The following is a 44,260-nucleotide window of genomic DNA, read 5'->3' as shown; positions in this document are numbered from 1 at the left end:
CCACTCCACAGGCGAGGGGCGGGGGGGGCGGGGGTCGCGGCGTCGCTGCTCTGGTTGGGGGGGGGGGGGGGGGCCCCCCCCCCCCCGGCCCCCCCCCCCCCCCACCCCTCGTTCAACGGCGCTTGCGGGACCTCAGGTAGTCGCTGACCACGGCCGCACCCAGGCCGTCCTCGCCCGGCGCGACGACCCGGCCGCCGGAGCGCCGGGCCACGGTGTCCACGAACTTGGTCAACCTGGGGTCGTCGCCCAGCCGGAACACCGTGATCGACGCGCCCAGCCGGGCCAGGGCGTCGACCTCGACCAGGGTCTTGCCGATGGTCCGGGGAAGCGGCGGGTAGCGGAACTCGGCGTCGCCGGTCGGCTCCAGGTGCGCGGTCGGCTCACCGTCGGTCACCACCAGCACCACCGGCTGCGCGTCGGGGTGCCTGCGCACGTGCCGACCGGCCAGCAGCAGCGCGTGGTGCAGGTTCGTGCCCTGCTCCCACACCCCTTCCAACCCGGTGAGCTGCCCGATGTCGACGGTCTCGGCGTGCCGGCCGAACGTGATCAGCTCCAGCGCGTCGGTGCGGAACCTCGTCCGCACCAGGTGGTGCAGCGCCAGCGCGGTGCGCTTCATCGGCACCCACCGGCCGTCCTGCACCATCGACCAGGACGTGTCCACGCACAACGCGACCGCCGCGCGCGACCGCTGCTCGGTCTCGCTGACCTCGACGTCCACCACGTCGAGCCGCACCGGGCCGCCCGCCGACCGCAGCACCGCGTTGGTGACGGTCCGCGGCACGTTCCACGGCTCGGTGTCGCCGAACCGCCACGGCCGCGTCGACCCGATCAGCTCACCGGCCGCGCCCGCGGACGAGTTGTCCCGCTGCCCCTGCTCCCGCGCGCTGTCGATCACGCCGCGCAACGCCGTCTCGCCCAACCGCCGCAGCGCCTTCGGCGTCAACCGCAGCGAGCCGTCCGGCGCCCGTTCCAGCAGGTTCTGCGACCGCAGCTCGCGTTCCAGCTCGGCCAACCGCCGCGCGTCCACGCCCGCCTCGTCGCCGAGCTGCCGGACCAGCGCCTCCAGGTCGATGTCCTCCAGCCGCGCGCCGGGGTAGGACTGCGACAGCTGCTCGGCCAACGCGTCCAGCTCGGCCAGGTCCGCCATCGCCTGCGCGCCCTCGCCCAGCCCCAGCGGGTTGTCGCCGCGGAACCGCGCCGAGCCGTCCCAGTCCTCGCCCGGTCGCAGACCTTGGAGCAGCGAGTCCAGCTGGGACAGCTGCGAGCCGATGCCGGAGTTGCCGAACGCCTGCTGCGACAACGCGGACAGCTCCTGGCGCTGCTGCTCGGACATCGAGTTCATCATCCGCTGGGCGGCGGCGGACCGGGCGGCCAGCGCGTCGATCAGCTCCTCCACCGATCGCGGGTTCTCCGGGAAGAACTCGCCGTGCTCGCGCATGAACCGCTCGAAGCGCTCGGCGGTGTCCTCGCCGGCGGCGTGCGCGGCCAGCAGGCCGTTCAGGTCGTCCAGCATCGACTGGATCCGCTGCACGTCCTCGGGCCGGACGTTCTCCATGGCCTGCTTCATGCCCTGGAACCGCTGGTCCATCAGCTCGCGGCCGAGCAGGTTGCGGACCTGCTCGTAGGACTCGCGGGCCTGCGGCGACCGCCAGTCGTACTCCGCCAGCTCGGTCACCGCGGCCGCGGTCGACTGCGGCAACGCGTCCAGCCTGGCCTCGCGGAACCGCGCCTCGTCGTCCGGGTCGGGGAACAACGCGGCCCGTTCGGCCTGCAACGCCTCCTCCAGCAGCCGCTGGACCTCCTGCAACGTGCCGTCCAGCCGGTTGCGCCTGGTCAGGGCCGAGCGCTTCTGCCACAGGCGCGCGGTCAGGTCGTCCAGGCCGCGGGTGCCGGGCAGGCCGCGGCGCAGCAGTTCGCGCAGCGCGGAGGCGGGCGACGCGCCCTCCATGACCTCGCGGCCGAGCTCGTCCATGGCCGCGCGCAGGTCGGTGGGCGGTGCGAGCGGGTCGGGACCGTCGACGTACCGGCCGTACCGGTAGTTGCTCATCCGTACACCGTTCGGTCGTCGTCGGTGTCCTTGGACAGCTGACGGGTGAGGTAGAGCGATTCCAGCGCCAGTTCGACGGCCGACGCGATGCGTCCCGCCGGGTCCTTGGGGCCCGCGCCGACCCGCTGCGCCACGTCGTGCAGCACGGGCAGCTCCGGCAGCGCGGCCAGCAGGTCGCCGGGGTGCACGCGTTCGCCGGTGGCCACCGGGTGGCCGTCGGACACCAGCGCGGCCAGCGGGCGCAGGTCGACACCCGCGAACGTCGACCGGGCCGTGTCCGCGATCGCCCGGCGCAGCAGGTGGACCAGCACCTCCTGCTCGCGGCCCTCCTCACCGGCCTCGAACTCCAGCTTGCCGCGCAGCACCTCGGGCACCGAGTCGAGGTCGACCGGCCGGGCGATGGGCGGGTTCTCGCCGATCAGGGCGCTGCGCCGCAGGGCGCTCGCGGCCACCGTCTCGGCCGCCGCGACCGCGAACCTGGCCGAGACGCCGGAGCGCTGGTCGATGGAGGACGACTCGCGCAGGTGCCGCACGAACCGGGCGATGACCTCCAGCAGGTGGTCGCCGACCTCGGCGACCAGGTGGGCCTCCTGGCGGACCAGCTCGATCTCGGCGCCGATCTCCAGCGGGTAGTGGGTGCGGATCTCCGCACCGAACCGGTCCTTGAGCGGGGTGATGATCCGGCCGCGGTTGGTGTAGTCCTCGGGGTTGGCGGTGGCGACGAGCAGCACGTCCAGCGGGAGCCGCAGGGTGTAGCCGCGGATCTGGATGTCGCGCTCCTCCATCACGTTGAGCAGCGCGACCTGGATGCGTTCGGCCAGGTCGGGCAGCTCGTTGACGGCGATGACGCCGCGGTGGGAGCGCGGCAGCAGGCCGTAGTGGATGGTCTCCGGGTCGCCGAGGCTGCGGCCCTGCGCGACCTTGACCGGGTCGACGTCGCCGACCAGGTCGCCGACGCTGGTGTCGGGCGTGGCCAGCTTCTCGGCGAACCGCTCGTCGCGGTGCTTCCAGGTCACGGGCAGCTCGTCGCCCAGTTCGCGGGCGCGGCGCTTGGACTCGGGCGTGATGGGGTCGAGCGGGTGCTCGTTCAGCTCGGCACCCTCGATCACCGGGGTCCACTCGTCCAGCAGGCCCACGATGGTGCGCAGCAGCCGCGTCTTGCCCTGGCCGCGTTCGCCGAGGAGCACCACGTCGTGGCCCGCGAGCAGGGCTCGTTCCAGCTGGGGGAGCACGGTGCGGTCGAAGCCGACGATGCCGGGCCACGGGTCGCGGCCGTCGCGGAGGGCGGCCAGGAGATTCTCCCGGATCTCGGCCTTCACCCCGCGCGGCAGGTAACCGGCCGTGCGTAGGGCGCCTGCGGTGGTGGGAAGCTCAGAGGTCACCCCACCGAAGTTACGCACCGATCGGCCTCCGGTCGACGTAGAGCGGCTCCACCGCGGTGACGGACCGGCGGGCCGCCACACCGCCCGGAACTGTCGTACCCCTCTGGCAAGCTGAAAGCAGGGGTCCCCCGGGCGGGGACCCCTGCGCAGCGTCCGCGGGTAGAGCACGAATCGAGTGGCCGGGCAGGCACCCGATCCCGGCGGCGTGAGCACGGCGTCGGCGGGCGAGGCTCAACAAACAGGCGTCAGCGGGCACCTCTCAGCCGGTAGGTGTCACCAGGCAGGCGTTAACGAGCAGGTGTCAGCGAGCACGTCTGACCACGCAGGCGTCAGCAGGCAGGTGTCAGCGGGACAGGGTGAGCAGTTCGGTCAGGGCGGCGTGGTCGTCCAGGCGGGAGACGGCGGTCACCGGGGCCAGCGCCCGGCACCAGTCGTGCAGTCGGTCGGGGTCCAGGCCGGCGGCCGCGGCCACCTGCTCGGTGCGGGCGGCCACGCCTTCGTCGCCGGCCGCGTCCAGGACGTAGTCCACGACGTCGAAGCACGGGTCGCCGACGCACGGCCGCGGGTCGATGGCGACCAGCCCCCGCTCCGGACCGCCGTCGAGCACGTTGCCCAGGTGGAGGTCGCCGTGCAGCAGCACGGCGGGCTGGGTGTCGAGCAGGGCGAGGCAGCGTTCCCGCGCCCGGGCCCACGTCCGCTCGGACACGTGCGCGGCCACGGCCGGGTCGGCCAGGCGGCGGCCGATCCTGGTGTAGAACTCCTCGCACCGGTCGCGCAGGCCCCGCCAGCCCGCGCCGGGATCGGGCACGGTGTGCAGCGCCGCCGCCAGCGCGGCCCACTCCCCCGGTGACGGCGGGGTCGGCAGCTCGTCGGCCATCGTGCCCGGCCGGACGGCCTCCATCAGCACCTCGCCGTCCGCCTCGGCCAGCACCGCGGGCACCCGGCCGGACGGGGCGAACAGCCGCAGCGCCGCCGTCTGCTCGGTCAGGAAGACGGGGTCCGGGCTCAGCTTCAGCGCCAACGCCGCCCCGTCCCCCGAACGCCGGCACGACACCACCACCGAGGACGCGCCCGGCGGCATGACGTCGCCCAGGGTCAGTCCCCAGCGCGCCGCGGCCCGCGCCGCCCGGTCCGGCACAGCCGCGCACCACTCCGCGACCGACGGACCGAACCTCAGGGCCAACCGCGCGGTGATCTCGTCGATGTCCACCCGTGCCACGGTAAGAGCGCCGGCAACCGAATAATCCCCCGCAGGCGGCGTCCGAAGTGGACGCCGCCTGCGGGTGTTCGGATCATTCAGTTGTGGTGTCCGGTCAACCGATCGTCACAGCGCCGGGTAGGCGTTGCGCATGAGCTCCTGGAACTGGGAAGAGAACCAGTGACCCGAGAGCGGCGCGTCGGCCAGGGCACCCGACAGGTTGTTGCCGTTGCGGACGTTGCCGCCGTAGGCCGGGTCGCACATCTCGTCGAAGCCCTTGCCCTCGTCGTTCGGGATCGCCTTGCTCGAACCGTCGGACTCACCCGGCGGCTTGATCCAGACGTAAGCGTCGATGCTCGGCTTCGGCGCGGCCTTCGGCCGCTCGCCCAGACCGGCGCCGGCCTGGTTGCACCAGTTGCCCTTCTGGTGGCGGCGGTCGATGCGCGACTCGTTCACGTACGCGTCCGCAGTGGTCGCGGTCGACTTCGCGGTGGGCCGGTTGGGGCCGCCCCAGCCGTTGCGCGAGGTGTCGATCAGCATGCCGATGCCGCTGTCGAAGCCCTGCTTGACGAGCTCGCTGCGCATCGCCGTGGCGAAGCCCAGCTCACCGTTGAAGTCGTTCCAGTCGACCCACTTGGCGTTCTCCTTCACCGGGCGGCCGCCGACCAGGTCGTCGACCGTCCAGTACGGCTCCTCCAGCGCGGAGTAGTTCGCGGTGTTGGTGATGAAGCCGTGGACCTTGTCCTTGGTGGCACCGTTCTTGCCCAGGATGGACGCGAACATCTTCGCCGAGGCGTAGAAGTTGTCGTACTCCGCGACGGTGTCACCCCACCCGATCCAGCCGTGGTGGCCGGAGTCGATGTAGTTGTAGACGTTGGAGATGGCGCCGAGCTTGCCGACGGCGTACGAGACGCCCTCGATGTAGTTGCCGTTCGCCTTCATCACGTCGCAGTTCGGCGTGGCGGTCGCCCGCGGCGACACGTTCGTCACCAGGTTCGGCAGCGAGTCGATCTCGATGACCGCGACGATGCGCAGCTTCGAGTACTCCGGCTTGGACACGATGTTCGTGATCGCGTCGATGTACTCGGTCTTGTAGCGACCGATCTCGCCGGCCTTCAGCTCACCGTTGGACGCCAGCGCGGCGCAGTCGCGGCCGGGCAGGTTGTAGACGACGAACTGGAAGACCAGCTGACCGTCCGCACGGGCCGCGCGCTGCTTCTCGGCCTCGTTCAGGTGGTCCGCCAGGCCCATGAAACCGGTGGTCGGCGAGCCGTTGCCGGCGATCGCGCTGATCCGGTCCAACCACACACCGGTGGGCTGGTTCGCGATCCGCGAGCCACCGGGCTCGGCGGCGGCGCGGGCCGACCACTGCGGGTTGACGTACACGCCGGCACCCACGTACGGGTTGTCGACCTTCGGGCCACCGGGGTTGGTGCCGCTAGTGGTCGTCGTCGTGGTGGTCGTCGTGGTCGTGGTGGTGGTCGTGGTGGTCGTGTCGACCGACCCCGTGCACACCGTGCCGTTCAGCCGGAACTGCGTGGGCACCGGGTTGGACCCGGTCCACGAGCCGTTGAACCCGGGCGTCACCGACGCACCGGTGCCCAGGTTGGGGCTCCAAGAGGGGTTGCGGACCGTCACGCGGCTCCCGGACTGGGAGAACGTGCCGCTCCACCCCTGCTGGACCCTCTGGCCGGCGGCGAAGTCCCACTCCAGCGTCCAACCGCCGGAAATGGCGTCACCGAGATTGGTGATCGTGACGTTGGCGCCGAATCCGCCTTGCCACTGGTTCGTGATCTGATACGCCACCCGGCAACCGGGGGCCGCATTGGCGGTGGCGCCCGACGCCACCACCCCGGCAACGGACAGGGCCGCCACCGAGGTCACCGCCAATGCCCCGGTGAATTTCCGGGAACGTACGAACGTGCGCAGACTCATGCATCGCCTCCTTGCGAGCAACCCGCCATCTGGGAGCGCTCCCAGCGATTTCGCCGAATCGGGATTCGACGCGAGACCGAAACAGCTGCCTGGGAGCGCTCCCAGACGTACGGTAACGCACGACACCTCGTGTTGACGAGGGGTTGACCTGGACATAATCCGCGGCTATACCCGTGCACGTACCCTGCCCAAGGCCCGCTGACCTGCGGTTTCAGTACTTCGATCACCGATGGGATTGCTCGTTCGCGGTGAGCCGGAATCGATTCGGGTAGCAAACGGCGCCGGCCCGGATCACCTGTTCAGCCGATTGCCCGCGCGGTTCGGGAGCAACGTCGGCGTCGAATATTCGACACGGCCCGCCGCGTCCGACCTAATGGCCAGTTCGGTCATCGCCGAATTCCTGTCGAATATTCGACGACGGCTGCCGCCTAATGGCGGCCGGCCCCCTGATCCGAAAGCACCCGGACCGCTTCGTCCACGGCCGCGAGCCGAGCGCGTCGCACGGCCTCGGACAACGGCCGCAACGCCTCGTCCCGCGCCCTCGTCGCGGTCGCCGACACCGCCGAGCCGGGGGCGTCGGACGCCGCCGCGGTCAGGATCGCGGCGACCTCCGCGGCACGCTGGAGCACGCGCAGGGAACGGGCGGGCATCCCGGCGGGCCACTCCACCGCCGAGTGCTCCGCGGCCAGCGCGGCGATCTCCGCCCGCACGTTCGGCCGGTGCCGCGCCACGTCCAAGGTCACCAGCGCGGTGGCCGCCTCGCGCATCGCCGACGCCAGGCCGTGCTCGGCCTCACCGATCGGCACGTGCTCGCCGGCGGGCGCGCTCGGCAGGTCGAACACCGTCCACCGCAGCACCCCGTCGGCGACCAGCTTCGGCACCAGGCCCACGCCCACCTCGGGCAGCACGGCGGCCTCGCCGGCGCGCAACGCGGACTTCCCGAGCGGGCCGTTGGCGCCCAGCCCGCGGACGTCGCCGGGCACCGGGATCACCAACCGGGCCGTGGTCGCGGACGCGCGGCGCAACGACGCCAGCAGCAGCGCGGGACCTACCGGGGCCTCGTCGGGGCCGGGCAGGTCGAGCGCGGTCGCGGTGCCGTCGTCATCGGCCACCACTTCGTGCAGCTCGGCCCAGAACCCCAGGGCGTCGAGGACGTCGTCGGCCGCGGCCGCACCATGCAGCCAGGCCGACGTCCAGACGACCAGCGTCGCACTCGCACAAGACACGCCTACCGAGGGTACGCGGGCACCGCGACGACTCAGGCCGCCGGGCCGACGTGTTCCACCAGCAGGGAGCGGAACCTCTCGACCGACTCGTCGTCGGCGAACGCCCGGTGCGGCACGGCGTACAGGGCGGTGGTGCCGGTCTTGAGCACGAAGCCGCGCGCCGTCTCCACCCATCCCGGCAGTTCGGCCCAGCTCAGCTCGCTGCGCGCGGCCTCGCCCACGGACATCCGCAGCGAGTGCGCGTCCGCCGTGCCGGTCACCGTCTTGGCCGCCAGCGGGTGGTTGTGGAAGTTCACCGCGGTGCCCACCGGCACCAGTGCGATGATGATCACAGCGAGGACGACGCCGAACACGCCCGCCCACGTCATGCCCATCGCCAGCACGACGACGCCCAGCACGCCGAGCACCGCGGCGAACCACGGCGCCCACCGGTACAGCGGCACGGCGATGCGCAACGCGTCACGCCAGTCCGCGGGCCGCGGCGACCAGCTGAAGTCCACGCTCATCGGGCCGCACCCGGCCGTTTCGCGGGCTCGCAGCACCGCGTGGCGCAGAACGCCCCGTTGGTGGTGCACCCGGCGATCGGGAAGTCCGAGAGCTTGCGGACGGGCGCGTCGGCCACGTGCTCGGCGACGAGCTCCGCCACCAGCCGGGCGAACCGGGGGTCGTCGTTGGGCGTGGCCGCGCGGGCGAAGCCCATGCCCAGCTCCTGGGCGCGCTCACGGGCCTCGGTGTCGAGGTCCCACACCACTTCCAGGTGGTCGCTGACGAACCCGATCGGGCACACCACGACGTTGCGCACACCCTTGTCGTAGAGGGTGTCGATGTGGTCCACGATGTCCGGCTCCAGCCACGGGACCTGCGGCGGCCCGGACCGCGACTGCCACACCACGTCGAACTCGGGCACGCCCGCGGCCTCGGCGACCAGCCGGGACGCCTCGGCGACCTGCCGGGAGTAGAGGTGGCCGCCGTCCTCGGGCGGTCCGGCCGCCCGGTCCGCCGACATCGGCACCGAGTGGGCGGTGAACACCACCCGGAGGTCGTCACCGGGCACCCGGGCCGCGGCCGCGCGCACGGCGTCGGCGAACGACTCCACGAACAGCGGGTGGTCGAAGAACTGGCGCAGCTTGACCAGCTCGGGCGCGTCGTCGACGGCCGCGCGGGCGCGCAGGACGTCCTCGTCGTACTGCCGGCACGCCGAGTAGCCGCCGTAGGCGCTGGTCGGGAAGACGAGGGCGCGCCGGACGCCGTCGGCCTTCATCTCGGCCAGCACGTCCTCGACCATCGGGTGCCAGTTGCGGTTGCCGAAGTAGATCGGCAGGTCGACCAGGCCGCGCACGGCCTCGATCGCGGCGCGGTTGAGCGCGTTGATCGGCGACACGCCGCCGAAGTGCTGGTAGTGCCGCTCGACCTCGTCCAACCGCTCGGGCGGTACGCCGCGTCCGCGGGTCACGTTCTCCAGGAAGGGGCGGACGTCCTCGGGTCCTTCCGGTCCGCCGAAGGACAGCCAGAGCAGCGCGTCGTAACTCACCCGGACATCCTCGCGCCGCTGCCGGGACGGCGCACAACCGGGTCGGCGTGATCGACCGCACGCCGACCCGGTCGCGGGCGCTACCGGGCTACAGGCCCAGGAAGTGCACGCCGCCGTCCACGAACACCATCGAGCCGGTGGTGGCGGGGAACCAGTCCGACAGCAGGCCGCACACCGACCGGGCGACCGGCGTCGGGTCGTCGACGTCCCAGCCCAGCGGCGCCTTCTCGCCCCACATGGCCTCCAGGTCCGCGAAGCCGGGGATCGACTTGGCGGCCATCGTGCGCACCGGTCCGGCCGACACCAGGTTGACCCGGATGCCCTGGGGGCCCAGGTCGCGGGCCAGGTAGCGGTTGATCGACTCGAACGCCGCCTTGGCCGCGCCCATCCAGTTGTAGGCGGGCCACGCCTGGCGGGCGTCGAAGTCGAGGCCGACCACCGACGCGCCCCGGTCCATCAGCGGCAGGGTCGCCTTCACCAGCGCCTTGTAGGAGTACGCCGAGACGTGCATGGCCGTGGCCACGTCCTCCCACGGCGCGTCCATGAACGGCGCGCCCAGGCACGACGGCGGCGCGTAGCCGATCGCGTGCACGACCCCGTCCAGGCCGTCCACGTGCTCGCGCACCCGGTCGGCCAGCGTGTCCAGGTGCTCCTGGTTCTGCACGTCGAGCTCGACCACCGGCGCGCCCTGCGGCAGGCGCTTGGCGATGCGCTCCACGAGGCTCATCCGGCCGAAGCCGGTGAGCACGACCTGGGCGCCCTGCTCCTGGGCGACCTTGGCCACGTGGAAGGCGATCGACGCGTCCGTGATCACCCCGGTGATCAGCAGCCGCTTGCCTTCGAGCAGTCCCGTCACTGAAACCCGTCCTCCGAGAGTGTTGGCTTGATGCTGGTCTGGCGGCTCAGTGGCCCATGCCGAGGCCGCCGTCCACCGGCAGCACCGCGCCGGTGATGTACGCGGCGGCGTCGGAGGCCAGGAACGTGACGGCGGCGGCGATCTCGTCGGTCGTGCCGTAACGGCCCGACGGCACCTGCGCGAGGATCTGCTTCTTGCGGTCCTCGGGCAGCGCGTCGGTCATGTCGGTGGTGATGAAGCCGGGCGCGACGACGTTCGCGGTGATGTTGCGCGTGCCGAGTTCGCGGGCGATCGACCGGGCCACGCCCACCAGGCCCGCCTTGCTGGCCGCGTAGTTGACCTGGCCCGCGCCGCCGGTGAGGCCGACCACGGAGGAGATGAACACGATCCGGCCGTAGCGCTTGCGCAGCATGCCCCTGGACGCGCGCTGCGCCACCCGAAACGCGCCGGTCAGGTTGGCGTCCAGGACGCGGGTGAACTGCTCGTCGGTCATCCGCAGCAGCAGGGTGTCGTCGGTGATGCCCGCGTTGGCCACGACCACCTCGACCGGCCCGTGCGCGGCCTCGACCTCGGCGAACGCCGCATCGACCTCGGCGGAGCTGGTCACGTCGCACTTGACGCCGAGCAGGCCCTCGGGAGCGCCGGAACCGCGGTGCGTCACCGCGACCTTGTCGCCCTGCGCCGCGAACGCCCGCGCGATCGCCAGACCGATGCCCCGGTTGCCGCCGGTGACCAGAACGGACCTCGACACGCTTGCTCCCATCGCTGCTGGTTGATGCGGGGCGAGGCTATCTCCTACCCCTAAGTACGCCACCATTGGCCGGGGGTGGATCACAATCGGGCGCGTGACCGGTTTCATCGCACGACTCCGGGCCGAGGTGGACGGCGACGTGCTCGCCGACCCCGCCCACCGCGCCCTCTACTCCGTCGACGCCTCGAACTACCGGCACGTGCCGGAGGTCGTGGTGCGGCCGCGATCGGTGGACGCGGTGGTGGCGGCGGTCGGGGTGGCGGTCGAGCACGGCGTGCCGATCACCAACCGGGGCGCGGGCACGTCGATCGCGGGCAACTCGGCGGGAGCCGGCCTGGTGGTCGACTTCTCCCGGTACCTCGACCGGGTGATCTCGGTGGACCCGGTCGAGCGCGTCGCGGTGGTGCAGCCGGGCGTGGTGCTGGACCGGCTCAACGACGCGGCCCGGCCGCACGGGCTGGTGTTCGGGCCGGACCCGTCCACCCATTCCCGCTGCACGCTCGGCGGCATGATCGGCAACGACGCCTGCGGCGCGCACTCCGTGGCGTGGGGCAAGACCAGCGACAACGTGCGCGCGCTCGACGTGCTGCTGGCCGACGGCCGCCGGTTCGACACCCGCACTCCCCCGCCGCTCGACCTGCCCGAGGTCGACCCGTCCTGGTTCCCCGCGCTCGACCGGCGGGTGTCGGGCTACCGGTTGGACGCGCTACCGGACCTGACCAGGGCGTTGGTCGGCTCGGAGGGCACGTGCGCGACCGTGCTCGGCGCGACGGTGGAGCTGGTGCGGGCGCCACCGCGCCGGGTGCTGGCGGTGCTCGGCTTCGACGGACCGTACGACGCCGCCGACCTGGCACCCGGTCTGCGTGAACTGGACGTGCTCACGATCGAGGGCCTCAACGCCGAGTTGGCCCGGGCGGCGGGCGAGTCCCGGCGGCTGCTGCCGCCCGGTCGGAGCTGGCTGTTCGTGGAGGCGGCCGAGGACGCGGTCGCGCACCGGGCCGCCGCCCTCGCGCCCCACTCGGTGGTGGTGACCGATCCGGGACGGCAGCGCGCGCTGTGGCGGGTGCGTGAGGACGGCGCGGGTCTGGCGACCCGGATGCCCGACGGCGGCGAGGCGTGGTCGGGTTGGGAGGACGCGGCCGTGCCGCCCGAGCGGCTGGGCGCCTACCTGCGCGAGTTCGACGCGTTGCTGGCCGGGCACGGCCGGCGCGGCATCACCTACGGGCACTACGGCGAGGGCTGCGTGCACGTGCGGATCGACTTCGACTTCCGGCGCGGGCACCGGTCGTTCCTGCACGACGCGGCCGACCTGGTGGTGGCGCACGGCGGGTCGCTGTCCGGCGAGCACGGCGACGGGCAGGCGCGGTCGGAGCTGCTGCCCCGGATGTACCCGCCGGCCGCGATCGAGGCGTTCGGGAGGTTCAAGGCGGCGTTCGACCCGGACAACCGGATGAACCCGGGTCGGATCGTGGCGCCCGTGAAGCTGGACGCCGACCTGCGCGTGCTGGTCGCGCCGCCGGTGATCCCGACCAGGGCGAAGCTCGCGCTGCACGCCGACGGCGGTGACCTGGCGGCGGCGACGCGGCGGTGCGTGGGCGTGGGCAAGTGCCTCAACACCACCGGCGGGGTGATGTGCCCGAGCTACCGGGTGACGAGGGAGGAGAAGCACTCCACCCGGGGCCGGGCGCGACTGCTGTTCGAGATGCTCGGTGGGCAGGTGGTGCGCGGCGGGTGGCGTTCGGAGGAGGTCCGGGACGCGCTCGACCTGTGCCTGGGCTGCAAGGGGTGCAAGCGGGACTGCCCGGTGGACGTGGACATGGCCGCGTACAAGGCGGAGTTCCTGCACCACCACTACCGGGGACGGGTGCGGCCGGCGGCGCACTACTCGATGGGCTGGCTGCCGCTGTGGTTGCGGCTGCGGCTGGTGAACGGGCTCACCGCCCGGTTCGGGCGGTTCGCCGGCGTGGCCCCGCAACGCCCGCTGCCGACGCCGGTGCGGTCGTTCCAGTCGAGGTTCGAGGCCTCCGCCCGCGGTGGAGCCGTGCACCGGACGACAGCCGGCGACCGGGTGCTGCTGTTCCCCGACACGTTCACCAATTACTTCGAGCCGGGTGTCGGTTTCGACGCGGTGGCGGTGCTCGGGCACGCCGGGCAGGGCGTCGAGGTGCCGCGGTCGGCGGTGTGCTGCGGGCTGACGTGGTTCTCCACCGGCCAGTTGGGCATCGCCCGGCGGGTGGTCAGGCGGACGGCTCGCGTGCTGCGGCCGTGGACGCGGGACGGCGTGCCGGTGGTGGGGTTGGAGCCGAGCTGCACGGCGTTCCTGCGTTCCGACGCGGTGGAGGTCGCCGGCGACGACCCGGACGTGGTGCGGCTGGCCGAGTCGGTGCGCACGTTCGCCGAACACGTGTCGCCGCTGCTGGAACCGGTGGCGGGCGCCGGGCGGGCGGTGGTGCAGCCGCACTGCCACCAGTACGCGGAGCTGGGGTTCGACGCCGACCGGGAGCTGCTGGCCAAGACCGGGGTGAGCGCGTCGGTGCTGGAGGGGTGTTGCGGGCTGGCGGGCAACTTCGGCTTCGAACGCGGCCACTACGACGTGTCGATGGCGGTGGGCGAGCAGACCCTGTTCCCGGCCGTGCGGTCCGCCGGCGGTGACACGGCGGTCGTGGCGGACGGCTTCAGCTGCCGCACGCAGGTCCGGCACGGTTCCGCCGCCGAACCCGTGCACACCGCCACCCTGGTCCGGCGGCGGTTGGGGCTCTAGGCCCGGCCGGTCCAGGTGGCCACCCGGTGCTCGGCGAAGCGGTCGTCCTCGACCTGCGGGATGTCGTTGCCGAAGAGGTCCAGCACGCCCTCGGCCGTCCGACCGCGTCCGGTCCAGCGCGCCGCGACGAGGTCGCCGGGCGGTGTCTGCGCCGGACCGGGGCGTCACGCGGGGCGGATGCCCTCCAGCGCCAGCGTGAGCAGGCGGTCGGCCTCGGCCGGGTCGCCTTCGGCCGCCAGTGACACCGCGTTGGTCAGCGTGAGCAGGTCCACCACGGCCACGTCGGAACGCACGTCGCCGGCACGCCGGGCGGCCGACACCAGCTCCTCGCCGGCGGCCGTGATCATCGCGTGGCAGGCACTGCCGAAGGACGGGTCCGCGCCGCGCATCAGCGACGCGGCCAGACCCCGGTTCGCCGCCGCGTGCCTGCCGACCGACCGCAACCACACCACCAGCGCCGGACCGGGCGGCAACTCCGCCGCCGTCGCCCGGGCTCGGTCGCACAACTCCTCGACCCGGTCCCGGAACACCGCCTCCAGCAGCACCTGGCGGGTCGGGAAGTGCCGGTGCAGGGTGGCCGATCCGACACCCGCCCGGCGGGCGATCTCCTCCAGCGAGGCGTCCGCGCCCTGCTCGGCGATCGCGACGCCCGCGACGGCGACGATCCGCTCCCGGTTGCGGCGGGCGTCGGCACGCATCACACGCTCCTCCGATTGACGACTGGACCAAGTGGGGTGGTCCTCCATATCGTAGCGACCAGGAAACGGGGGCCCACTCCGTTTACCGATCGAGGAGAACCGTGGACAAGACGATTGCCGTGGTCGGCGCGACCGGCCTGCAGGGACGCGCGGTGACGGCGCGGCTGGTGGCGGACGGCTGGCGGGTGCGCGCCCTGACCCGCACCCCGGCGAAGGCCGAGTCGAACGCGCCGCTGGTACAGGCCGACATGGAGGACGTGGACTCGCTGGTCGCCGCGATGGCGGGCGCGCACGGCGTGTTCAGCGTCCAGCCGACCGTCGGCTCGCCCGGCACCGCACCGGACTTCACCACCGAGGACGAAGTCCGCTGGGGCGGCAACGTCGCCGAAGCCGCGCACCGGGCGGGCGTGGCGCACCTCGTGTTCAGCTCGGTGGCCGGTGCCGGCAGGCACGCCACCGAAGTGCTGCCGGTCAACGTGGTGAGCAAGCACCGGATCGAACGGCGCATCGCCGAACTCGGCCTGCCCGCCACCGTCCTGCGACCGGTGTCCTTCATGGAGAACTTCACGGGCGGCTACGCCCTGCGGGACGGCAGGGTGTCCACCGGCCTGGCACCGGACGTCCCGCAGCAGCTCATCGCGGTGGACGACGTCGCGGTGCTCGTCGCGCTGGCGTTCGCCGACCCGGACGCGTGGATCGGCCGCACCGAGGACATCGCGGGCGACGAGTTGACCCCGGTCGGGATCGCCGCCGCCATCTCGGCGGCGACCGGTCGCACGACGCCGTACGAGCAGGTGCCGATCGACGTCATCAGGCGGGTGAGCGAGGACTTCGCGCACGCCAACGAGTGGCTGAACGAGCGCGGCTACCGGGCCGACGTCGAAGCGACGAGACGACTGCACCCCGGTCTGCTCGACCTGCGCACGTGGCTGGCGACCACCGGGGCCGCGCGGATCACGGCGTTCCTCGACGGCGGGACGACCCGAACCTGAGGGAACCCTCGTGGTGGCGCGAAGGGGGAACTCACGGCGTTCAGCGCCGTCGCTCGCCGGGGAGCGCACGGCGACCGAGGTCCGCACCAGGTGCCCGGCCGGCGGAACGCGGGCGGCGCTGCGCCGGCCGGGCACGTGGCGCAGGTGTCACGCGGTGCGGTAGCGGGGGTTGGTGGCGTGCCACTCGAAGCCGCCGCCCATCCAGGACCGCACGCCGCGCAGGAAGCGCTGCAGTTCGGGTGACGGCACCGGCAGCAGGCTCTCGTGCAGCGCCTGGAAGTCGCGGACGAGCTGGTTGTGCAGCTCGACGGTGACCTCGGTCGCCTCCTCGGTCGAACAGCCCCGGTCCGCCGCGATCTGGAGCACCATGTTGCACACCGGGTTCGCGTCGGCGGCGTCCTTGGCCACCGAGTGCAGGTCGTTCACCGGCACCGACGCGGTGCCCGCCTGCATGAGCGCACGGCGCACCCGCGGCTCGTAGTACAGGTTGGCGGGCACCTCGTAGCCGCCGACGGCGTCCACCAGCGTCATCGACGTGTAGAAGCTGTCGTGCTGGCGGGTGGCGAGGTACTCCCAGGCCGGGGGGTACGCGCCGGTGTGCCGCCACGCGGCGTAGGTGTCCCAGCTGACGAACATCGCGAACGTCGAGTAGCACGCCCGCTGCACCTGGGCCGGCGTGCCGTGCCGCCCCAGGTACTCGACGCCCGTGCGCAGCGCCACCAGCACCCGGTCGGACTCCAGCGCCTCCTCCAGCGGCTCGGAGAACTCGCCCACGGGCGCGACCGGGTCCATCGCGGCCATCGCCAGCGACAGCTTCGCCGGCAGCTCCGTCGGCGTGGCGCCCATCCCGCTGTCGTCGGCGTACAGGTCGTCGGCGGCCCACCACGCGGCGTTGAGCTTCGCCGCGATCAGCAACTGCTCCGGGTCGTCGGTGTCGACGTGCGCGAGCACCGCCAGCCGCCCGAACCCGGCCTTGCGCATCAGCTCCTGCTCGTCGTCGGTGAAGCCGCAGTCGCGGGCCCACCGGACGAGCAGGTCGTCGACTTCGTCGGCGAGCCGGTCGTCGACCCGCTCGGCCACCGGGACGTACAGGGGCGACGCCGACCCGTCGCCCCACTCCCGCTCCGCGTACGCGGGATCGCGCAGCGGGTCGGTCGGTGCGGCGCCGGACGCGGGACTCGGCAGAGCGACACCGGACGCGGGGCCTGGCGGCACGGCGCCGGGCACCAAGTCGGTCGAGGCCGGGCCCGGCGCCCGGTCGGTCAGCGCGGCGGCCAGCCGGGCCGCGGACGTGCCCAGCCCGGTCGGCCCGGCCAGCGCCGCGGCGAACCCGTCCAGCGTGGTCATCGCACCCGATCCGCGGCGATCAACAGGTAGCGGAAGCTGCCCTCCCGGTAAGCCTGGAGGAACGACTTCTCCACCCCTACTCGCTGCGCGAGTGGACGCTGCACGTGTAGCGCTCGTCGATCTGGCTCACGGCCTTGGACCGGCCACCGGTGACGTCGTTGCAGCAGCCGGTGATGCACACGTACCGGCCACCGTGCCCCAGCAGCCGGGAGAACTCGCCGAACAGCTCGAACAGGTCGACGTACATCGTGGTCTCGTTGGTCCAGATGCCCGCGAAATCGCCGGTCTCGAAACCGGTGTCGAGCATGTTGCGGAAGTGGAACCGCACCTGGTCCGCCACGTCCCACTTGGCGGCCTGGGCGTTGGCGAACTCGACCTGCTTCTCGGAGATCGTCACGCCGTCCCCGCGGCAGCCGAACCTGCGGTGGGCCATGAGGCTGGTGCCGCCGCGGCCGGACCCGCCGTCGAGCAGGCGGTCCTGCGGCCGGATCGGGCCGAGGTGGTCGAGCAGCATGGTGGCCTGTGCGCTCTCCAACCGGTGCAGTTCGGCGATCACCCGTGCGTCGCGGGTCTCCTCCGGACCGGTCAGCACCGAATCGTCGTACGCGCCCACCCCGTAGTGGTGGTGGTAGATCCCGTCGACCTCGCCGAGCTTGATGTTCACCGGGTCGCGCTCGGCGTTCCAGTACGCCGCCACGGACTTCTGGTAGTCGGTGCGCAGGACGGGGGATGCCTCAATCGTCATCTGGTTCGTTCTCCTTGACGGGATGGCGGTATCAGCGGGCACTACCGACGCATTCGAGAATCCCCGACGCATTCGGGATGCGAATCGGATACCCGCGTCCGACGACAGTCACAATGGACACCCACCCGATCCCCGCCCGGGCCCGGTGCGGCCGGATTCGTCGAGCACATCAGGGTTTCGAGTGCGAGCGACGGTCGCGGACATGTGTTCCGAATGGCAACAGCGCCCAACGCCAGCACCGCCCCCGACGACGGGAAGTCCCCTGAAAGGGTGCCCCGATCGTGAATACCGGGCTGCCGCAACAGAAGGCACTTTCCGGTGAAAAACAATTCGACCACGACCGAACGTAGTCGACGTCACCGCGACTAGTCACCCGATCGCCCGCCACGATCGGGTGGCACCCAGAAGAACGTGTAGAACCGTCCGCTCAGTGCGGTCACGGGTGGTGCGCACGGTGGGCGACGCGTTGCCTCAACCGGGTGATCCGGGCCTGGTCTCCTCGGTAAGCCAGGCCAGGTAGTCGGTGTTGCCGCCGAGCACCGGCAGGGCCAGCACCTCGGGCACGTCGTAGGTGTGGCGCGCCTTGACGAACTCGGTCAGCTCGTCCACCCGGTCGTAGGCGGTCTTGATCCACAGCTGCCACTCGCGGTCGTCGTGCACCTCGCCGTCCCACCGGTAGACGCTCCGGACCGGGCCGCCGATCTGCACGCACGCGGCCAGGCGCGCCTCGACGATCGCCCGCGCCAACGTGCCGGCCGCGTCCTCGCTGTCGGTGGTGGTGATGACCACGACGTGGTTGTCGCTCACCCACCGGAGGGTAGCGCGCGGCACTCCGGCGGCGCGTCGGCGAACGCAAGGGTCGGCCGGGCGGAGAACGCGGCAGACCACGCGCCCGCGACCGCGTCGGTCAGCGCGTCGTGCTGGCCCGCTCGGTGAGCCGTGGCTGCAACAGGGTCAACGGGGGCGTCGGTGTCCGGTCGAGCTTGGCCATCAGCAGCGCCACCGCGTGGTGGCCCAGCTGCTCCGCGGGCACGGCCACCGAGGTCAGCGGCGGCATCAGCCGCTCGGCCTGGTCGTCCGGGCAGATCGCGATCACCGCGACGTCGTCGGGCACCTTGCGGCCCAGCGACCGCAACACCTCCACCACGGACGGCAGCGCGGCCTCGTTGTGCACCACCAGACCCGTCACGGTCGGGTGGCGTTCCAGGAGGCCGGTGATCGCCACGCGGACCGACTCGTGGTCGGTGTCGGTGGGCAGGGTGGTCGAGGAGACGCCGCGGCGCATCGCCGCCGCGCTGAACCCGGCCATGGTGCGGTGCGCGAACCCGGTGTCGCGCTGGTAGACCGCGCGCGGCGCGCCGACCAGCGCCACGTAGGTGTGCCCGAGGTCGGCCAGGTGGTCCACGCACCGCGAGCCCGCCTCGGCGAAGTCGAGGTCCACGCACGTCAACCCGGCCGCGTCGGCGGGGAAGCCGATGAGCACCGAGGGCCGGTCCAGCTCCCGCAGCACGGGCACGCGCTCGTCGTGCATCTCGACGTCCATCACGAGCAACCCGTCGACCTGCGCGCTGCCCGCGACCCGGCGCAGCCCCGCCGCGCCCTGGTCGGCGGTCACCAGCAGCACGTCGTGGTCGTGCCGGCGGGCCGCGTTCGCGACCGCGACGACGAACTGCATCAGCACCGGCATGTGCATGCCCTCGCGCATCGGCAGCACGAGCGCCAGCACGTTGGCCCGGTTGCTGGCCAACGACCGGGCACCCGCGTGCGGGTGGTAGCCCAGCTCCCGCACGCTCGCCTCGACCCTGGCCTTGGTGGCCGAGGAGATCGAGCGGCGGCCGGTGAGCACGTACGACACCGTGCTGGGGGCGACCCCGGCGTGCCGCGCGACATCGGCGATGGTCACCACGTCAACGCACCTCCCGCACCCGCACGCCCGCCGCCTGCGCGGTGAGCACGACCGAACCGCCGTCGACCGAGATCCGGGTGTCCGGTGGCGCGGACCAGGACTCGTCGGTCACGTCGTGGAACGCGATCCACGCGCCGGCCCGGGTGAACACGACCTCGTCGTCCACCAGCCGCACGCCGTCGCAGTCGTCGAAGTCCGCGGCGGGCAACGCGCCGGCACGCGGCGCGATCCTCTCCCCCGGCACGTCCACGACCAGCCGTGCCCGGATGTCCCGCGACGAGGAGCCCGCGCACATCTCGTACCGCCCCGCCTCGACCACGCGCCTGCCGGTGGTGACGTCCCAGTGCCACAGCCGGTCCGCGGCCAGCTCGACCACCGCGGTCCGCCCCGGCTCCAGGTGCACCCGGTGGAACGACTGGAGCTCGCGCACCGGCCGGCGCACCCGCGAGTCGAGCGCCGAGGAGTACAGCTGCACGACCTCCGCCCCCGCCACCTCGCCGGTGTTGGTGACCGACACCCTCGCGACGCCGTCGGCCCACTCCAGCCCCGAGTACTCGAACGTGGTGTAGCCCAGCCCGTGGCCGAACGGGAACAGCGGCTCCCCGGTGAAGTACAGGTACGTGCTGCCCGCGCGGATGATGTCGTAGTCGAAGATGTCCGGCAGGTCGTCGTCGCCGCGGTACCAGGTCTGGGTCAGCTTGCCCGACGGGGAGAACGCGCCGAACAACGCCTCGGCGACCGCCCGGCCCTGCTCCTGCCCGCCGTGCGCGGTCCACACGATGGCCGGGAGGTGCTCCTCCTCGCCGTCCAGCGCGTAGGGGTAGCTGCTCACGAGCACCAGCACCGTGTTCGGGTTCGCCTCGCGCACCGCGCGCACCAGGTCCAGCGACGGCAGCCGCAGCGTGGTGCGGTCCTGGGTCTCCCGGCCGTTGATGTGCGGGTCGTTGCCCAGCACCAGCACGGCGGTGTCGGCCCGCGCCGCCGCCTCGGCCGCCGCGGCGAGCCCGTCCACCACCCGCTCGATCGTGAACGGCGTGGCGTCCAGGCGGGTGCTCCCCCGCACCGTCGCCGGGTTGTCGAGCCCGCCGACGACGTTGTGCAGCACCACACCGCCGTTCGTCGACCTGGGCTCGAACAGCTCGCGCACGTCCCAGCCGCCCGGCGTGGTCGCGGTGGCCACCAACGACCCGTCGTCGGCCACGCCCAGGTAGCGGCGCGACGCCACGTCCCGCAGCGTCCACACGCCGTCGCCCCAGTCGAAGCGGTCGAACAGCGCGCGCTCGCCCAGTCCCACGACACCGCCGCGCACACCGAGGTAGCGGCCGTCCGCCGCGCGCAGCGCGATCCGGTCGACCCCCTCGGTGCAGGAGACGGCGGCGAACTCCTCCAGTCCTCTTCGGACGGTCACCTGGTACGGCGGGGTGCCGCTGTACCAGTCCTCGAACAGCGCGTCGGCGTGCGTGCCGATGACGGCGAGCTCCGTGCCGCGCGCCAACGGCAGCAGGGACTCGTTGCGCAGCAGCACGACCGCCTGCCGCGCGGCCTCCAGGGCCAGCTCGCCGTGCGTGCCGATCACGTCGGAGGTGATCGCCGCGTAGGGGTTGCCCTCGGGCGGGTCGAACTCACCGAGGCGGAACCGCAGCGCGAGCACCCGGCCGACGGCCCGGTCGACCACGTCCCGGTGCACCAGGCCGTCCTTGATCGCCGCGGTGACGCTCTCGATCGTGAACGCGGCGTCGGCGTCCTCGGCGGTGAAGTTGTCCAGGCCCGCGTTGAGCAGCGCCGCGTGCCCCTCGGCCTGGGTCGGCAGGTACGCCTGGAGCCCGGCCACGTTCTGCGGCGCGTACGCGTCGCTGACCACCGCGACGCCGTGCGGCGACCACGTCTGCAGCTCCTGCTCCAGCAACGGGCTCAGGTGCGCGGGGCGGCCGTTGACGAGGTTGTAGGACGGCATCACGGCCACCGCCGCGCCCGCCTCGATCGGGCCGCGGAAGCACGGCAGCTCGTACTCGTGCAGCACCCGCGGCCGGAGGTCGGACGACGTGACGCAGCGGTCGTCCTCGTTGTTGTAGCCCAGGAAGTGCTTCAGCGTGGGCGCGGTCCGCAGGTAGCGCGGGTGGTCGCCGCGCAACCCGCTCGCGTACGCCGTGCCCATGGCCGCGGTCAGCGTCGGGTCCTCGGAGTAGCCCTCCTCGTTGCGGCCCCAACGCGGGTCGCGCAACGGGTTCACCACCGGCGCCCACACGTTCAGGCCGTGCTTGACCGGGTCCAGGTGGTGGAAGCCGCGCGCCTCGACACCGACCGCTTCGCCGACCCGCCGCACGAGCCCGGTGTCCCAGGAGGACGCCAGCCCGACGGGTTGCGGGAACACCGTGGCCACACCCAGCCAGGCGACGCCGTGCAACGCCTCCGTGCCGGTGCGGAACGCCGCCAACCCGAGTCTGGGCACGGCCGGCTGGTGCTGGTGCAGCAGCGCCACCTTCTCCTCGTCGGTCAACCGGCCGAGCAGGTCGGTCACCCTGTCCTCGACCGGCAGACCCGGATCGCGGAACGGCTGCGGGTCCACGGCGCCCCTCTCGCGGTCGTCGAATTATTCGAATGTGCAGCTCACTGAATCGAATCGTTTCGATCGCTGCGAAAACAACGCCAACCGGAGTCAGCGATGCGGAGTGCCAGAAATGTGGCACAGCTCTCTCACCCGCGTCAACACCGAAGTTTCAAGGTTGTTTCATCGGCGGTCTCAATAGTCGAACGCGTTCGACTATTGAGACGTGACGCGACACGCCGAACACCCCCCTCACCACGTCGTGAGGGGGGTGCCGGCGACCTTCTTGGGTCTACCCGAACAGCTCCACGTGCAGCTGGAACGCCGTGGCGATCTCAGCTTGCGCCCAGAACCGGTGGTAGGTGAAGGTCGGCGCGGGGCCGCCGTCCAGGTACGCCTGGACCTTCGGCCAGTCCTTGTCCTGCTTGAACATCGAGCGGATGTCCACGAAGGACACACCGGGCTTGATCTGGTCGCCGTTGGGCATGTCGCCCGACCAGCCCGTCGGAACGTACGGACCCTCACGCGTCGACGTGTTGTAGACGTCGTCGAAGCGGTTGTAGTCCTTGCGCTGCTCCGGAACCGCGATGCCCTTGTCGTCCTTGTGCGCCAGCATCGCCGTCAAGAGGCCTTCACCGACGGTCTTCGCCTGGGCGTTGCCCGACTTGGCCGCGTAGTTGAGGAGCGTCTTGGCGTAGGACGCGGCGATGCCGACGTCCTGGCTGTGGTTGTCCACGGTCACCCGCAGGCCCGCGTTGGCGCCGGGGTTGGTGGCGTTCCAGTTGTCCGGGGTGCCCGTCCAGGTCAGGTCGTTCGGGATCTGGAACTGGCCGCCGGTGCCGACGGTGGTGTTCGCGATGGCCCAGGGGACCCACTTGTCGAGGATCTTCTTGGCCGTCGCGTTGCCCGTCTTCTCGTACAGGGCGGCGGTGCGCTCCATCTGCCACGCCTGGAAGCCGAACCAGCGGTTCGACGGCGGGTCGCGCCACACCGGGTGGGCGTCGTAGTACATGCCGTAGAACGTCGGCGTGCCCGCCGGCGGAGCGGCGTACTGGCCCTCCCAGCTGTTCGTGACACCGCCGGCGATGGCGCCGTCGGCCGACTGCAGCCACTGCAGCATCTCCAGCTGGCGGGTCATCGACGTGGCCCAGTCCTGCTGGCCGGTCGCCGACTTCGGCTTCAGCGCGGGCACGTTCGCCAACGCGTAGGCCGCCAACGGGTTCTGGTAGCCCTGGTGCGACGCGCCGTCACCGATGCGCCACGCCCAACCCGCGGACGTGTCGGTCGCGCCGCCCCACGCGTAGTACCAGGACATCAGGTAGTGCGCGCTGTCCTTGCCGGTACCCGCCGGGCAGCTGGTGCTGGCGCAGTTGCCGATCTTCTTGAAGTACTTGTCGAACATGGCGTAGCGGAGGTAGTCGCCCATCTTGGCGGCCTTCTCCAGCTCGGGCGCGACCTCGGCGGCCTTGCCCTGCTCGGTCGCCCACTCCTGCGCCAGCATGGCCACCTGCACCGCACGCGCGTCGGCGTCCGGGGCGTTGGTGTACTTCCACTGCTTGGCGTAGGTGGCGTCCTTGGTGAACAGGTCGAGGAAGCCGTTGGGGCCACCGTGCGCGAAGGTGTCGCAGGACGGCTGCGGGATGGTCTCCCACACCGACTCCGACGAACCGCGCTGGTAGGTGTTGATGTACGCGGGCGCCGCGTCGGACTCGTCGCCGCACCGGCCGAAGCCGTAGGTGTTGTCGACGTCGAGCAGCCAGTGCATGCCGTAGATGTCGCTGTTGCCGTAAGCCGCCTTCAGCTCGGCCGCGATCGGGTCGCGACCCACCGGCACGCCGGAGTCCAGCACCGACGGGTACTGGTCCATCCGCGGGTGCTCGGGAGCGTACGTCGCGGGCTTGGACGCGTCGTACTTGTCGTTGGTCGGCTGGTCCGCCTTGGCCGGGATGATGTACTTCTCCATCGAGGCCCAGGCCTTCTTGAACGGCGCCCAGTCACCCACGATCTTGCCGTAGCTGGCCTCCAGCCACAGGTAGTAGCTGAACGCCTCGGACGTGGTCTGGTGACCGTGGTCCGGCGCCTCGACCATCAGCGTCTCGATCGAGTGGTACGGCACCTTCAGGCCATCGGAGAAGGTGCGGAAGTAGCCGCTCGCCGGGTCGTTGATCTTGGCGTAGAGGTCCAGGAACTCCTGCTCGAACGGCGAGGTGTCGGCGCTGGTCTCGCGGACCTCGACCGTCGCCGCGGCCGCACCGGTGGCGCTCGCGATGAAGGTGGCCGTGGCCAGTGCGCCGCCGTTGGCCGCCGAGGTGACCGTGACGTTCTGCTTGGTCGACCAGTTGGTCGGCGTGAACGTCAGCGAGACCGGGCCGGCCGTGAGGTCGGTGCTGCCGCCCGAACGCCCCACGGTGACCGTCACGTTCGCGGTCGGCGCGGTGGCCAGCGAGACCCCGAAGGTGCCGGTGCCGCCCTGCCGCACGGTCAGCGACGCCGGGCTCGCCTGGATCGCCTGACCCGCGATGACGCGGATGCTCGCGATGCTGGAGTTGCCGATGCCGCCCTTGTCATCCGTGGCGCGGGCCACGATCGCGTGCTCGCCCACGGTCGCGCCGGTCCACGAACCCGTGTACGGGGAGCTCGTGTCGGTCGCGACGACCACGCCGTCGGCCAGGAACTCGACCTTGGAGACGGTGCCGTCGGTGTCCGAGGCGGTGGCCGCCAGCGGGATCGCCTGGCCGGACTGGAACGTCTGCGCCGGCGTCGGCGACGTCAGCGTCGCCGTCGGGTCGACGTTGACGTTCGGACCGGTGCAGCGGGTGCCGTTGAGGGCGAAGTCCGTGGGCGGCCGGTTCTGGCCGGTCCACGAGCCGTTGAAGCCCGGCGTGACGGTGGCGCCCGTGCCGAGGTTCGGTGCCCAGCCCGGTGCGGCAACGGTCACGCCGGTGCCGCTCTGCGAGAACGTGCCGTTCCAGCCCTGCTGAACGCGCTGGCCGTCCGGGAAGGTCCACGTGAGGCGCCAGTTGTTGACCGCGTCGCCCTCGTTGCGGACGGACACGTTGGCGCCGAAGCCACCCTGCCACTGGTTGGTGACCTGGTAGTTGACCGTACATGCGACGGCCGCGTTCGCCACCGGCGCGACGAACGGCATAACACCCGCGGCAGTTGTCGCCGCGACTATCAGCGCGAGCGGACCGGTGCGCAACCGTCCCGCTCTGGTGCGGTACCTCATGCGTCCTCCTCCTGCACGGATCAGCCATTGACCCGCGAAGCTTGAAAGGGGCGTGGCGGGGAGTGGGGTCGGCACGGGACGCCTGGGCGCGCAGAACGCCCCGTGCCGAGTCTGGGTGCTAGGGCTCGACGCCCCAGGCGAGGGAACCGCCGGTGTAGGCGGTCACCCGGTCGAAGTCGGTGAGGGTCGCGCTGACCCGGTAGCTGTGGTCGTCGGCCTGGTTGAAGGTCGACCAGTCGGACTTGGCCACCCGCAACTGGATGTCGCCGGTGCTCGCGCCCGGCGCGAGGCTGCCCGCGGTGAACGACACCTGGAGGTAGGAGTCCGCGCCGGGTCGCGCGTTGGGCAGCTTCACCACGGTGGCGCGCACGTTCGCGCAGCCGACCACGGCCCAGTCGCAGAACACCTGGTAGTTGGCGTTGGCCGTGTCACCGGTGAACCAGTACCGGGCGGTGACGGTGGACCGGTCGACCGCCGTCGTGCCGCGGTTGACCAGGGCGAGCGTCGCGCCGATCTGGTTGGCGCTCGCCGCGCCGTTGCCGCGCTGCTGCACGACGACCGGGCCGGTCGCGCCGCCCGGCGTGGTGCGGAACGCGACCGCGGTGCTGGGCGAGGAGATGTTGCCCGAGGTGTCCTTGGCGCGGACGGTGAAGGTGTACGCGGTGTCGGCGGTGAGTCCGGTCAGCTGGTGGCTCAGCCCCGTGGTGGTGGCCGCGACCGTGCCGTCCGGGCGGAGGACCTCGTAGCCCGCCACGGCCTCGTTGTCCGTGGAGGCGGTCCAGGTCAGCGTCGCACCGGTGGACGTGATCGCGGAGACGGACAGTCCACCCGGGACGGTCGGCGACTCGCGGTCGCCGTTGGTGTCGGTGGTGACCACGGTGATCACCGCGCTCGCGGCGGACCGGTTGCCCGCGGCGTCCTTCGCCCGCACGGTGAACGTGTGGGAGGTCGCCGGGGCCAGGCCGGTGAGCTGGAACGTCGGGGTGACCGGGGCACCCACGACCGTGCCGTCCGCCCGCAGCACGTCGTAGCCGGTCACCCCGACGTTGTCGGTGGACGCGGTCCAGGTCAGCGTCGCGCTGGTGGCGCCGACGTTGGACGCGCGCAGTCCGGTCGGGACGGTGGGGGCCTCGCGGTCCTCCACGGCCGGACCGGGTTCCTTGCCCCACTGCACCTGGCCGTCCTGCACGAGCACCACGCGGTCGGTCAGCGCGACGGTGTTGCCCGTGCCCAGGCCGGTGTAGGACCAGTCGTTGGTCGGGTCCCAGGTGCCCGTGCTGGTGATGCGGAACTGCACCTCGTGCCGGTGCGCGGACTGGCCGCCGGGGTAGACGCCCGGGCACGGCACGTCCACGTAGTACACCGAACCGCTGTGCTGCCTGGGAGCGCTCGGCGTGCCGCACTGGTTGTAGTTCGTGGCGACCGTGACCTGGTTCGGCGTGGTCGCGCCGTCGAGGGTGAAGTAGTAGCGCAGCGAGCCGTTGAACATCCGGGCGGGCCAGGCGGACTTGTTGAGCACGAACGCCTTGATCTCGGTGAAGCCGGGCGCGCTCTGGTTGACCGAGGCCTGCACGGTCAGCTCGGGGCCGTCGGTGGCCTCGGCGACCGGGAAGTTCGCCGACGGCGTGCCGCCGTACTCCTTGTACAGCCGGGCGAGCGCGCCGGTGAAGGCGGCGTTGTAGTCCAGCGCGACCTCGTTGGCGACGAAGTCGGTGCGGTCGTCCTTGTACGCGTCGTTGTTCGTGCCGGGACCGCCGACCAGCGCGCCGTACAGGACGTGCCTGCTGGTCACCGGTTCCTGCATGGTGTCGGCCCACGCGCCGTGCGCGGTGCGGTGGTGCGGGTTGCGCGGCGGTGTGGCGCCGAAGCCGACGACGTAGCTGGCGTTGCGCGGGTTGTCGCCCAGGGCGTAGTTGATCTGCCGCGCGCCGAAGTCGTGGTAGGTGGTCGCCCTCGCGGCGTCGCGCTCGCGCAGCCAGTCGCTGTAGACCAGCGCGACGAACGCGGTGTTGGCCGCGTACCGCAGCGAGCCCCAGGTGTCGAGGTGCGCCTGGCCGCCGGGCGAGTAGCGCACGCGGCTGCCGTTGTAGCCGGTGGTCCAGTAGTCCAGCCAGCGGTTGGCGTCGGCGACGTACTCGGCCTCGCCGGTGAGCTTGGCCATCAGGGCGTACGCGCCGTAGGACTTGTCGTCCCAGGCGATGGTCCACCGGTAGGACCGCGTGGTGGTCTGCGGTTCGGTGGCCAGCTTCGGGTACTCCGCCTTGGCCTTGGCCAGGTAGCTCGCGTCACCGGTCGCCCGGTACAGCCAGATCGCGCCCCACACGAGCTCGTCCTGGTAGCCGCTCCAGGAGTTGTAGAACTTCGAGGCGTCGGTGATGCAGGAGCTGTACTTGCCGCGGTAGGTGTCGGCGAAGCTGTAGAGCTGCTTGGCGTGGGTCAGCAGCGTGGCCGCGTAGGCGGGGTCGGTCTGCTTGAACACCATCGAGGCCGACGCCATCGCCGCCGCGTACTCGCCCGCGAGGTCCGAGCCGGGACAGGACGCGTCCACCTTGTACGACGGGCGCGGCATCTGCATGACCTCCGCGGCGCCCCACCACTTGTGGTCGTCGTCGCCCGCGCCGACCTGCCCGTACACCACGTTCGGCGACGGGTGCGCCTTGATGATCCAGTCCGTGCCCCACTTGAGGTTGGCCATCAGGTGCCGCAGCTGACCCGAGCTCTCGTAGGCGTCGCGGTTCTCCACCGCGCCCCACGCGAGCATCGACATCGTGGCCGCGAACGGGAGGCCGAACTTGACGTGGTCGCCCGCGTCGTAGAAACCGCCCGAGAGGTCCAGGCCCACGTCGCTGCCGTCGCGCAACGCCGAGTCGCCGCGCCAGTTCACCCGGTTGTCCGCAGGGAGGTCGCCGGAACGCTGGGCGTCGTAGAACCAGATCGACTTCTGCAGGGCCTCGCCGTAGTTGAACGCGGGCGCGGCCGTCGCGGACGGCTGGAACGGGGTCAGCGTCAAGGCGCTGACCAGCACGGCTAGCGTGCCGGCCAGTGCTCCGGACATGCGTCGTCGCATGCGGTGCCTCCAAGGGGCAGGGCGGTGGAGGTTTCTGGGAGCGCTCCCAGTCCGGGACTGTAACCGCATAGAAACACCGTGAAAAGAGGGTTCAGCCACAAAGCCTTGACAAGTTCGACCCGAAGGCCCCCAGGCCATGGGCCGAATGTCGTCCCACGCTGAGCCGAATGACGCAGCGTGGGGGAGCGCTCCCAGAAAGTGACCACGGCGGGTGCTACCTCGCCCGGCAGGTCAGCTCGGGCGTGCCGGCCGACCCGCTCGCGGTGTACCCGAAGGACCCCGAAGCCGCGGGGGCGAGCGTGCCGTTCCAGCCCACGTCGTCCACGGACACCGACGTGCCGGTCTGGGTGAGCCTGCCGTTCCACAGCGAGTTGATCGTCTGGTCGCCCGGCCTCGTCCAGGTGACCGTCCAGCCGTTCAGCCGGGCGGTGCCGGTGTTGGTCACCGTGACGTCGGCCTGGAAACCGCCCTGCCAGGAGCCGGTGACGCGGGCGGTGGCCACGCAGCCGCCGGGCGGCGGTGCGGTGGTCGTCGTTGTCGAGGTGGTCGTGGTGGTGGTTGTCGAAGTCGTCGTTGTCGATGTGGTGGTGGTCGTCGTCGTGCTGCTGGTCGTGGTCGGGCCGTAGCTCAGGCCGTGCCCGAGCGGGTAGAGGGCGGCCTTGCCGTCACCGGCGTTGATCGGCTGCTGGGAGCCGCTGTTCATCCAGGTCACGGGCAACTTGCCGGTCGGGTTGAAGTCGCCGAACAACACGTCGGCCACGCCCCGGCCCTCGGTGCCCGGCAACCACGAGGCGAGCAGCGCGTCCCAGTCGGCGACCTGGTTCGCGACGTCCATCGGACGCCCCGACACCAGCACGACGACCACCGGGATGCCCGTCGACCGCAGCCGGTTGATCGTCTCCAGGTCCTCGCGGTCCAGGGCCAGGCCGTTGGGCCGGTCACCCTGGCCCTCGGCGTACGGGGTCTCCCCCACCACCGCGATGGCCGCGGTGTACGAGCCGTCCACCCCGGCGCCGTACCGGTCGTGGGTGATCGTCGCGCGCGAGCCGGCCAGGTCGCGGATGCCCTGGAGGATCGTGGTGCCGGGGGTGGTGTTGCCGCTGCCGCCCTGCCAGGAGATCGTCCAGCCGCCGCTCTGGTAGCCGATGTTGTCGGCCGACTTGCCCGCCACGAAGTACTTGCCGGACTTGGCCAGCGGCAGCACGCCGTCGTTGCGCAGCAGCACCTGCGACTGCCGCACCGCCTGGCGGGCCAGGTCCCGGTGCGCCGCCGAACCGATCGTCGAGGTGAGCGAGCGGTCGGTCAGCGGGCGCTCGAACAGGCCCAGTTCGAACTTCTTGGTCAGGATGCGGCGGTTGGCGTCGTCGATCCGCGCGGTGGTCACCCGGCCCGCCTGCACCTCGGCCTTGAGCAGGCCGGTGAACCTCCGGTAGTCGGTCGGGACCATGACCATGTCGATGCCCGCGTTGACCGCCGCGGCGACCTCGGCGCCGGTGAACCCGGTGGCGCCGTCGATCTGGTCGATGCCCGCCCAGTCCGACACCACGAACCCGGTGAAGCCGAGCTCGCCCTTGAGCAGGTCGGTGATCAGGTAGCGGTGGCCGTGCGCCTTGACGCCGTTCCAGCTGCTGTAGGAGATCATCACCGAGCCGACGCCGCGGTCGACGGCGGCCTTGAACGGCGGCAGGTGCACCGTGCGCAACTCCTGCTCGGTGATCCGCGCGTCGCCCTGGTCGTCGCCGCCCGCGGTGCCGCCGTCACCGATGAAGTGCTTGGCGGTGGCGAGCACGGAGCTGGGCGTGCCGCCGAGCGTCGCCCCCTGGAGGCCGTCGACGTAGGTGGTCATCGCGGTGGGGATCTCCGGCACCTCGCCGAACGACTCGTAGGTCCGGCCCCACCGGTCGTCGCGCGCCACGCACAGGCAGGGCGCGAAGTTCCAGTCGATGCCGGTGCCCGCCACCTCGGTCGCGGTGACCGCGCCGATGCGCTTGACCAGCTCCGGGTCGCGGGTGGCACCCAGGCCGATGTTGTGCGGGAAGATCGTCGCGCCGCGCACGTTGTTGTGCCCGTGCACGGCGTCCACGCCGTAGATCAGCGGGATGCCCAGCGGGGTCGACATGGCGGTGCGCTGGAAGTTGTCGTACATGTCGGCCCAGGCCTGGGGCGTGTTCGAGCTGGGCGCGGAGCCGCCGCCGGACAGCAGCGAACCGATCCGGTAGGTGGCCAGGTCGGTGACGGAGTCGAGCGCGCCGCGGTCGACCTGGGTCATCTGGCCGATCTTGTCGTCCAGCGACATGCGGGCGAGCAGCTGCTCGACCCGCGGGTCGGCCTGGGCCGCGACCTGCGCGGTGGCCACCGGTCGCAGGTGCGGCACGAGCACGGTGGCGGCGAGGGCGACGGCCGCCAGGAGGGCCGTCACCACCGCCACCGCGACGGGTCGGGAGGGAGTGCGCGTCATTGCGTTGCCTCCGGGTCGGGAACGGGTGCACAGGGTGCTGGGAGCGTTCCCAGACTAAGATTGTCCGGTTTTCTGCACCAGAGGTGCGCTTTTCGGCTCATCGCCGCTGCGGCCGCACGGCGTAATTCCCGGAAATTTCGCCGACGACTTCGGCTGGTCCGTGACCTGGGTCTCACTCACTCGTTCGGAGTAGTCAGCACCGCAAATACGTACACAAAGTAGTGAGCACCACGTTCGACTGTGCCTTACCCGTCTCAGCCATGGTTCATCCGGCGTTCACTTCACGGAATGTGAGAAACGGCGGGAGCCCACCGTCGACCTCGACCCCTTTTCATCACCGTTTACCAGTGGCTACAGTCCTGCCACCTGGGAGCGCTCCCAGTCGAAGAAGCCGGCCCCCGTTCAGCACCGAAGCTGCGAGGACTCAGATGCGAGCACACGACGCCAACGACGCCGGCAACGGCGGCCGTAGGCCACGGCACAAGGCCAGGTTGGCCGCGGCGGGCGCGCTGTCCAGCGCGTTGGTCGCCAGTGCCGTGGCACTGGTCCTCGGCGGTGGTGCTACCACCGCGCAAGCAGCCGACTCGGCGTTCTACGTCGACCCGAACACCTCAGCGGCGAGGTGGGTCGCGCAGAACCCGAACGACTCGCGAGCGGCGGTGATCCGTGACCGGATCGTCAACACCCCGCAGGCGCGGTGGTACACCACCACCAACACCTCCGAGGTCAGGGGGCAGGTCGACGCGTTCGTGGGTGCCGCGGCGGCGGCCGGGAAGATTCCGATCCTGGTCGTCTACAACGTGCCCAACCGGGACTGCGGGGGCGCGAGCGGCGGCGGCGCGCCCTCGCACTCGGCTTACCGGACGTGGATCGACCAGGTGTCCGCGGGTATCGCGGGTCGCCCGGCGGCGATCGTCCTGGAACCCGACGTGCTGCCGATCATGACCAACTGCCAGACCCCTGCCCAGCAGACCGAGACGATGGCGTCGATGGCCTACGCGGGCAAGAGGCTCAAGAACGGCTCCGCGCAGACGAAGGTGTACTTCGACATCGGCCACTCCGCGTGGCTGACCCCGTCCGAAGCCGTGCAGCGACTGCGCGGCGCGGACATCGCCAACAGCGCCGACGGCATCGCCACCAACGTGTCGAACTACCGGCACACGCGTGACGAGGTCGCGTTCGCCAAGGCCGTGCTCAACGGGCTGGGCGACTCGCGGTTCAAGGCGGTCGTCGACACCAGCCGCAACGGCAACGGACCGTTGGGCGACGAGTGGTGCGACCCGGCGGGCCGGGCGATCGGCACGGCGAGCACGACCAACACCGGTGACTCGCAGATCGACGCCTTCCTGTGGATCAAGCTGCCGGGTGAGGCCGACGGCTGCATCGCGGGTGCGGGCCAGTTCGTGCCGCAGCGGGCGTACGACATGGCGGTGGCGGCCGGTCCGACCAGCACCACGACGTCCTTGAGCACGTCGAGGTCGACCACCACTTCCACCACGACCACCACTACTACTTCCACGACCACTTCCACCACGACCACGACATCGCCTCCAGGGGGCGCATGTCGGGTGACGCACCGCGTGGTGAGCCAGTGGTCGGGCGGTTACACCGGCGAGATCGTCATCGAGAACCGGGGCGCGGCGATCAACGGCTGGACCCTGACGTTCTCCGCGCCCGGTGTGACCGTTTCCCAGGGCTGGAACGGGACGTGGACCGACGGCGGCGACATCGTCCGCGTCGGCAACGCGGCCTGGAACGGCGGACTCGCGACCGGTGGTACCGCGACCATCGGTTACAACGCGAGCTTCAGCGGCGGTACCCCACCGTTCACTTCTCCCACTCTGAACGGTGCGGCGTGCGGCTGACGCCGTAGCCAGCCCTCGAAGCGGCTCCCCTCCCCGACTGGCAGTCAACGGGAGGGGGCCGCTTCCCTTATATCCTGGTCCCGTGACCGAACAGATGTCCGTCGCGCGGGGCGTGGCCCTGGCGGGCGACCCGGACGACGCGGTGCGCGAGGCGCTGTCGACCGATCCCGGCGCGCCCGCCGAGGCGTTGGCGCTGCTGGCCGACGACCCGCGCCCGGCGATCCGGGCGAACCTGCTGGCCAACCCCTCCGTGCCCGCCGACCTGCGGTACCAGGTGCACGCGTCGCTGTCGGCACAGGCCGCGGCCGGTGACCGTGAGGCGGAGAACGCGCTGGCGTGGGTCCGCTACGACCGTTCCGGCCGCACGGCGTGCGACCGACCGGAATGAGCACGTCCGACAGCGTCCGTCGCTGCCCGTGCGGCCAGGGCGAGCCGTACGGGGCGTGCTGCGGGCCGTTGCACCGGGGCAGTCGCCAGGCGCCCACCGCCGAGGCCCTCATGCGCTCCCGCTACAGCGCCTTCGCGGTGGGTGACGAGGACTACCTGCTGGCCACCTGGCACCCCACCACCCGGCCGGCCTCGCTCGACCTCGACCCGGACCAGCGCTGGACCCACCTGGAGATCCTGTCCCGCACCGACGGCACCCTGTTCCAGACGACGGGCACGGTCGAGTTCCGCGCCCACTACCGCCTGCACGGCCAACGCGACGTGCTGCACGAGAACAGCCGCTTCGTCCGCGAGAACGGTTCTTGGCTCTACCTCTCCCCCGTCTGACCCTCCTGAACGTTCAACTCGGAGGGCCTGAACGTAGGACACGCGCGTTCCGAACGTAGGACACGCGCGAGTCGTACCTCCACGTCGCGCGTGTCCTACGTTCAGAACAGCCGTGTCCTACGTTCAGGCCCCCCGAATTCAACGCTCAGGTTCAGCGTGGGGCGTTCTGGGAGCCTCGGACGCCGGTGGCGGAGCCGCGCGGGAGGGTGCACGCGGCACCGGTGTTGAACGGGCCGGCGGACGTGTCCAGGCCGCCCTTGCGGGGTGTGCCCTCGTAGCCCGTCACGCACGGCGCAGGTTCGAAGAACGTCAGGGCCAAGCCGAACCGCGCCTGGCCGGACCCGACCGCCGAAGCGCCCACCGACACCGCGTCGGGGACCGTCACCAGGACCTCCTCCAGCGCGCCCTGCCGGGTGACCAGCACGTCCGCGGTGGTCAGGAGGTTGGCCAGGACGATCCCGAGGTTGGGCCCCGACTCCCGCAGCAGGGCGCTCACCTCGGCCGACGCCCCCGGCACCGCGCCGATCAGCCGCCGCAGGTCGCCGTCCGCCGCACGCAGCCGGGACGCCACCAGCAGGGCGCTGTCGGCGAACGAGTTGATCGCCGCCGAGTGGTCCACCTGCGTCTGCAACACCGCCGCGGAGTCGTTCAGCAGCCGCGTGGTCTGCGGCAGGTGCGCACCCGCGGTCGCGATGAACTCCGTCGTCGCGTCCAGCAGCACCTGCAGGTCCGGCCCGGTACCCCGCAACGCCTGGTCCAGCTCGTCCACGACGGTGCGCAACGACTCCACCGGCACCGAGCGCGCCAGGTCGTCCAGGCTGGTCAGCACCTGCTCCACCGGCAACGGCAACCGCGTGCTCGACCGCGGGATCACCGATCCGTCCCCCAGGTACGGTCCCCCGCTCCCGCGCGGCCGCAGGTCGACGTACTGCTCCCCCACCGCCGAGCGGTTGGCGACCACGGCCTCCAGGTCCGTCGGGATCCGCGGCGCGCCCGCCCCGATGCGCAGCTCGACCTCGACCTGCCCGTCACCCAACCGGATCGGACCGACCCGCCCCACCGGCACACCGCGGTAGGTCACCTCACCGCCGGTGAACAGGCCTCCCGTCCGGGCCAGCTCCAGCCGGACCACGTACCCGTCGTCCACGACCACGAGCCCCACGTACTTCGCGCCCACGTAGCTGACGCCGAGCAGCGCGATGACCGCGAACAGCGCGACCTGCAACCTGATCCGCCGGGTGATCATCAACGCGCTCCAGGTTCGAGGGTCAGGTACGTGTTGAGGTAGTCACCCTTGATGCCGTCCAGCACGGCGTCGGTGAACGGGAACGTCAGCAGCATCTCCAACGACTGCGGCAGGTTCTGCCCCGACTCGGCCAGCCGCCGCAACGTGGGCTCCAACGCCCGCAGGTCGGCCACCAGGTCGTCCCGGCTGCGGTCCACCGTGCCCACCGCGACGTCGGACAGCTCCCGCAACGCGTTCAGCAGCCCGACCAACTGCCCGCGCTGGTCGTTCAGCACCCGCAGACCGGGTTCCAGCCCGTCCAGCACCTCGCCGATGTCCTCCTTGCGCGACTCCAACGACGACGCGAGCTTGTCCATCCCGTCCAGGGCACGCGCGATCTCCCCCTTGTGCGAGTCCATCGCACCCACGAAGGAGTTCACCGTGGACAGCAGCGACCGCACCGCCGCCTCGTTGCCGGACAACGCCGCGCTCAGCTCCCGCGAGATGTCCTGGATCTGCGCGATCCCGCCGCCGTTGAGCAGCATCGACAACGCGCCGAACACCTCTTCCACCTCGGGGTTGCGGTTGGTCCGCGCCACCGGGATCACCGCGCCGTCCACCAGCGGCGACGCCGACCGCTCGGCCGGCACGGCCAGCTCCACGTACTTCTCCCCCAGCAGGCTCGACTGCCGCAACCGCCCGAGGGCGTTGGCCGGCAGCAGCACGTCACCGCGCACCGCGACCCGCACCAACGCCGTGGAGCCGTCCTCGGACAACGCGATGTCCTCGACCTTGCCCACCGGCACGTCGTCCACCTTCACCCCGGCGTGCGGCACGAGGTCGAGCACGTCGTCGAACTCGACGGTGACCCGGTACGGCCGGTCGCCGAGGTCGGCGCCGCCGGGCAGCGGCAGGTCGTACGCGCTGGGCATCGCCGAGCACCCGGTCAGCACCAGCACCAGCCCCACCGCCGCCGACCGCCTCACCGCGAACCTCCTGGCACACCTGCACCGCCGGGCACGCTCAGCAGGTTGGTCACGAACTCGTTCAGGTTGGCCCGCGCGGTCAACGTCCCGGTCGCCGGGTCGTAGGCGTTCACCACGTTGTGCAACGCGACCGGCGCGACCTCCAGCACCTCGGCCATCGATTCCTGCTGCCGCACCAGGATTCCGGTCAACACCGCCAGATCCTCCACACTGGACCGGACCCGGCCGCGGTTGTCGTGCACGAAACCCCGCACCTGCTCCAGGGCCGTCGCCAGCTCGCCCAACGCCGCGGCCAGGTCGTCCCGCTCGGCCGCGAAGAACCCGGACACGTCGGCCAGCTGCTCGGCCAGCCGCCCCACCTGCTCGTCGTTCGCGGCGAGCATCGAGGTGAACGACTGGAGGTGGTCCACCGTCCCGAACAGGTCGTCGCGCGACCCGGCCAACGTCTTCGCCGCGTCCGCGAGCTGCCGGATCGACTCGCCCAACGCGCCACCGGTGCCGTCGAGGTTCTCCGCGCCCGTGCGCAGCAGGTCGGACAACGCGCCCTCGCGGTTGGCCCCGTTCGGGCCGAGCGCGGTCAACAACGTGTCGAGGCTCGCGTACAACTCGTCCAGCTCGACCGTGCCCGCCGTGCGCGCGCTGGTGATCACCGCCCCGGAACCGATCTTGTCACCACCGGTGTAGACGGGCGTGAGCTGCACGTACCGGTCGGCCACGATGTTCGGCGACACGACCGCGGCACGGGCGTCCGCGGGCACATCCACGCCGTGGTCGAGCTCCAGCTCCACCCGCACCGCCCCGCCTTCGGGCAGTACGCCGACCACCCGGCCGACCTTCACCCCGAGCACCCGCACGTCGGAGCCCTCGTACACGCCCACGGCGGCGGTGAAGTAGGCCGCGACACGGGTCGTCGCGGGACGCAGGAAGATCCACCACACCGCCGCCGTCGCGACGAGCACCAGCACGAACCCCTGGGCGAGCCCGACCACCAGGCGGCGGTTGCCCCGTGTGCGCACGAACATCAGCGGCCTCCGGTCGGGCAGTCGCGCCGCGCGCCGGGATCGACCACGAGACCGCACAGGTAGGTGTCCACCCACTGGCCGTTGCCCAGCGCGTTGTTCAGCACCCGGTAGTACGGCCCGGCCAGCGCGAGGCCGCGGTTCAGCGCGTCCTGGTTGTCCCGCAGCACGTCGGTGACGCGTTCCAGCTGCTCCAACGCGGGCCGCAGCTGCTCGTTGTTGTCCGCCACCAGACCGGACAGCTGGCGGGACAGCTCCCGCGTCCCGTCGAGGAGCCGGCCGATCGCGTCACGGCGGTGCCCGATCTCCTCCAGCAGCAGGTTGCCGTCGGTGATGAGCGCGGCGAAGTCGTCGTTGCGCTCCGCCAGCGCCCCGCTGACCTGGTTCGCGCCCTTGATCAACGACGCCAGCTGCTCGTCGCGCGACGAGATCGTCCTCGACAGCGACGACAGCCCTTCCAACGCCTGCCGCACGTGCTCCGGCGAGTCGCGGAAGGTGTCCGACAGCACCTGGAAGCTCTGCGCCAGCTGGTCGGTGTCGATCCCGCCGACCGTGGTCGACAACCCGCCGAACGCCTCGACCACGTCGTACGGCGAGGTGGTGCGCTCCACCGGGATGGTGCCGGTGAGCGGTTCGCGGCCCTCGGAGTCCAGCGCCAGGTACTTCTGCCCGAGCAGGGTCTTGATCCTGATCTCGGCCCGGCTGCGGTCGCCCAGCTCGACGCCGCCGACCCGGAACGTCACCCGGACCCGGCCCCCGTGCAGCTCGACGTCGGTCACCGCGCCCACCTTCATGCCCGCGACGCGGACCTCGTCGTCCACGCGCAGGCCGGCCGCCTCGGTGAACTCGGCGGTGTGCCTGGCGCCGCCGCCGAAGAACGGCAGGTCCTCCAGGAAGAAGGTGAGCAGGGCGGTGACCGCGATGGCCAGGAGGCCGACGGCCCCCAGCAGCACCGGTCCGCGTTCGACCCTCTTGGACGTCATCGGTGGCACCTCGATTCGGTGACGGGGAGGCCCACCGGCGGTCCGCCGGGCGCGGGCGGCGCCTGCGAGGAGGCGAAGCAGAGGTAGAAGTTGAGCCAGGAGCCGTGGGACGCGGTGCGGCCGATCGCCTCGAACTTCACCGGCAGGTTCCGGATGAACGGCTCCAGCTCGGGCGCGTCGGCGAGGTTGCCCGCGAGCAGCCCGAGCGCCGCGATGTCCTCCTTGAGCGGTTGGCGTCCCTGTTCCAGCAACGACGCCGTGCTGTCGCTCAACGCCGCGAGGCCGGTGATGGCGTTGCCGATCGGCTGCCGGTCCGCGGCGAACCCCGACACCAGCTGCCGCATCGACGTCAGCAGCGAGCCGAACCGGTCGTCGCGGGAGTTGACCGTCTCCAGCACCGCGTTCAGGTTCTCCACGACCTTGCCGATGACGTCGTCCTTGGCGGCCAGGGTGGAGGTGAGCGACGCCGTGTGCGCGAGCAGGCTCTCCACGGTCCCGCCCTCGCCCTGCAACACCTGGATGATCTCGTGGGAGAGCTTGTTGACGTCTTCCGGGTCGAGCGCCTGGAACAGCGGCTTGAACCCGTTGAACAGGGTGGTCAGGTCGAGCGCCGGGGTGGTCCGCTCGACCGGGATGAGGCCGCCGTGCGGCAACCTCGCGTCGATCCGCCCGGCGGGCTGCTCCAGCGCGATGTACCGCTGGCCCACCAGGTTGCGGTACTTGATGGTCGCGGTGACGTCAGCGGACAGCGACCGGCCGTCGGCGACCGAGAAGCCGACGTCGACCAGCTCGTCGTCCACCAGCTCCAGCGACTCCACCTGGCCGACCTTCACCCCGGACATGCGCACGTCGTCGCCCTCCGCCAACGCCGTGACGTCGGTGAACCGGGCCTGGTACAGCGCCGTCGACCCGACCTGGCTGCCCGCGATGGTGGCCGCCAGGAACCCGGTCGCGGCGACGGTGACGACGACGAACACCAGGAACTTGGTCAAGGGCGCGGCAACGTTCCTCATCGGTGCCCCCTCATTTGGGCCCCCTCATCTGCGCCTTCTCATCTGCGCCCCCTCATGTGCGTCCCCTCATTCGGCGACCAGCAGACCGGCCCAGTCGGGCACCTGGTCCGGTGCGACGGCGTTGACCGGACCGGCCGGGCAGTGCGGCGCACCACCCCGGCGGTGCACCGGCTCGTCCCGGCCGGGGACGTACGCCCGGCCCGGCGGCACGACGGTGACCCCCGCGTGCACGCCCGGCTGGTCCGTGCCCTTGCCGAGCACCTGGTCCATCCGCGGCCGGAGGGCGTTGACCGCGCTCAGCACGCACCCGAACTCGGGCGAGTAGGTGGCGAACAGCTCCACCGTCGGCCGGGCCCGGTCGGACAGCGCGACCAGCGTCTCGCCGTTGTCCCGGACGAACCCGGTCAGGTCGGCGGACGCCGTGGTGAGGCTGGAGTACAGCGCGTCGAGGTCCGCGCGTTGCTCGGCGAGCGTGCGGCTGACCGCGGTGGCGTCCGTCAACGCCCGCACCAGGTCCGGGCCGGCGTCGGCGTACACGCCGGTGACGTCGGCGAACTTGGTGATGTCCTCCTTGAGCACCGGCAGCTGCGGGTTGAGCTCGCGCAGGTACGCGTCCAGCTCCACGATCGCCTGCCCCAGCGTCGCGCCGCGCCCGTCCAGCGCCTGCGCCACCGAGGTCAGCGCGGTGGACAGCTTGTCCGGCCGCACGGCCTGCAAGGTGGGCAACAGGTCGGCGAGCACCCGTTCCAGCTCGATCGCCCCGGACGTGCGGTCCTGCTCGATCACGGCGCCCTCGTCCAGCGCGCCGGCCGGGTCGTGCGGGAGTTCGAGGCTGACGAACCGCTCGCCGAACAACGTCTTGGGCAGCAGCCGGGCGGACACGTTCGCCGGGATGCGGCCGACCTGGTCCGGGTGCAGGCCCAGTTCCACCTCGGCGCCGTCGCCGCGCGAGCGGATCGCCCGCACCTCGCCGACCAGCACGCCGAGCAGCTTCACGTCCGACTCCGCCTGGAGCTGGTTACCGACGTGGTCGGTGCGCAGCAGCACGGTGACCCGCGGGGTGAACACCTTCTGGTACGCCGCGACGGACAAACCGCACAGCGCGACCAGGAGGGCCGCGAACAGCAGTCCCAGCAGGCGTCGACGCAATGCCACGGGCATTCTCCGAAAGGTGTCGTGAATAATCCGAAAATAACGTTACCGACGAGTACGTTACTAACGGACGTCGCACCGCACAAGCAGCCGCAAAAGCTTGTCAGGCACGTGACAAAGTTGCCCGGCCGAACACTCACCCGGATACAAAAAGCCGACCGCGCCCTGGCGCCGCACCCCACCTTGCGGCTACCAATGTTTGGCGTTGTCGACGATGGGGGGTGCACGCGTGTCCTATCTGACGCACTGCGTTCGGGTGCTGCACCGCGCCGGAATGGTCCAACCGCTCAGGCCCGGCCGGGCGGTGCGGTCGCTGGTCGAGGTGCGGGCGTGGGGGCCGATGCTCGGGTCGGTGCGGCGTGCCGTGCGCGAGCAGCCCGGGGCCACCGCGGTGGTGCTGGTGCCGACGATGCTCCGGCGCATCCTCGACCTCGGTCCGCTGGAGCTGGAGTCGCACGACCTGTCCGCGCTGCGGGTGGTGCTCAGCCCCGGCGCCGACCTGCCCGCGCCGCCGGCCGCCGAGGCGGCCCGGCGGTTCGGCGAGGTCGTGTACGACCTGTGCGGGTCGACCGAGGTGGCGGTGGCGGCCGTGGCCACGCCGGACGACCTGCGCGCGGCACCGGGCACGGTCGGTCGGCCGCCGCGCACGTGCCGGGTGAGCGTCAACGACGAGCAGGGCCGCCGGATCACCGAGCCGGGCGTGGTGGGCCGGGTGTTCGTGGGCAGCCGGCTGCGGTTCAGCGGCTACTCCGACGGTGGGGCCAAGGACGTCGTCGACGGCCTGGTGAGCACCGGCGACCTCGGCCACTTCGACCGGCACGGCCGGTTGTTCGTCGACGGTCGCGAGGACGACATGATCGCCTCGGGCGGCGAGAACGTGTACCCGAGCGAGGTGGAGCACCTGCCGGCCAGGCACAAGGTGCCCCGCGAGGTCGTGCTGACGACGTCGCTGCCGCGCAACGCGACCGGGAAGGTGTTGCGCCGGGAGCTCCGCTAGCGCCGTTTTTGTCATCCGACGCACGACAACAGTGGCGACTTTGTCATCCGAGTGCACCTGGTTGACAACTTTTCATGATCAAAAATACAGTGTTCGGAATCACACCCAATCGTTTGGTGGTGGGCGAACAGCATGAACAGAACCGGAGAACTCCGAGCCTCCGAGTTACCGCTCATCGGGAACGCGGACCTGTGGGAGCAGCTGCCCGCCGACCTGGCGCCGAAGTTCCGCGCCAGGGCCGGTGACGTGGCCGTGGACATGGTCCGGGAAATCCAGGACCAGATCGCCGAATATTCGCAGAAGCTGGAGGGGATGTTCGGCCAAGTGGTGGTCGAGGGCGTGGAACAGGCGATCCACCAGTTCATCGACCGGATGGTGGACCCGACCGCGCAGCGCGAGGACCGGGCCAAGCTCTTCCGCCTGCTGGGCAAGCTGGAGGTGAGCGCGGGCCGCAGCCTCGACCTGCTCCAGACCGCCTACCGGATCGGCGCACGGGTGGCGTGGCGGCGGATCTCCGAGTTCGGGCAGGTCGAACGCGTGCCGCTGGCCACCATGTGCCTGATCGCCGAGGCGATCTTCGCCTACATCGACGAGCTGTCCCTGCGGTCGATGGAGGGGTACGCCGAGGCGCAGGCCAGGCACGCGGGCGCGTTGCAGCGGCGGCGCAAGCGGTTGCTGGAGCTGCTCCTGGGCGAACCCGGCTACCACCCGAACGCCCTGGCGGAGCTGGCCGAGGCGGCGCACTGGCCGTTGCCGGACAAGGTGCTGGTGGTGGCGCTGGAACGGCGCACCGACCAGCACCAGCTGCCGATACCGGCGCTGCACGAGGACATCCTGATGGATCTGGAGGGCGGCGAGCCGTGCCTGCTACTCACCGACCCGGAACGGCAGCTGGTCGCGTTGGAGCAGAAGCTCGGCGGGTGGCGCGCGGCCGTGGGACCGGTCGTGCCGCTGACCTCGGCGCGGCAGTCGCTGCGCTGGGCGCGACGCACCATCACCCTGATCCAGTCCGGCGTGATCGCGGACCGACCGATGGTGGACACCACCGAGCACCTGTCGACGTTGCTGCTGCTCGGCGACGAGGAGCTGGTGCGTGAACTGGTGAAGCGGACGCTGGCGCCGCTGGACGGGTTGACGCCCAAGCAGCAGCAGCGGATGCGGGAGACGATGACCGCCTGGGTGGAGACGCGGGGCAGCGCGCCGGAGGTCGCGTCGAGCCTGGCCGTGCACCCGCAGACGGTGCGCTACCGGTTGCGGCAGTTGGAGGAGCTGTTCGGGGCCAAGCTGCACGACCCGGACGCGTTGTTCGACATGGGCATCGCGCTGCGGGCGCTGCGGCTGCTGGGCGGCTCGACCGGGCAGCCCCGGGCCGCGGGTCCGCCGGGGTTCACGGGACCGCAGGGAGCAAGGTCAGCGTGAGGTCGATCGCGTTGCCCGGACCGGAGATCAGGCCGGTCATCAGCGGGTCCAACCGCTCACGACCCTGGCAGCCGGTGAAAGGCGGGATCGGGTAGACGCCCTTCATCCGCATCTTCGCCAGCTCGAACGGGCCTTCGAGGTCGATCGAGGCGGGTTCGACGGTCCGGCACGTCTGGCCGACGTCCAGCGGCTGGGCGTTGACGGCGACCTCGCTGAGCTCGATGTCGAGCTTGGAGTTCGCCTTGACCTGGCCGTCCTTGATGGTGCCGGTGACCTTGCCGACCGGGATCAGGTCGGTGCGCGCGGTGTTGGGCACGAAGCCGAACACGATGAAGTAGCCGTAGCTCGGCGGCAACCACAGGTCGCCGGTGATCGTGCCGTTGGCCAGGTCGATCTCGGCTTCGAGGGTGCCGGGTCCGAGCACGAGGTCGGACTGGAGCCGGTGGATCCGGGTCACCCCGTCGACCTGGTAGGTGAGCTTGATGCCGGCCGCCAACCGCGGTGGGCGGACCTCGGCGTGCCGCACGACCCACGTCGGGGTCCAGACCGCGGCCCACAGCACGGCGACCGCGGCCAGCACCACCGCGACCCTCACCGCACCGCTCCGCTCATTCTTCGAAAGTACTTTCCCCGAGCCGGTGCGCACAAGCACCGAGGAATGATTTGTCATGCGCGTGATAAAGCCTTCGACTGCTTTTGTGCCCGCCTGACATGGCGGGGTAAAACGTGAGAGAAATACTTGCCCCGACTGTTCCGCAAAGCTACCTTACCGACCAGTAGCCCTTGCGGCACAGCGCAAGCCCTCTTTTCCGCACTGCTCTCGACGAGGAGATGCACATGCTGAAACGAACTGGTCGGTCGGTCGTCGGCGCGCTCGCGGTCGCCACCGCGGTCGTGGGCTCGGTGGCGTTCGCCGGCGCGGGCACCGGCACGGCGGCCACCGCCAGCCTGACGTTGGTCTACAACTGCCCGTTCCCCTTGATCGGCCCGCAGGACATGAGCGTCAGGATCGAGGTGGCCGACCTGCCCGACTCGGCCGTGGTCGGTCAGCCGATCCCGGCGTCGAAGGTCACCGCCACCGCGACCGTGCCGGCGACCGCGACACAAGGTCTGACGCTGGTCGGTGCGACGACCGTGGAGGGCACCGCCAAGGCGCGGACGGTGGTGGACAACGTGGGCGCGCCGCACGACATCGTGGCGGACCTGGTGGTGGCCAAGACGAACGTGCCCGCGTCCGGCCCGTTCGACACCGTCGCCACCGGCGGCACTCCCCCGGTCACCTTCACCAACGCGGGCCTCACCACCATCACGGTCGGCAACTTCAGCACCACGTTGACGCCGCGCAAGGCCGACGGCAGCGAGACGGGCCTGGGCACGTTCACCTCCGACTGCACCCTCAAGCCGGACCAGAACACGCGGCTCTACGAGTTCACCGTGACACCGGCGACCGTTCCGACCACCACCACAACCACCACGACCACGACCACTCAGCCGACTACGACCACCACCACGACCCAGCCGACGACCACGACGACGACCACCACCACCGCGCCGAACGACCCGCTGCGGATCACCTACGGCGTCAACGGCTCGTCGACCATCAAGAAGCTGAACTCCCACCTGCCGCTCGGACCGGGCACGCTGGCCACCGAGGTCGACCTGATGGGCGGCAAGTTCGCGGGTGACCTGGCGCTGCCCGACGCGTCCGGCAAGTTCAAGCTGTTCGGCTTCGTGCCGACCACCGCGACCGTGCGGATGATCCCGCAGGGCCGCACGACGGGCACGATCACCGCGGGCGCGGTCACCGCGCGCACCACCGTCGGGATCAAGCTGACCGACGTGCGGGTGCTGGGCATCCAGGTCGTGCGGCCGACCGACCACTGCCAGACCGTCGCGCCGAGCACCATCGACCTGACCTCGAAGCCGGGCTTCGACCCGCTCAACGGCGGCGGCCTCACCGGTTCCTACGAGATCGGCCGGTTCGACCGCTGCGGTCTGGTGACCGCCGTGGTCAACGGCACCATCCCCGGTCCGGGCAACACGCTGGACCTCGACATCGCCAAGCAGTGACCCCACCTCCCCCGCAGCGGGCCGGCGACGCCCGCCCGTCGCGCCGTGGGCATGACCGCGGTTTCCGGGTCGTTCCTCCTGGC

At 71.4% G+C, this 44,260-nt stretch carries 31 protein-coding genes and 3 pseudogenes; 8 read left to right on the top strand and 26 right to left on the bottom strand.

Annotation, left to right across the window (positions count from 1 at the left end):
- Positions 1-112: 112 nt before the first annotated feature.
- The 9 genes from AB0K14_RS05085 to AB0K14_RS05045 form a co-directional block, all read right to left on the bottom strand.
- Entirely contained in the window at positions 113-2,047 is a 1,935-nt protein-coding gene (locus AB0K14_RS05085; RefSeq protein ID WP_360462652.1) for a VWA domain-containing protein, read from the bottom strand.
- Positions 2,044-3,429, bottom strand: coding sequence for a sigma 54-interacting transcriptional regulator (locus AB0K14_RS05080; protein ID WP_360462655.1), 1,386 nt, complete (start codon positions 3,427-3,429; stop codon positions 2,044-2,046). The genes AB0K14_RS05085 and AB0K14_RS05080 overlap by 4 nt, the downstream gene beginning before the upstream one ends.
- Before the next feature lie 343 nt (positions 3,430-3,772).
- Positions 3,773-4,639 carry an aminoglycoside phosphotransferase family protein gene (locus tag AB0K14_RS05075; protein ID WP_360462658.1) on the bottom strand — a complete coding sequence of 289 codons (867 nt, stop codon included), beginning with the start codon at positions 4,637-4,639 and terminating at the stop codon, positions 3,773-3,775.
- Positions 4,640-4,753: 114 nt separating this feature from the next.
- Entirely contained in the window at positions 4,754-6,433 is a 1,680-nt protein-coding gene (locus AB0K14_RS05070) for a glycoside hydrolase family 6 protein (RefSeq protein WP_360462661.1), read from the bottom strand.
- A 557-nt stretch (positions 6,434-6,990) separates the two neighbouring features.
- On the bottom strand, positions 6,991-7,788 hold the full coding sequence (locus AB0K14_RS05065) for a hypothetical protein (RefSeq protein WP_360462664.1): 798 nt from the start codon (positions 7,786-7,788) through the stop codon (positions 6,991-6,993).
- Between the two features lie 32 nt (positions 7,789-7,820).
- Positions 7,821-8,294 (bottom strand): YcxB family protein, encoded by a 474-nt coding sequence (locus tag AB0K14_RS05060; protein WP_360462667.1) that lies wholly within the window; start codon positions 8,292-8,294, stop codon positions 7,821-7,823.
- Entirely contained in the window at positions 8,291-9,319 is a 1,029-nt protein-coding gene (locus AB0K14_RS05055; protein WP_360462669.1) for a ferrochelatase, read from the bottom strand. Before AB0K14_RS05055 ends, AB0K14_RS05060 begins: the two co-directional genes overlap by 4 nt.
- An 88-nt stretch (positions 9,320-9,407) precedes the next feature.
- The gene (gene fabI, locus AB0K14_RS05050) at positions 9,408-10,175 is read right to left on the bottom strand and encodes an enoyl-ACP reductase FabI (RefSeq protein ID WP_360462672.1); all 768 of its coding nucleotides are present in this window, start codon (positions 10,173-10,175) and stop codon (positions 9,408-9,410) included.
- Between the two features lie 46 nt (positions 10,176-10,221).
- Entirely contained in the window at positions 10,222-10,926 is a 705-nt protein-coding gene (locus AB0K14_RS05045; protein WP_077009181.1) for a beta-ketoacyl-ACP reductase, read from the bottom strand.
- Between the two features lie 94 nt (positions 10,927-11,020).
- On the opposite strand from AB0K14_RS05045, the gene AB0K14_RS05040 reads away from it, so the two are divergent.
- A complete protein-coding gene (locus tag AB0K14_RS05040) occupies positions 11,021-13,687 on the top strand; it encodes an FAD-binding and (Fe-S)-binding domain-containing protein (RefSeq protein WP_360462675.1) in 2,667 nt (888 codons plus the stop codon).
- A gap of 164 nt (positions 13,688-13,851) precedes the next feature.
- On the opposite strand, the gene AB0K14_RS05035 is transcribed toward AB0K14_RS05040, so the two are convergent.
- Positions 13,852-14,385, bottom strand: coding sequence for a helix-turn-helix domain-containing protein (locus tag AB0K14_RS05035; protein WP_360462678.1), 534 nt, complete (start codon positions 14,383-14,385; stop codon positions 13,852-13,854).
- A 101-nt stretch (positions 14,386-14,486) separates the two neighbouring features.
- On the opposite strand from AB0K14_RS05035, the gene AB0K14_RS05030 reads away from it, so the two are divergent.
- Complete coding sequence (locus AB0K14_RS05030) at positions 14,487-15,377, top strand: NmrA/HSCARG family protein (RefSeq protein WP_360462681.1); 891 nt, start codon at positions 14,487-14,489, stop codon at positions 15,375-15,377.
- Positions 15,378-15,524: 147 nt separating this feature from the next.
- Here the strand turns inward: AB0K14_RS05030 and AB0K14_RS05025 are convergent, their stop codons facing one another.
- The 9 genes and pseudogenes from AB0K14_RS05025 to AB0K14_RS04985 form a co-directional block, all read right to left on the bottom strand.
- A complete protein-coding gene (locus AB0K14_RS05025; RefSeq protein WP_360462684.1) occupies positions 15,525-16,724 on the bottom strand; it encodes a family 2 encapsulin nanocompartment cargo protein terpene cyclase in 1,200 nt (399 codons plus the stop codon).
- Positions 16,721-17,469: pseudogene (locus AB0K14_RS05020) on the bottom strand (methyltransferase domain-containing protein). The gene AB0K14_RS05025 and the pseudogene AB0K14_RS05020 overlap by 4 nt, the downstream one beginning before the upstream one ends.
- A gap of 471 nt (positions 17,470-17,940) precedes the next feature.
- Complete coding sequence (gene cutA, locus AB0K14_RS05015; RefSeq protein WP_360462687.1) at positions 17,941-18,276, bottom strand: divalent-cation tolerance protein CutA; 336 nt, start codon at positions 18,274-18,276, stop codon at positions 17,941-17,943.
- A gap of 100 nt (positions 18,277-18,376) precedes the next feature.
- Complete coding sequence (locus AB0K14_RS05010) at positions 18,377-19,375, bottom strand: LacI family DNA-binding transcriptional regulator (RefSeq protein WP_360462690.1); 999 nt, start codon at positions 19,373-19,375, stop codon at positions 18,377-18,379.
- Position 19,376: 1 nt separating this feature from the next.
- Entirely contained in the window at positions 19,377-21,941 is a 2,565-nt protein-coding gene (locus AB0K14_RS05005; protein ID WP_360462692.1) for a glycoside hydrolase family 3 C-terminal domain-containing protein, read from the bottom strand.
- A gap of 271 nt (positions 21,942-22,212) precedes the next feature.
- A complete protein-coding gene (locus AB0K14_RS05000; RefSeq protein WP_360462695.1) occupies positions 22,213-25,068 on the bottom strand; it encodes a glycoside hydrolase family 48 protein in 2,856 nt (951 codons plus the stop codon).
- Between the two features lie 199 nt (positions 25,069-25,267).
- A complete protein-coding gene (locus tag AB0K14_RS04995) occupies positions 25,268-28,216 on the bottom strand; it encodes a glycoside hydrolase family 9 protein (RefSeq protein WP_360462698.1) in 2,949 nt (982 codons plus the stop codon).
- Between the two features lie 214 nt (positions 28,217-28,430).
- Positions 28,431-28,718 carry a cellulose binding domain-containing protein gene (locus AB0K14_RS04990; protein ID WP_360462734.1) on the bottom strand — a complete coding sequence of 96 codons (288 nt, stop codon included), beginning with the start codon at positions 28,716-28,718 and terminating at the stop codon, positions 28,431-28,433.
- A 120-nt stretch (positions 28,719-28,838) separates the two neighbouring features.
- A pseudogene (locus tag AB0K14_RS04985) lies at positions 28,839-30,674 on the bottom strand (glycoside hydrolase family 3 N-terminal domain-containing protein); the annotation flags it as partial.
- Between the two features lie 428 nt (positions 30,675-31,102).
- Here AB0K14_RS04985 and AB0K14_RS04980 point away from each other — a divergent pair.
- The 3 genes from AB0K14_RS04980 to AB0K14_RS04970 all read left to right on the top strand — a co-directional run bounded on the left by AB0K14_RS04980 (position 31,103) and on the right by AB0K14_RS04970 (position 33,313).
- Positions 31,103-32,539: a glycoside hydrolase family 6 protein gene (locus tag AB0K14_RS04980; protein ID WP_360462701.1), complete on the top strand. Its 1,437-nt coding sequence runs from the start codon at positions 31,103-31,105 to the stop codon at positions 32,537-32,539.
- A gap of 82 nt (positions 32,540-32,621) precedes the next feature.
- A complete protein-coding gene (locus AB0K14_RS04975) occupies positions 32,622-32,927 on the top strand; it encodes a hypothetical protein (protein WP_360462704.1) in 306 nt (101 codons plus the stop codon).
- Positions 32,924-33,313 carry a YchJ family metal-binding protein gene (locus AB0K14_RS04970; protein ID WP_360462707.1) on the top strand — a complete coding sequence of 130 codons (390 nt, stop codon included), beginning with the start codon at positions 32,924-32,926 and terminating at the stop codon, positions 33,311-33,313. The genes AB0K14_RS04975 and AB0K14_RS04970 overlap by 4 nt, the downstream gene beginning before the upstream one ends.
- 151 nt (positions 33,314-33,464) lie before the next feature.
- On the opposite strand, the gene AB0K14_RS04965 is transcribed toward AB0K14_RS04970, so the two are convergent.
- The 6 genes from AB0K14_RS04965 to AB0K14_RS04940 all read right to left on the bottom strand — a co-directional run bounded on the left by AB0K14_RS04965 (position 33,465) and on the right by AB0K14_RS04940 (position 39,700).
- Positions 33,465-34,559: an MlaD family protein gene (locus AB0K14_RS04965; RefSeq protein WP_360462710.1), complete on the bottom strand. Its 1,095-nt coding sequence runs from the start codon at positions 34,557-34,559 to the stop codon at positions 33,465-33,467.
- A complete protein-coding gene (locus AB0K14_RS04960; RefSeq protein WP_360462736.1) occupies positions 34,559-35,506 on the bottom strand; it encodes an MCE family protein in 948 nt (315 codons plus the stop codon). Before AB0K14_RS04960 ends, AB0K14_RS04965 begins: the two co-directional genes overlap by 1 nt.
- A gap of 14 nt (positions 35,507-35,520) precedes the next feature.
- Positions 35,521-36,546, bottom strand: a complete 1,026-nt coding sequence (locus AB0K14_RS04955) for an MCE family protein (RefSeq protein ID WP_360462713.1) — start codon at positions 36,544-36,546, stop codon at positions 35,521-35,523.
- A complete protein-coding gene (locus tag AB0K14_RS04950; RefSeq protein ID WP_360462716.1) occupies positions 36,546-37,526 on the bottom strand; it encodes an MCE family protein in 981 nt (326 codons plus the stop codon). The genes AB0K14_RS04955 and AB0K14_RS04950 overlap by 1 nt, the downstream gene beginning before the upstream one ends.
- Positions 37,523-38,539, bottom strand: a complete 1,017-nt coding sequence (locus AB0K14_RS04945) for an MCE family protein (RefSeq protein ID WP_360462719.1) — start codon at positions 38,537-38,539, stop codon at positions 37,523-37,525. The genes AB0K14_RS04950 and AB0K14_RS04945 overlap by 4 nt, the downstream gene beginning before the upstream one ends.
- Positions 38,540-38,605: 66 nt before the next feature.
- The gene (locus tag AB0K14_RS04940) at positions 38,606-39,700 is read right to left on the bottom strand and encodes an MCE family protein (protein ID WP_360462722.1); all 1,095 of its coding nucleotides are present in this window, start codon (positions 39,698-39,700) and stop codon (positions 38,606-38,608) included.
- A 376-nt stretch (positions 39,701-40,076) separates the two neighbouring features.
- Between AB0K14_RS04940 and AB0K14_RS04935 the strand changes: the two are divergent.
- Positions 40,077-40,688 (top strand): annotated as a pseudogene (locus AB0K14_RS04935) (AMP-binding protein); the annotation flags it as partial.
- 132 nt (positions 40,689-40,820) lie between these two features.
- On the top strand, positions 40,821-42,107 hold the full coding sequence (locus AB0K14_RS04930; protein WP_360462725.1) for a helix-turn-helix domain-containing protein: 1,287 nt from the start codon (positions 40,821-40,823) through the stop codon (positions 42,105-42,107).
- Here AB0K14_RS04930 and AB0K14_RS04925 read toward each other — a convergent pair.
- Positions 42,076-42,702: a hypothetical protein gene (locus AB0K14_RS04925; RefSeq protein ID WP_360462728.1), complete on the bottom strand. Its 627-nt coding sequence runs from the start codon at positions 42,700-42,702 to the stop codon at positions 42,076-42,078. The genes AB0K14_RS04930 and AB0K14_RS04925 overlap by 32 nt on opposite strands.
- A gap of 242 nt (positions 42,703-42,944) precedes the next feature.
- Here AB0K14_RS04925 and AB0K14_RS04920 point away from each other — a divergent pair, with 242 nt between their 5' ends.
- Positions 42,945-44,177, top strand: coding sequence for a DUF6801 domain-containing protein (locus tag AB0K14_RS04920; RefSeq protein WP_360462731.1), 1,233 nt, complete (start codon positions 42,945-42,947; stop codon positions 44,175-44,177).
- The last annotated feature ends 83 nt before the right edge of the window (positions 44,178-44,260 follow it).

The sequence above is a fragment of the Actinosynnema sp. NPDC050801 genome, assembly GCF_040673975.1.
GTDB lineage: Bacteria > Actinomycetota > Actinomycetes > Mycobacteriales > Pseudonocardiaceae > Actinosynnema.
The sequence above is the reverse complement of the archived record's forward strand: the minus strand, read 5'-3'. Positions and strand labels throughout refer to the sequence as shown.

Bases quoted from the DNA above. Each gene is read 5' to 3' on its own strand.
- AB0K14_RS04920 (WP_360462731.1), top strand. From the start codon at position 42,945: ATGCTGAAACGAACTGGTCGGTCGGTCGTCGGCGCGCTCGCGGTCGCC.
- AB0K14_RS05000 (WP_360462695.1), bottom strand. From the start codon at position 25,068: ATGCCGTTCGTCGCGCCGGTGGCGAACGCGGCCGTCGCATGTACGGTC.
- AB0K14_RS04930 (WP_360462725.1), top strand. From the start codon at position 40,821: ATGAACAGAACCGGAGAACTCCGAGCCTCCGAGTTACCGCTCATCGGG.
- AB0K14_RS04950 (WP_360462716.1), bottom strand. From the start codon at position 37,526: ATGACGTCCAAGAGGGTCGAACGCGGACCGGTGCTGCTGGGGGCCGTC.
- AB0K14_RS04965 (WP_360462710.1), bottom strand. From the start codon at position 34,559: ATGATCACCCGGCGGATCAGGTTGCAGGTCGCGCTGTTCGCGGTCATC.
- AB0K14_RS04945 (WP_360462719.1), bottom strand. From the start codon at position 38,539: ATGAGGAACGTTGCCGCGCCCTTGACCAAGTTCCTGGTGTTCGTCGTC.
- AB0K14_RS05085 (WP_360462652.1), bottom strand. From the start codon at position 2,047: ATGAGCAACTACCGGTACGGCCGGTACGTCGACGGTCCCGACCCGCTC.
- AB0K14_RS05060 (WP_360462667.1), bottom strand. From the start codon at position 8,294: ATGAGCGTGGACTTCAGCTGGTCGCCGCGGCCCGCGGACTGGCGTGAC.
- AB0K14_RS05025 (WP_360462684.1), bottom strand. From the start codon at position 16,724: ATGACCACGCTGGACGGGTTCGCCGCGGCGCTGGCCGGGCCGACCGGG.
- AB0K14_RS04955 (WP_360462713.1), bottom strand. From the start codon at position 36,546: ATGTTCGTGCGCACACGGGGCAACCGCCGCCTGGTGGTCGGGCTCGCC.
- AB0K14_RS04980 (WP_360462701.1), top strand. From the start codon at position 31,103: ATGCGAGCACACGACGCCAACGACGCCGGCAACGGCGGCCGTAGGCCA.
- AB0K14_RS04970 (WP_360462707.1), top strand. From the start codon at position 32,924: ATGAGCACGTCCGACAGCGTCCGTCGCTGCCCGTGCGGCCAGGGCGAG.
- AB0K14_RS05035 (WP_360462678.1), bottom strand. From the start codon at position 14,385: ATGCGTGCCGACGCCCGCCGCAACCGGGAGCGGATCGTCGCCGTCGCG.
- AB0K14_RS04995 (WP_360462698.1), bottom strand. From the start codon at position 28,216: ATGCGACGACGCATGTCCGGAGCACTGGCCGGCACGCTAGCCGTGCTG.
- AB0K14_RS04940 (WP_360462722.1), bottom strand. From the start codon at position 39,700: ATGCCCGTGGCATTGCGTCGACGCCTGCTGGGACTGCTGTTCGCGGCC.